Source organism: Rubritalea profundi (genome assembly GCF_002954445.1).
In the GTDB taxonomy this organism is placed as follows: domain Bacteria; phylum Verrucomicrobiota; class Verrucomicrobiia; order Verrucomicrobiales; family Akkermansiaceae; genus Rubritalea; species Rubritalea profundi.
In genome coordinates this window covers 3,375,744-3,432,674 of record NZ_MQWA01000001.1, presented here as the reverse complement: position 1 = coordinate 3,432,674, position 56,931 = coordinate 3,375,744, and the positions used below count along the sequence as shown (strand labels likewise).

Annotated in this window: 58 protein-coding genes and 2 pseudogenes (2 of these 60 running past the window's edge); 36 read left to right on the top strand and 24 right to left on the bottom strand. The window is 48.9% G+C overall.

Features of this window, described 5'->3' with window-relative positions:
- The 3 genes in view from BSZ32_RS15115 to BSZ32_RS15105 are tightly spaced (at most 23 nt apart) and all read left to right on the top strand, a layout consistent with a single transcriptional unit that may run on beyond the window.
- A protein-coding gene (locus tag BSZ32_RS15115) for a peptide ABC transporter substrate-binding protein (RefSeq protein ID WP_105044188.1) crosses the window boundary here: on the top strand, window positions 1-1,026 show its 3' portion. Its footprint begins 951 nt before the window's first position; 1,026 of the gene's 1,977 nt are visible here — the last part of the coding sequence; its start codon lies off the left edge, out of view; the stop codon is at window positions 1,024-1,026.
- Window positions 1,027-1,049: 23 nt separating this feature from the next.
- Window positions 1,050-1,973: an ABC transporter permease gene (locus BSZ32_RS15110; RefSeq protein ID WP_105044187.1), complete on the top strand. Its 924-nt coding sequence runs from the start codon at window positions 1,050-1,052 to the stop codon at window positions 1,971-1,973.
- 8 nt (window positions 1,974-1,981) lie between these two features.
- A complete protein-coding gene (locus BSZ32_RS15105; protein WP_105044186.1) occupies window positions 1,982-2,926 on the top strand; it encodes an ABC transporter permease in 945 nt (314 codons plus the stop codon).
- A gap of 352 nt (window positions 2,927-3,278) precedes the next feature.
- On the opposite strand, the gene trpD is transcribed toward BSZ32_RS15105, so the two are convergent.
- The 8 genes from trpD to BSZ32_RS15065 all read right to left on the bottom strand — a co-directional run bounded on the left by trpD (window position 3,279) and on the right by BSZ32_RS15065 (window position 11,585).
- Complete coding sequence (trpD, locus tag BSZ32_RS15100; protein ID WP_105044185.1) at window positions 3,279-4,322, bottom strand: anthranilate phosphoribosyltransferase; 1,044 nt, start codon at window positions 4,320-4,322, stop codon at window positions 3,279-3,281.
- A 94-nt stretch (window positions 4,323-4,416) separates the two neighbouring features.
- A complete protein-coding gene (cysK, locus tag BSZ32_RS15095) occupies window positions 4,417-5,385 on the bottom strand; it encodes a cysteine synthase A (protein ID WP_105044184.1) in 969 nt (322 codons plus the stop codon).
- Between the two features lie 114 nt (window positions 5,386-5,499).
- Entirely contained in the window at window positions 5,500-5,829 is a 330-nt protein-coding gene (locus tag BSZ32_RS15090) for a type II toxin-antitoxin system PemK/MazF family toxin (RefSeq protein ID WP_206018877.1), read from the bottom strand.
- Window positions 5,826-6,044, bottom strand: a complete 219-nt coding sequence (locus tag BSZ32_RS15085) for a hypothetical protein (RefSeq protein ID WP_105044183.1) — start codon at window positions 6,042-6,044, stop codon at window positions 5,826-5,828. Before BSZ32_RS15085 ends, BSZ32_RS15090 begins: the two co-directional genes overlap by 4 nt.
- Before the next feature lie 122 nt (window positions 6,045-6,166).
- Complete coding sequence (locus tag BSZ32_RS15080; protein ID WP_105044872.1) at window positions 6,167-6,895, bottom strand: phosphoadenylyl-sulfate reductase; 729 nt, start codon at window positions 6,893-6,895, stop codon at window positions 6,167-6,169.
- Between the two features lie 146 nt (window positions 6,896-7,041).
- Window positions 7,042-8,763, bottom strand: coding sequence for an NADPH-dependent assimilatory sulfite reductase hemoprotein subunit (locus tag BSZ32_RS15075; RefSeq protein WP_105044182.1), 1,722 nt, complete (start codon window positions 8,761-8,763; stop codon window positions 7,042-7,044).
- 32 nt (window positions 8,764-8,795) lie between these two features.
- The gene (locus BSZ32_RS15070) at window positions 8,796-10,559 is read right to left on the bottom strand and encodes an assimilatory sulfite reductase (NADPH) flavoprotein subunit (protein WP_105044181.1); all 1,764 of its coding nucleotides are present in this window, start codon (window positions 10,557-10,559) and stop codon (window positions 8,796-8,798) included.
- Between the two features lie 159 nt (window positions 10,560-10,718).
- Window positions 10,719-11,585 carry an AraC family transcriptional regulator gene (locus BSZ32_RS15065; RefSeq protein WP_105044180.1) on the bottom strand — a complete coding sequence of 289 codons (867 nt, stop codon included), beginning with the start codon at window positions 11,583-11,585 and terminating at the stop codon, window positions 10,719-10,721.
- Window positions 11,586-11,842: 257 nt separating this feature from the next.
- Between BSZ32_RS15065 and BSZ32_RS15060 the strand changes: the two genes are divergently transcribed.
- From BSZ32_RS15060 to BSZ32_RS14950, 22 genes and pseudogenes are all read left to right on the top strand, one after another.
- Window positions 11,843-12,712, top strand: a complete 870-nt coding sequence (locus BSZ32_RS15060; protein WP_105044179.1) for a phosphoenolpyruvate hydrolase family protein — start codon at window positions 11,843-11,845, stop codon at window positions 12,710-12,712.
- Between the two features lie 52 nt (window positions 12,713-12,764).
- Window positions 12,765-13,085, top strand: a complete 321-nt coding sequence (locus BSZ32_RS15055) for a Dabb family protein (protein WP_105044178.1) — start codon at window positions 12,765-12,767, stop codon at window positions 13,083-13,085.
- A 36-nt stretch (window positions 13,086-13,121) separates the two neighbouring features.
- Window positions 13,122-14,321, top strand: coding sequence for a Tm-1-like ATP-binding domain-containing protein (locus BSZ32_RS15050; RefSeq protein ID WP_105044177.1), 1,200 nt, complete (start codon window positions 13,122-13,124; stop codon window positions 14,319-14,321).
- A 91-nt stretch (window positions 14,322-14,412) separates the two neighbouring features.
- On the top strand, window positions 14,413-15,051 hold the full coding sequence (locus BSZ32_RS15045) for a 3-keto-disaccharide hydrolase (protein ID WP_105044176.1): 639 nt from the start codon (window positions 14,413-14,415) through the stop codon (window positions 15,049-15,051).
- A gap of 26 nt (window positions 15,052-15,077) precedes the next feature.
- Window positions 15,078-16,055: a DUF7133 domain-containing protein gene (locus BSZ32_RS15040; RefSeq protein WP_105044175.1), complete on the top strand. Its 978-nt coding sequence runs from the start codon at window positions 15,078-15,080 to the stop codon at window positions 16,053-16,055.
- A 25-nt stretch (window positions 16,056-16,080) separates the two neighbouring features.
- Window positions 16,081-18,276 (top strand): DUF7133 domain-containing protein, encoded by a 2,196-nt coding sequence (locus BSZ32_RS15035; protein WP_105044174.1) that lies wholly within the window; start codon window positions 16,081-16,083, stop codon window positions 18,274-18,276.
- 151 nt (window positions 18,277-18,427) lie between these two features.
- Window positions 18,428-18,796 carry a hypothetical protein gene (locus BSZ32_RS15030; RefSeq protein ID WP_129589783.1) on the top strand — a complete coding sequence of 123 codons (369 nt, stop codon included), beginning with the start codon at window positions 18,428-18,430 and terminating at the stop codon, window positions 18,794-18,796.
- A 308-nt stretch (window positions 18,797-19,104) separates the two neighbouring features.
- Window positions 19,105-19,482, top strand: a complete 378-nt coding sequence (locus BSZ32_RS15025; RefSeq protein WP_105044172.1) for a hypothetical protein — start codon at window positions 19,105-19,107, stop codon at window positions 19,480-19,482.
- 1,315 nt (window positions 19,483-20,797) lie between these two features.
- Window positions 20,798-21,481, top strand: coding sequence for a vWA domain-containing protein (locus BSZ32_RS15020; RefSeq protein WP_105044171.1), 684 nt, complete (start codon window positions 20,798-20,800; stop codon window positions 21,479-21,481).
- Window positions 21,482-21,540: 59 nt separating this feature from the next.
- Window positions 21,541-22,011, top strand: a complete 471-nt coding sequence (locus tag BSZ32_RS15015; RefSeq protein WP_105044170.1) for a hypothetical protein — start codon at window positions 21,541-21,543, stop codon at window positions 22,009-22,011.
- A gap of 256 nt (window positions 22,012-22,267) precedes the next feature.
- Window positions 22,268-22,870: a hypothetical protein gene (locus BSZ32_RS15010; RefSeq protein WP_105044169.1), complete on the top strand. Its 603-nt coding sequence runs from the start codon at window positions 22,268-22,270 to the stop codon at window positions 22,868-22,870.
- 18 nt (window positions 22,871-22,888) lie between these two features.
- Window positions 22,889-24,342, top strand: a pseudogene (locus BSZ32_RS20175) (class I SAM-dependent DNA methyltransferase).
- A complete protein-coding gene (locus BSZ32_RS15000) occupies window positions 24,339-25,415 on the top strand; it encodes a restriction endonuclease subunit S (RefSeq protein ID WP_105044168.1) in 1,077 nt (358 codons plus the stop codon). The pseudogene BSZ32_RS20175 and the gene BSZ32_RS15000 overlap by 4 nt, the downstream one beginning before the upstream one ends.
- A gap of 64 nt (window positions 25,416-25,479) precedes the next feature.
- Complete coding sequence (locus tag BSZ32_RS14995; protein WP_105044167.1) at window positions 25,480-26,256, top strand: ABC-three component system protein; 777 nt, start codon at window positions 25,480-25,482, stop codon at window positions 26,254-26,256.
- A complete protein-coding gene (locus tag BSZ32_RS14990; protein WP_105044166.1) occupies window positions 26,253-26,483 on the top strand; it encodes an ABC-three component system middle component 6 in 231 nt (76 codons plus the stop codon). The genes BSZ32_RS14995 and BSZ32_RS14990 overlap by 4 nt, the downstream gene beginning before the upstream one ends.
- Window positions 26,474-28,174: a DUF2326 domain-containing protein gene (locus tag BSZ32_RS14985; RefSeq protein WP_105044165.1), complete on the top strand. Its 1,701-nt coding sequence runs from the start codon at window positions 26,474-26,476 to the stop codon at window positions 28,172-28,174. Before BSZ32_RS14990 ends, BSZ32_RS14985 begins: the two co-directional genes overlap by 10 nt.
- Before the next feature lie 472 nt (window positions 28,175-28,646).
- Entirely contained in the window at window positions 28,647-29,726 is a 1,080-nt protein-coding gene (locus BSZ32_RS14980; protein ID WP_105044164.1) for a Fic family protein, read from the top strand.
- A gap of 117 nt (window positions 29,727-29,843) precedes the next feature.
- On the top strand, window positions 29,844-32,243 hold the full coding sequence (hsdR, locus tag BSZ32_RS14970; RefSeq protein WP_206018874.1) for an EcoAI/FtnUII family type I restriction enzme subunit R: 2,400 nt from the start codon (window positions 29,844-29,846) through the stop codon (window positions 32,241-32,243).
- 150 nt (window positions 32,244-32,393) lie between these two features.
- Window positions 32,394-32,699: a hypothetical protein gene (locus BSZ32_RS14965; protein ID WP_105044163.1), complete on the top strand. Its 306-nt coding sequence runs from the start codon at window positions 32,394-32,396 to the stop codon at window positions 32,697-32,699.
- Window positions 32,700-32,748: 49 nt separating this feature from the next.
- Window positions 32,749-32,949 (top strand): hypothetical protein, encoded by a 201-nt coding sequence (locus BSZ32_RS14960; RefSeq protein ID WP_105044162.1) that lies wholly within the window; start codon window positions 32,749-32,751, stop codon window positions 32,947-32,949.
- On the top strand, window positions 32,949-33,425 hold the full coding sequence (locus BSZ32_RS14955; RefSeq protein WP_105044161.1) for a hypothetical protein: 477 nt from the start codon (window positions 32,949-32,951) through the stop codon (window positions 33,423-33,425). Before BSZ32_RS14960 ends, BSZ32_RS14955 begins: the two co-directional genes overlap by 1 nt.
- On the top strand, window positions 33,419-33,835 hold the full coding sequence (locus BSZ32_RS14950) for a hypothetical protein (protein ID WP_105044160.1): 417 nt from the start codon (window positions 33,419-33,421) through the stop codon (window positions 33,833-33,835). Before BSZ32_RS14955 ends, BSZ32_RS14950 begins: the two co-directional genes overlap by 7 nt.
- A gap of 180 nt (window positions 33,836-34,015) precedes the next feature.
- Here the strand turns inward: BSZ32_RS14950 and BSZ32_RS14945 are convergent.
- Window positions 34,016-34,432, bottom strand: a pseudogene (locus BSZ32_RS14945) (terminase small subunit-like protein); the annotation flags it as partial.
- A gap of 985 nt (window positions 34,433-35,417) precedes the next feature.
- Here BSZ32_RS14945 and asnS point away from each other — a divergent pair.
- A complete protein-coding gene (gene asnS, locus BSZ32_RS14940) occupies window positions 35,418-36,779 on the top strand; it encodes an asparagine--tRNA ligase (protein ID WP_206018873.1) in 1,362 nt (453 codons plus the stop codon).
- A gap of 23 nt (window positions 36,780-36,802) precedes the next feature.
- On the opposite strand, the gene BSZ32_RS14935 is transcribed toward asnS, so the two are convergent.
- From BSZ32_RS14935 to BSZ32_RS14910, 6 genes are all read right to left on the bottom strand, one after another.
- On the bottom strand, window positions 36,803-37,225 hold the full coding sequence (locus BSZ32_RS14935; RefSeq protein ID WP_105044157.1) for a DUF2721 domain-containing protein: 423 nt from the start codon (window positions 37,223-37,225) through the stop codon (window positions 36,803-36,805).
- Window positions 37,222-37,410 (bottom strand): hypothetical protein, encoded by a 189-nt coding sequence (locus tag BSZ32_RS14930; protein WP_105044156.1) that lies wholly within the window; start codon window positions 37,408-37,410, stop codon window positions 37,222-37,224. Before BSZ32_RS14930 ends, BSZ32_RS14935 begins: the two co-directional genes overlap by 4 nt.
- A 132-nt stretch (window positions 37,411-37,542) precedes the next feature.
- Window positions 37,543-38,397, bottom strand: coding sequence for an MFS transporter (locus BSZ32_RS14925; protein ID WP_105044155.1), 855 nt, complete (start codon window positions 38,395-38,397; stop codon window positions 37,543-37,545).
- Window positions 38,398-38,403: 6 nt separating this feature from the next.
- Window positions 38,404-38,805, bottom strand: coding sequence for a hypothetical protein (locus BSZ32_RS14920; protein WP_105044154.1), 402 nt, complete (start codon window positions 38,803-38,805; stop codon window positions 38,404-38,406).
- A 36-nt stretch (window positions 38,806-38,841) separates the two neighbouring features.
- Window positions 38,842-39,054 (bottom strand): Rossmann-fold NAD(P)-binding domain-containing protein, encoded by a 213-nt coding sequence (locus BSZ32_RS14915; protein ID WP_105044153.1) that lies wholly within the window; start codon window positions 39,052-39,054, stop codon window positions 38,842-38,844.
- Window positions 39,055-39,056: 2 nt separating this feature from the next.
- Window positions 39,057-39,599 carry an SDR family NAD(P)-dependent oxidoreductase gene (locus BSZ32_RS14910; RefSeq protein WP_165788879.1) on the bottom strand — a complete coding sequence of 181 codons (543 nt, stop codon included), beginning with the start codon at window positions 39,597-39,599 and terminating at the stop codon, window positions 39,057-39,059.
- Window positions 39,600-39,729: 130 nt separating this feature from the next.
- On the opposite strand from BSZ32_RS14910, the gene BSZ32_RS14905 reads away from it, so the two are divergent.
- Window positions 39,730-40,476 (top strand): AraC family transcriptional regulator, encoded by a 747-nt coding sequence (locus BSZ32_RS14905; RefSeq protein ID WP_105044151.1) that lies wholly within the window; start codon window positions 39,730-39,732, stop codon window positions 40,474-40,476.
- Window positions 40,428-40,577: a helix-turn-helix domain-containing protein gene (locus tag BSZ32_RS20640; RefSeq protein ID WP_105044870.1), complete on the top strand. Its 150-nt coding sequence runs from the start codon at window positions 40,428-40,430 to the stop codon at window positions 40,575-40,577. The genes BSZ32_RS14905 and BSZ32_RS20640 overlap by 49 nt, the downstream gene beginning before the upstream one ends.
- 140 nt (window positions 40,578-40,717) lie before the next feature.
- Here the strand turns inward: BSZ32_RS20640 and hisF are convergent, their stop codons facing one another.
- The 6 genes from hisF to BSZ32_RS14870 all read right to left on the bottom strand — a co-directional run bounded on the left by hisF (window position 40,718) and on the right by BSZ32_RS14870 (window position 45,270).
- Entirely contained in the window at window positions 40,718-41,485 is a 768-nt protein-coding gene (gene hisF / locus BSZ32_RS14895; RefSeq protein ID WP_105044150.1) for an imidazole glycerol phosphate synthase subunit HisF, read from the bottom strand.
- 45 nt (window positions 41,486-41,530) lie between these two features.
- A complete protein-coding gene (locus BSZ32_RS14890; protein ID WP_105044149.1) occupies window positions 41,531-42,190 on the bottom strand; it encodes a hypothetical protein in 660 nt (219 codons plus the stop codon).
- Between the two features lie 5 nt (window positions 42,191-42,195).
- A complete protein-coding gene (locus tag BSZ32_RS14885) occupies window positions 42,196-42,837 on the bottom strand; it encodes a M23 family metallopeptidase (RefSeq protein WP_105044148.1) in 642 nt (213 codons plus the stop codon).
- Window positions 42,838-42,840: 3 nt separating this feature from the next.
- Entirely contained in the window at window positions 42,841-43,668 is an 828-nt protein-coding gene (locus BSZ32_RS14880) for an undecaprenyl-diphosphate phosphatase (protein ID WP_240610652.1), read from the bottom strand.
- A gap of 94 nt (window positions 43,669-43,762) precedes the next feature.
- Window positions 43,763-44,191, bottom strand: coding sequence for a DoxX family protein (locus BSZ32_RS14875; protein WP_105044147.1), 429 nt, complete (start codon window positions 44,189-44,191; stop codon window positions 43,763-43,765).
- Between the two features lie 2 nt (window positions 44,192-44,193).
- Window positions 44,194-45,270, bottom strand: a complete 1,077-nt coding sequence (locus tag BSZ32_RS14870; protein WP_105044868.1) for a phosphate acyltransferase — start codon at window positions 45,268-45,270, stop codon at window positions 44,194-44,196.
- A 229-nt stretch (window positions 45,271-45,499) separates the two neighbouring features.
- Between BSZ32_RS14870 and BSZ32_RS14865 the strand changes: the two genes are divergently transcribed.
- Window positions 45,500-46,696 (top strand): efflux RND transporter periplasmic adaptor subunit, encoded by a 1,197-nt coding sequence (locus tag BSZ32_RS14865; RefSeq protein WP_105044146.1) that lies wholly within the window; start codon window positions 45,500-45,502, stop codon window positions 46,694-46,696.
- Window positions 46,697-46,717: 21 nt separating this feature from the next.
- Here BSZ32_RS14865 and BSZ32_RS14860 read toward each other — a convergent pair whose 3' ends face one another.
- Window positions 46,718-47,878 (bottom strand): AraC family transcriptional regulator, encoded by a 1,161-nt coding sequence (locus tag BSZ32_RS14860; RefSeq protein WP_105044145.1) that lies wholly within the window; start codon window positions 47,876-47,878, stop codon window positions 46,718-46,720.
- 126 nt (window positions 47,879-48,004) lie between these two features.
- Here BSZ32_RS14860 and xylA point away from each other — a divergent pair, with 126 nt between their 5' ends.
- Genes xylA through BSZ32_RS14845 form a run of 3 tightly spaced genes read left to right on the top strand, consistent with a single transcriptional unit; the run spans window position 48,005 to window position 52,235 of the window.
- Window positions 48,005-49,318 carry a xylose isomerase gene (xylA, locus tag BSZ32_RS14855; protein ID WP_105044144.1) on the top strand — a complete coding sequence of 438 codons (1,314 nt, stop codon included), beginning with the start codon at window positions 48,005-48,007 and terminating at the stop codon, window positions 49,316-49,318.
- An 8-nt stretch (window positions 49,319-49,326) separates the two neighbouring features.
- A complete protein-coding gene (locus BSZ32_RS14850) occupies window positions 49,327-50,883 on the top strand; it encodes a xylulokinase (protein ID WP_105044143.1) in 1,557 nt (518 codons plus the stop codon).
- Between the two features lie 41 nt (window positions 50,884-50,924).
- Window positions 50,925-52,235 carry an MATE family efflux transporter gene (locus tag BSZ32_RS14845; RefSeq protein ID WP_105044142.1) on the top strand — a complete coding sequence of 437 codons (1,311 nt, stop codon included), beginning with the start codon at window positions 50,925-50,927 and terminating at the stop codon, window positions 52,233-52,235.
- 212 nt (window positions 52,236-52,447) lie between these two features.
- On the opposite strand, the gene BSZ32_RS14840 is transcribed toward BSZ32_RS14845, so the two are convergent.
- The gene (locus BSZ32_RS14840) at window positions 52,448-53,089 is read right to left on the bottom strand and encodes a hypothetical protein (RefSeq protein ID WP_206018872.1); all 642 of its coding nucleotides are present in this window, start codon (window positions 53,087-53,089) and stop codon (window positions 52,448-52,450) included.
- Window positions 53,090-53,197: 108 nt separating this feature from the next.
- Entirely contained in the window at window positions 53,198-53,461 is a 264-nt protein-coding gene (locus BSZ32_RS14835) for a hypothetical protein (RefSeq protein ID WP_165788878.1), read from the bottom strand.
- Window positions 53,462-53,681: 220 nt separating this feature from the next.
- On the opposite strand from BSZ32_RS14835, the gene BSZ32_RS14830 reads away from it, so the two are divergent.
- The 4 genes from BSZ32_RS14830 to BSZ32_RS14815 all read left to right on the top strand — a co-directional run.
- Window positions 53,682-54,002: an ArsR/SmtB family transcription factor gene (locus BSZ32_RS14830; RefSeq protein WP_105044139.1), complete on the top strand. Its 321-nt coding sequence runs from the start codon at window positions 53,682-53,684 to the stop codon at window positions 54,000-54,002.
- Between the two features lie 19 nt (window positions 54,003-54,021).
- Complete coding sequence (locus tag BSZ32_RS14825; RefSeq protein ID WP_105044138.1) at window positions 54,022-55,023, top strand: ArsJ-associated glyceraldehyde-3-phosphate dehydrogenase; 1,002 nt, start codon at window positions 54,022-54,024, stop codon at window positions 55,021-55,023.
- Window positions 55,024-55,070: 47 nt separating this feature from the next.
- Window positions 55,071-56,300 (top strand): organoarsenical effux MFS transporter ArsJ, encoded by a 1,230-nt coding sequence (arsJ, locus tag BSZ32_RS14820; protein WP_105044137.1) that lies wholly within the window; start codon window positions 55,071-55,073, stop codon window positions 56,298-56,300.
- A gap of 72 nt (window positions 56,301-56,372) precedes the next feature.
- Window positions 56,373-56,931: the start of a M16 family metallopeptidase gene (locus BSZ32_RS14815; protein WP_105044136.1), read on the top strand. Its footprint extends 1,952 nt past the window's final position; 559 of the gene's 2,511 nt are visible here — the first part of the coding sequence; its start codon is at window positions 56,373-56,375; its stop codon lies beyond the right edge, outside the window.

Here is a 56,931-nt window from a genome sequence, read left to right as displayed (position 1 = left end):
GGAACCATCGATACGCCAAACACAGGTTGGACACGGGTAGGAAATATCGTTTCTAACGGCGCTTTCGTACTCAACAGTTGGCGCTTCAACCACCACATCGAAGCGCTGAAGAACCCTAATTACTGGGACTCTAGCACAGTAAAACTTAATGGTATTCGCTATCTCCCTGTGAAGAACGCCTACACTGAAGCTCGTATGTTTTACGACAGCCAATTGCACAAGACCTACACCCTCCCCCCAGAGATGATCATTCACTCAAGAAAGGTTAGACCTGAAGCTCTCAGACAAGAACCGTATGTTGGCGTCTACTTTCTCCGTCTTAACACCACAAGAAAACCTCTGGAAAATCAAAAAGTGAGACTGGCCCTTTCAGCAGCTATCGATAGACGGCTTATCATAGACAACCTGCTACAGGGCGGCCAAACACCGGCCCATGGGCTGGTCCCTCAGACTGAGGAATACACGACTCCAAAGGTGATACACTTCGACGCAACTGAAGCGCAGAAACTTATGGCCGAAGCTGGATTCCCCAATGGTGAAGGGTTCACCACCGACCTCAAAATCCTAACAACACCAAAAGAAACCTCTATCCGTATGGCTGAAGCTCTCCAAGCAATGTGGAAACAACACCTCGGAATCAATGTCCGTATCGAACAACGCGAGTGGGGCACATTCCTTACAGCCCAGCAAGAGCTTGATTACGATATCGCTGTCGGTGGCTGGATTGGCGACTTCCTCGACCCCACTACTTTCCTCGATATGTGGAGTAAAGGTAACGGTAACAACAACACTGGATGGAGCAGTACCGAGTTCGAAGAGAAGCTCAACCTAGCGGAACAAAATGCTGATCCTAGTGAACGTCTTGAAATCCTAAAAGAAGCTGAAGCCATCATCCTAAATGAGCGCCCGATTTTACCACTGTACTGGTATACTACTAGCTACCTCCTTCATCCCTCAGTCAAAGGCTGGAATCCACTCTTGCTAGACAACCATCCATTCAAGTTCGTTGAGCTTGAGTCTAACTAATTTCTCATTTCCCACTTCATCTCATGTTTCGTCTAATTATTAGTCGCGTCCTGCAAGCCTTTGCAGTCGTATTTTTCCTCTTCACCCTAACCTTCTTTGCTATCCGAGCCATCCCTGGTGACCCATTATCCACCGATGACAAAAGCATGCCTGAGCATGTGAAGGAAAAGATAGAAGAATACTACGGGCTAGATAAACCGCTGATTGTCCAATACGGACGTTATGTAAAAAATGTTCTCATGGGTGACCTTGGGCTATCGACCTCTAAGCCCGGCCGCACAGTCAACGAGATCATTGTCCAGTCTCTACCTGCTTCATTACTCGTAGGTATTGGCGGCATCACAGTCGCTGTATTGCTAGGCATTCCAATGGGAGTCATAGCTGCCCTTAGAAAAAATTCATGGATTGACTACTCATCTATGGCTGTGGCCATGATCGGCATCTGTATCCCAACTTTCGTATTAGGCCCACTCCTTCAGCTATGGGTCGCTAGTAAAACTGACTGGATAAACGTTGCCGGGTGGGACACCGCCGCAGACATTTTACTTCCATCTCTCACTCTCGGCGTTGGATCTGCAGCCTACCTCGCACGCCTTACTCGCGGTGGAATGCTTGAAATTCTATCTCAAGATTACATCCGCACAGCAAAGGCCAAAGGCGTGCCAATGCTTCCAATCATTGTAAAACACACCCTCCGTGGAGCAATGATGCCTGCGGTAACATTTCTCGGACCCGCATTCGCTGCTATCATCTCAGGCTCCTTTATTGTTGAAACAATCTTCCAAGTTCCAGGAATGGGCCAACACTTCGTCAATGCCGTCACCAGCAAGGATTACGCACTGCTTCAAGGGCTCGTCATATTCTACGGATTCTTGATGGCTGGCGCCAACCTGCTCGTCGACATCGCTCTGCTTCTTCTCAACCCACGTCTTCGTGACGCTACCTAATTCTGACCATGGCAACAAATTCTCAACCTATAGAAGGAAGCTCGCTCTGGAATGATGCGTGGATTCGTCTTTCAAAAAACAAGCTCTCTATTGTTAGCCTCTGGACAGTGGTCTTCATTGTTCTCGCTTGCTTCATTGGCCCCTTCATATATGGAGTCGATCCCAATAGTGGTGAGTTACCCAACAAGCTGCTCCCACCTAGCATGGAATACCCACTAGGTACCGACCAGATTGGTCGCGACCTGCTTGCTCGGATTCTCTACGGCGGTCAGATTTCATTATTAGTCGCCTTCGCCGCGACGGCTATCTCAGTCACCATAGGTATCGCTTATGGTGCCATCTCTGGCTATGTGGGTGGTAAAATAGATAATACCATGATGCGTATTGTCGACGGACTACTCGCGCTACCATTCCTCATCATTGTGATTCTCTTCCGCGAAGTCATCAGCGGCCACATTGAAACTGTGGGTAAATACCTCACGGAAGTGCAAGGATGGAACCGCGACTTTGTTCTGCGTTACCAGAACATCATCCCACTCTTCATCGCGATTGGAGCATCGGGCTGGCTTACAATGAGCCGAATTGTCCGTACTCAAACAGCTTCACTTAGCCAGTTAGAGTATGTTGAGGCTGCACGTTCACTAGGACTCAGCCACACACGCATCCTATTCCAGCACATCATCCCTAACACTCTGGGACCAATCATCATTTTCACCACTCTGACAATCCCTAGCTTCATCCTCTATGAGGCGGCACTCTCATTTCTAGGACTAGGAATCGAGCCACCTAACAGCTCATGGGGCAAACTCATTCAAGAGGGAGCCAACTACCTGGAGACAAACTTCACCGTACTCCTCTTCCCCGCACTGGTGTTCTCTATCACGCTCTTCGCCTTCAACTTCCTTGGCGACGGCCTGCGAGATGCATTAGACCCAAAGGCATCGAAAGATTAAATCGTAGTCTAGACGGTCCGCCAAACCATTCGCCTCTCAGCCCAAGTGTTGCCGATAAAAAGTAGTTAGGGTAGAAATGTGTCTCGTTAGCACAATGCTGACGGTGTCGTCGAAGGGCGCAAGACCACCTGCACAGACACAACTCCTTCAGAGTTGATTCTCTCGTCTGTATTCCAAACTAGGGTAGGCTCCACCAACCCTAGGCTTAGCTACGAAACCCCGTTGGGGCAAGCACACACCCAATCTGTTAGATTCTATAGCCCTTCCTGAACTCTGAACTCTGAACTCTGAACTCTGAACTCTGAACTCTGAACTCTGAACTCTGAACTCTGAACTCTGAACTCTGAAATTCTTACTTCGCAGCAGCTTGCAGCTTGTGAAGGCGCTCTAGCGCGGCACCTGAATCGATGAGTTTGCGTGCCTTTTGGACACCGTCAGCGATATCATCAGCGAGACCAGCACAGGCTAGACCCGCGGCAGCATTGAGGAGGACCATCTCACGCTTTGCTCCAGTCTCTTTGCCTGAAAGTATATCAAAGAGGATTTGTGCATTCTCATCAGCTTCGCCACCTTCGAGCTCTGACTCATCGCAGACCGTAAGACCAAAGTCTACTGGCTTCACTGTCTCATGGCTGAGATTTTGGTTACTGCCAGATTTAAAGACTTCAGTCGATCCCATCAGACTCATTTCATCGACTGGCCGACCGTCGGCGGTATTGCCATTGACGATCCAGGCACTCTCTCGGCCCAGTCGTTGAAGGATTTCAGAGAATACTGGGCCAAGTGCTGGATTACAAACCCCTATCAATTGGCATTGAGGACGAACGGGATTGAGCAGCGGCCCGATCAAATTGAAAATTGTGCGGATCCCTTCTTTGGCGAGCTCTGCGCGAACTGGCCCAACAGCCTTGAAAGCCGGGTGATACATTTGCGCGAAAAGGAAGCCCACTCCCGCTTCGTCGAGGCATTTACGGAAAGTCTCCGGTGATATATCCAGACGGATACCTAGTGCTTCTAACACATCCGCCCCTCCACTCTTTGAAGTGATGCCACGGTTACCGTGCTTGACGACGGTTGCCCCACCAGCAGCGATCACAAACATGCTAGTGGTCGAGACATTAAAGAGGTTGAGCTTGTCGCCACCGGTACCGCAGACATCAATCGTTGGACCGTCAAAAGTCATTCCAGTCGTACCGGGATCAAGCGCGCGTTCGAGGAAGGCCTCCACGAATCCAGCGATCTCGGCAGGAGTCTCCCCCTTTGCTGACAAGCCTTTAAGGAAGCTTATCTTTTTCTCAATAGAAGCATTTTCATCTAATAAGAATTCAGCCGCAGTAACGATTTGATCCGCTGCGAGCTCTTGCCCCGATTGTACACATTTGATTAGCGCGTCCATGTTAAAATCAAGCTAACAGCCGATTCTAAAAGTAAAAGAAAAAGCCCGCAGCAATTACGCCACGGGCTTTTGAAAATGTCATCTCAAAGCGAGACTATACGATTTCACTCACTGGAAGGTTAGCCACTTCCTCGCGGATCTTTTCAGCGAGTGGAGTCGAGAGGTATCGCTCAGTGCTAGAGCAACCGATGGTTACGATATTCTTGCCCTTAGCTTCAGGACGCTTAGCAAGCTGAATAGCAGCCCATACGTTAGCTCCTGTAGAGATGCCAGCAGGCAGGCCTTCTAGCTGAGCGAGCTTCTGAGCAGTCTCGAATGCGTTTTCGTTCGTCACAGTGATTGTGCCGTCGATGATCTCCATATTGAGGTTACCTGGGATAAATCCAGCACCAATGCCCTGGATCTTGTGAGGACCTGGAGAACCACCACCGATAACTGGGGAGTTCTCAGGCTCTACTGCGATCGCTTGGAAACTAGGCTTACGATCCTTGATCACTTCAGCAACGCCAGTGATAGTGCCCCCTGTGCCAACACCTGACACAAGGAAGTCAACGTCGCCGTCGAGTGCGCTCCAGATCTCTTCCGCAGTAGTCTCGCGGTGAGCCTGTGGGTTTGCTGGATTATCGAACTGTGATGGACCGAATGCTGTTGGGTCTTCTTCAAGAAGTTGCTTTGCCTTTGCTATCGCTCCACCCATGCCTTTAGCGGCTGGAGTAAGAACGATCTCAGCACCGAGCATACGAAGAAGTACACGGCGCTCAATGGACATCGACTCAGGCATTGTAAGAACACAACGGTAGCCCTTAGCGCGTGATACAAATGCGAGAGCGATTCCTGTGTTACCAGAAGTTGGCTCGATAATTGTGCCACCCGGCTTGAGTGAACCATCCTTCTCAGCAGCTTCGATCATCGACTTACCGATACGGTCTTTGACGCTGAAGAGCGGGTTGAAAAATTCACCTTTCACGTAGATCTCAGCATCGAGACCTTCAGTGATTTTGTTGAGCTTGATGAGCGGAGTGTTGCCGACTGTGTCGACCATGTTTTGAGCTAGGATTCCCATAGTATTGTTTGTTTAAAATTGATTCGTATTTGAGCAGGCAGACTTTCCCATCCGAACTACCGTTTGACCAGACGGAAATTTGAGAAATTTAGCGCCATCCAAATTTACTGTACACTACAAGGACAAGATCACTTTTAGGGCGTCACCTAACTCTGAAAGCTGGGCTTGCTCCAAGTTATCCAAGCGAGATTTTAAGCGATGCTTCGAGACTGCTCTCACTTGATCCACCACGGCCATTACCTGCTTCTTCTTACAAGTCACAGGGATCGTAATCGGCGGATGGGCTTTGGCTGCGGTCGAAAGAGGCACGACGATTACTGTCTGCCTGTGTTGATTCAATGTATTGTGACTCATCACCACGCACGGACGGGTTTTGCGAATTTCAGAGCCCTGTGTAGGGTCTAGACTGACCCACCATATCTCACCACGTTTGATAGGCTTCATTCTGAGATTTCATCTTCGAATGCTTGCCATTCTTCTACTTCAACATTGAGCTTGGCATCTGCATTCGCATTGATACAAGCTGCAGCCAAGGCACCTTCTAGCTTTGATAACTCTTTCAGCAACAGCTCTGTCACAAGCTTTGAGCGTTTACGAGCAGGAACCGAAGCTTGGAAGCGTCGCGCCACATCGTCTGGGATGGATAATGTCACTCTCATACACACACTGTATGACTTATGACTTACGCTGTCAAATAGCTATAGTAGTACCTCTTTATGGACGTGATGCCTTTTAGAAATTTGATTATTCAATAGAAAGAGGCTGGAAGCCTCTTCTGCGTTTAGATCTGGAAGTCGCTGTTGCCGTTGTCGAGGTGGATGCCGCACTCGTACTTTTGGCCGCCGTAGCGGGTATCTTCAGCAGTCATTCCTTCAGTCGCTGGAATGGTGGAATGGTGGTCACCCATCGTGATATAGCCCTCAACTTCGAGCGGGTGGCGTGGGAGGTCGTGCATGTGGTAATACACATTCACCTGCGCATCAGCCCAGTCGAGGATTGGGTACGCTTTGATCGTCTCGCTTTGTTGCTCAGCAAATGCCCGGTCTTTACGTGTGCTTGATTGCGCGCGGCGGAGACCACTGATCCAGATATCTGCACCGATCTCTTTGATCGCACGATCCAGTGGCTCAACCTTGTTAATCAAACCATACTTAGTGTTCCCCTCTTCTCCCTGCTCCCAGAGCTTTCCGTGGAGAGCCTCTTGCCGCGCTGCTGTTAGCTTCGGATTGTAGATACGTAGATCCACCTCAAAGCGCTGTTGCAGCGTTTCGAGGTACTTGTAGGTCTCAGGGAAAAGATAGCCGGTATCCACAAAGGCGATCGGCATCTTCGGTGCATTTTCACTGATCAGATGAAGCATCACAGCTGCTTGCAAACCAAAGCTGGTGCTCGCCATTACGCGGTCCCCATAGGTTTCATATAGCCACTTGATGCGCTCGCCCGCTTTTTTAGCACCAAGCTCAGCAGCAATAATTTCTGCATCTGTTAGTTTCTGTTCTGCTGCACTCATAATAGTGATGTCTTTTTCCTGATAATCTCCCATCCAGATCTTTTTTTGACAGAATTTACAAAATTAAAGGAATTTACGAAGAGGCTTCGGGCAAAGCCTCTACTAAAAAATCTGTTTAATCTGTGAAATCTGCGCTTAAAAACTCCTTAAGAAGGAATGGCTTCCGGCTTGATGTTCTTGTGGAAATCCAAGCCATTGACTGTTGCTTCGACGTAGCCGGCACGGATAACGAAGTCACCGAAGCGCTCGCCGTCTTGGCGGTTCTTCGCGTAATCTTCGATGAGAGGTTTAAGGATCTCTTTCGCGTCCACACCGAGGATGTCTTGCCGGTAGAGCTTGTTGAGACGTTGACCAGCGTGACCACCACCGAGGTAGAGGTTGTAACGGCCAGGGCCGCGGCCAACGAAAGCGATTTCTGAGAGGAATGGACGACCACAGCCGTTCGGGCAACCAGTCATACGAATGGTGATAGCGTCGTGGCGGAGACCACATTCTTCTACTACTTCCTCGAGCTCAGTAACGAGCACTGGGAGGTAACGCTCAGCTTCTGCTAGTGCGAGACCACAGGTTGGAAGTGACACACAAGCGATCGAGTAGAGACGAAGCGCTGAACGCTCGTGGCTCTTAAGGATATTGTACTTCTCAAGAATCACTTCGATCTCAGCCTTCTGATCATTCGGGATATTAGAAATTGCTAGGTTCTGGTTTGCTGTGAGGCGGAATTCACCTTTGAGCACTTTCGCAATTTCACGAAGGCCGGTCTTCACTGGAAATGCTGGGGAATCAACCACGCGACCACCTTCGATGAAGAGGTTGAGGTGCCAGTTACCAGTCTCGTCTTGATGCCAACCGAAGTTGTCACCATTGGTTGTGAATTCGTAAGGACGCACAGGAGCGATCTCGTAGCCTAGGTACTCGTTGAGAGTTTGAACGAACCACTCAGTGCTACGGCTATCGATGGTGTACTTGAGACGTGATTGCTTACGGTCACAACGGTTACCGTTGTCACGCTGCACAAGAAGAACTTTCTCAGCCACATCAACCACCTGCTCTGGAGTACAGAAACCGATGATATCAGCGAGACGTGGGTAGGTATTCTCAACACCGTGAGTCATGCCCATGCCACCACCAACAGCGATGTTGTAACCAACGATCTTCTCGTCTTCTACAATAGCGATGAATGAGAGGTCGTTGGCGTGGATGTCACAGTCGTTTGACGGTGGGATCACGATAGCGATTTTGAACTTACGTGGGAGGTATGTCTTACCGTAGATTGGCTCGACTACCTCTTCAGATGAAATGACTTTTTCCTGATCGAGGAAGATCTCGTGGTACGCGCCGCCTTGTGGAAGGAGGTGCTCTGAAATCTCTGTAGCGAGCTTTATTGTGTCAGCGTGCAGTGCGCTAAGGTGAGGATTTGGGTTCACCATCACGTTGCGGTTCACGTCACCACATGCTGCGATACAGTCGAGCGCCACTTTGTCCATTTCCTGAACAGTGCGCTTGAGCTGGGACTTGATCACACCGTGCAGCTGGAATGCCTGACGGGTGGTAAGTTTGAGCGTATTGTTGGCAAAGTTCTCCGAGATCCAGTCCATGTGGAGCCACTGCTTAGGAGAAACCACACCACCTGGAAGGCGGACACGCATGAGGAAGCTGTATGCTTTCTCGAGCTTGTGCTTGCGGCGGTTTGCGCGGAGGTCGCGGTCGTCTTGAACGTAGCAACCGTGGAACTTGACCATCTGGCCGGAGCCTTCAGTGATGCCACCAGTAGATGTGTCAGCGAGTTCCTCAGCAAGCGTTCCACGAAGATAGTTAGATTCTATCTTGAGGTACTCGTTTGCTGATAATTTCTTTTCTTCACTCATGTTAGTAAAATTTAAGATTGGTAAGTTTTTGATTAATAAACGTCACGCTGGTAGCGCTTGTCTTTTTTAAGTGCGTCAATGTATGCCGCTGCATCATCTGCTGACTTGCCACCGTGCTTAGCAACGATGTCGATAAGTGCTGTGTTCACGTCCTTGGCCATGCGCTCGGCATCACCACAGACGTAGAAGTAAGCACCCGCTTCGAGCCACTTGTAAATTTCTTCACCTTGTTCGTGCATCTTGTTCTGCACGTAGACCTTCTCTGGCTGGTCGCGAGAGAACGCAACATCGAGCTTTGTCAGAGCACCGGACTTAAGGTGGTCCTGAAGTTCGAGCTGGTAGAGGAAGTCGTAGGTGTAGCGTTGGTCTCCGAAGAACAACCATGTGTCACCTTTGGCAGATGTTTCGCCGCGCTCTTCGATGAAGGCACGGAATGGAGCGATTCCAGTTCCAGGTCCAACCATGATGACTGGTTTGTCAGTGTCTACAGGTAGACGGAAGTTCTTGTTTTTGTGAACGTAGACCTGAACCTTCTCACCAGACTTCGCTTCGTCTGCGATGTAGCAGGAGGCAACTCCCTTGCGCGCTTTGCCGTGGCCTTCGTAACGCACTGCAGCAACAGTAAGGTGCACTTCACCTGGGTGCGCTTTAGGGCTAGATGCGATAGAGTAAAGACGAGGAGGAAGCTTGCGAAGAACGCTCACCAATGCCTGAGCACCGAGCTTCTGCACTGGAAATAGCTCTAGAAGATCTACAACCTCTCGGCCCCATGACCAGTTCTTGAATTCTGATTTATTTTTATCGCTGACGATTTCGCCAAGTTCATCGCTCTTGGATAGAGCAAAATATTTCTTAGCCACTGCTCGGGAAAGCCCAGTGATATCGAGCTTGTAAGTGAGCGCCTCTTTAAGGTCGCACATGTCTTCGCCTTTTACTTCTACTTGCTCAGTACCACTGAGGCCAGATGCTGCGAGGAATGCAGTAACTACGCCGTCGGAGTTTACAGGAACCACTGCGAGTGCATCACCAGCCTCGTAACCGAGGCCTGAGCCTTCGAGATCGAGCTCTAGGTGAATGGTCTCTTTAGCGGAGCCTTCGCCGTTGATGAGTTGGTTATCGAGAACTTCCGCTGGGAATGGATTCTTGCGACCGTACTCTACTGTTGGAGCGAAACCTTCAAGGTCGATTGCTGGTGCAGCTGCTGAAGCGGTTGTTCCGAGTGCCGCGAAAAGTGACTCTTTCCAAGTGCCGTATGCATCGTCAAAGTCAACATCGCAGTCGACACGATCAGCAATACGCTCAGCACCGAGTGCGGCGAGGCGTGTGTCAAAGTCTTTACCGGTCTGGCAGAATTTATCATAGGAAGTGTCACCTAGGGCGAGAACAGAGAACTTGAGCCCCTTAAGATCGAGATCTGCAGTCATGAATTCTTTGTGGAAAGACACTGCTCCTTCTGGTGGTTCACCATCGCCCCAAGTGGAAACGATGAGAGCCACATGCTCAAACTTCAAAATGTCCTTCACTGAAATGTCAGCGAGGTTTTTCATGGCAACTTTGAAGCCTTTTTTCTTCGCCTCTTTAGCGACTTTATCCGCTAAAGATTCGCAGTTACCAGACTCTGTACCGTAAAGCACAGTCAATGGTTTAGAAGCTGCAGCGGGTGCTGCAACTGCGCCACCCTGCGAAGCAGCTAAGAAGCCACTGAGCCAAGCTTTTTGCTCGGGTGTCAAAGTAGGAATTAACGCACTAATTATAGTGCGCTGATTCGGGTCAAAAGGAGCGTGTGATGGGATCATAATTCTTACGAAATTTCCAATACATTACAAAGTTGCTAAGTATTGTTATGTTAAAAGATGCGACAGTAAACACTCGGAAATCTGAACGCGCAAGCTCTTTTCGAAGAAAGATTTCCCTAAATAAAATGAAGTAAATTCTAGCTGTACGCGCCGTTATGACTACCTGTGCTCAGAGGGTCTACAGCCAACCCACTTAGCAAAGACATTAGAAAAATGGAAAGCAGAGTCATAGCCAACAGCCTTAGCGACAACTTCGATCTTATCACTACCACTAGAAAGCAAATGACTGGCTCTCTGCATCCGTAAAAACGTGAGGTGCTGCATTGGGCTCCGCCCCAGTTGCTTCTGACAAAGCCGCCTCAGATGTTCCTCGCTGAGCTTGGCATCGTGCGCCAAGCCGTGGAGCGACCAATCATCCCCAAGGTGCTTCTCCACTTTATGCCATAACTTCCACAGCCGATCATCCTTCTGGTGTGGCTGCGCGAAACTCAACACGTAGTGCTGAATCAACTCAACCCACAAATGCGTGGCCGCCGGTGAGAGCTCCGCCTGACACTCTGCTATCAACCCCAGAATAGAAGAAGCTAGCGGCTCACCGTTGAAGTCACCACTCACCGGGGAAACCTCCGAGACGATCGGCTTGCATGCTTTTGATTCTATATAACGCACCCAGCAAAACTTCCAATCTTGTCCATCGACCACTTTAAGGGAATTGGCGACAAAGGGCGGCAGCAAACACGCTTGGCCAGCCTTCACCTTTTTCCACCTACCATCAGCTAGCACAATACCTTCCCCCTCAAGGCTGGCCAACATGAACGTCCCCGACTGATGCGCTCGTGACACGGAAAAGCCCTCTTTCGCATGCATCACCGCCGCGTGTAAAATGTTGTGTTTTGCCAAGACCGCACAGACTGGAGCATCACCCAACCACTCACGGTCATCGATCTCAGTAGATCGCACAACTTTAAGCTTAGATTCGTTGCCGAATATTCTAGAATTTCCGGTAATATTTTTAAGTGATTTCATAGTCTGTAACTCTTAAAATAAAGCCATCCCCTCAACGTGATGCAACATAAGTTCAAGCTAACGCCCCTCAACAAACGACGCTATAGAAAAATGAAACCGCAGCGCCATGTTAGGATAATCCTTACCACATAACACCCTCTCTTCATACTGAAACACCTACAAACAATGTGGATTTCAAGTATGTCATTGTGGATAACTTTTTCTTTCCCTCAGTTGATACTCCTTTAGTCTAGCCACTCACCAACAAACTAAGTTTCATGCCAAATCCATACACGGGGATCGGAAACCCATACACTCGCACAGAAGTCCTCGAACGACTTAACAACACACTTTCTAGAGGAGAATCTATTATCGTCGCTGGCGCAGGCTGCGGAATCTCTGCCAAGTTCATCGAAAAAGGTGGCGCCGACATGATCATCATCTACGCCTCTGGCCGCTTCCGCATGGCGGGTGCTGGCTCTATCGCCGGCATGATGGCCTATGGTGATGCCAACGCGATTGCGATGGACATCGGCGAATACGAAGTCCTGCCAGTCGTCAACGAAATCCCAGTAATTTGCGGCGTCCACGCCTCCGACCCACGCCGCCGCATGTGGCACTGGCTCGAGCAAGTCAAAGCCATGGGGTTCTCAGGCATCAATAACTTTCCAACCCACACCATCATCGACGGTCAATTCGGCCAGTCGCTGGAGGAAACTAACATGGGAGTTCAGAAAGAAATCGATACTGTAGCTCTTGCTCGTAAAATGGATATTTTCACGATCACCTACGTGGCAACTCCTGAAGAAGCACAAAAAATGGCCGCAGCCGGAGCTGACGCTGTCATTGCCCATGTCGGCTGCACTGTTGGTGGATCTATTGGAGTGAGCGATGCTTCTATCGGACTCGACCAAGCAGCTGAAGCCACGCAAGCCATTTGCGAAGCGGCGCATTCTGTACGCAAAGACGTCATGGTGCTCTCCCACGGCGGCCCCATTCTCACCCCATCTGACGCAGCTTATATCAACGAACGCACTGACACAGTCGGCTTTGTTGGTGCCTCCAGCATCGAACGGATGGCGGTGGAGCAATCTATCACTGACCTCACTCGTGAGTTCAAAGCTATTCCCGTCAAGCGCATCAAATAAACCCTCGTAAAAGAGTGCTTCCAGCCTCTTTTCAGCATCCATCACCAAAACTATGATAAGACATTTAGGAGGATTCAAATTTAAGGATGAAACCACACCAGAGCAGATCCGGTATTGTTTCTCAGAGCTCAGAGCCATGGTCGGCCAGCTGCCCGGACTTCTCAAAATCGAACATGGCCCACACAAATCAGACGAAGGTCTCGATGAAGGTCTCGAACACGTTTTCTGCATGACATTCGACTCGTTTGAATCTCGCGACGCCTACCTTCCTCACCCGATCCACATGGAACGCGTCGAGCTCTTTGGACTCTACCTCGAGCGTGCTATCGTTTTAGACTTTGAACCAACACCTGAGTGTACAGCTGCGCTCTAAAAATAATTTTCATTAGCTGATACTTTACTAAATCCCATGAACATCGCCGTAGTAGGAACCCTCGACTCTAAAGGTCACGAACATACTTTCGTCGCAGCACAAATCAAAGCCAATGGTCACACACCCATTCTCATCGATTTGGGCACTGGCGCTGAGCCTCAAGTCACTCCTGATTTCTCACGCTTTGAGGTTGCTGCTGCAAACAACACTGACCTCCAAGCTCTGATTGATCGGCAAGACCGTGGCGAGTGCGTCGTGGCTATGTCAAAGGCCGCCCCACTCTTCGTTTCCAAACTGGCCGAAGAAGGGGAAATCGACGGCATTATTTCACTCGGCGGTGGCGGCGGAACAGCACTAGGAACCGCAGCTATGCGCGCCCTCCCAATTGGTTTTCCTAAGGTGATGGTCTCCACTCTCGCCAGTGGCAACACCGCTCACTATGTCGGCACCAAGGACATTGTGATGATCCCATCCATCGTCGATGTAGCCGGACTCAATCGCATTTCTAAAACCATCTTCAGCCAGGCTGCGGGTGCCATCTGCGGAATGGTCACTTCCAAGGTCGACAGCTCTGGCTCCAAGCCACTCATCGTCGCCAGCATGTTCGGCAACACCACGGAATGCATCAATCATGCGAGTAAAATCCTCGAAGACGCGGGCTACGAGGTCCTCATCTTCCACGCCACAGGCATGGGTGGAAAATCCATGGAAAGCCTCATCGAAAGCGGTATGGTTGCTGGGGTATTAGATATCACCACCACCGAATGGGCTGACGAGTTGTTAGGAGCCACTCTGACCGCAGGCCCCACACGGATGGACGCTATGACTAAAGCGCGAGTTCCCGCAGTCGTCGCCCCTGGTTGCCTCGACATGGCAAATTATGGTGAATTAGATACGCTGCCTGAAAAATTCAAGAACCGCACAATCTACGTTCACAACCCACAGGTCACGCTGCTTCGCACTAACGCAGAAGAATGTGCGCAACTTGGAAAAATTATCGCTGAGAAAGCCAATGCAAACCCAGCTCCTACAGCCATCCTCAACCCGCTCAAAACCGTCAGTATCATTTCAGCGAAAGGTCAACCGTTCTACGATGCTGAGGCCGACAAAGCACTGTTCGATGCCATTCACGCCACTGCTCAGGTGGAAGTCATTGACTACGATGAAGAAATCAACAGCCCGATCTTCGCCGAGGCCGCTGCCCGCAAATTACTAGAACTCATAGAACAGGCCTAATCACTCCCTCATTCCAATCAGCAACATGTGGATAACACATATTCGAATGTTGATAAACACACCACCACCAATCGGTACACTCTAGTATCAGATGAACAAACTACTTCTCACACTCGCTCTCGCAGCGACCACACTTGTCAGCTCCGCCGCACCATCCAGCGTCAAAGCAACCTCTCTCTTCGACGGCAAAACTCTCACCGGTTGGAAAGCGGTCAACCCTGCCAACGCCCACTACTGGTCGGTTGTCGACGGCGTCATCACTTGCTCCAGCGGTGATAAAAAAATGCCCACCAACACCTACCTCGCGACAGAGAAAAATTACGCAGACTTTGAGTTCCGTTGCCTCTTCCGCCTCTCAGGAGACCAAAAAACAGGGCTCATCAACAGCGGCCTGCAATACCGTTCTGGCATACACAATGGAAAAATCATCGGTTACCAAGCTGACATTGGCAAAGGCTACTGGGGTGACATCTATGACGAGCATCGCCGTGGCAAGCTCGTCAAAGGCGACTTGAGCACGCTCAAGCACCTACTCAAAGAAGATGGCTGGAACAGCTACACCATCCGCTGCACTGGCGATCGCCACGAACTCTACATCAATGGTGTGAAAACCTGTGATTGGAATGAAACTGACAAAAAATTCACCACTCCAGGAGTCATCGCCCTCCAACTCCACAGCGGCGGCATCGCCAAAATGGAATACAAGAACATCGTCATCGAAGAACTCTAAGCGTCCTCTAACTGCTCATTCTACCCATGAAAACACTTTCAATATTCCTCGGCATCTCACTTGGAGTGACACTCACGACGCAGGCAAAGAAAACCCAATCTGCCCGCACCGAAGCCAGCACCCCAGAAGCACAACTTGCAGGCTTCGAGCTACAAGAAGGCTTCGTCGCGGAACTCGTCGCCAGCGAAAAAGACGGCGTCATCAACCCGATCGATCTCAGCTTCGACGACTCTGGTCGACTATGGACCCAAACAGCTCGGATGTACCCGCTCGATCCGGTCAAAGACATCCAGTGGAACGTATTGCTAAAATTGATGGATGACCCTGCGGCGCAGGACAAGAACCCTGAATTTAAGAGAATCAAAGATCTCTACCAAGGTCGCACCCGTGGAGAAGATGAGATCCTTGTACTCTCTGGCATCTATCCCGGCCAAAAGATCAAGACCAAGACATTTGCGTCAGGTCTCACTATTCCCCAGTCATTGATCCCCTACCGCAATGGTGTCTATGTGGCGCAAGGCTCAGAGTTTTTCTATCTGAATGATACGAACAACGATGGAAAGAGCGACAAGCGCGTCCCTGTACTCACTGGCTTCGGATTTACCGACACCCACACCATGGCTCACTGCATGGTTCGCGGCCCTGGCGGCTGGATTCACTTCACCCAAGGCGCACTCAACAAAGGCAACATCACCGCTGTGCGCTCAGGCCAGTCGGCTCGCATGGACTATTCAAAATGTGCCAAGTTCTCGCTCGACGGCAACAAAATCGAAGTCATCAATGCTGGTCTCAATAACATCTGGGGCTACACCATGCAGGCAAACGGCCAGTGGTACGGCACAGAGGCCAATGACCAGAGTTGGTCTGTAGTGCCTATGGAAGAACAAACTGGATACAGAGGCATCGGTAACGAACGCCTTCGTCCTTATCAACCTCAGTTCCCCAATTTACATAAATTCCAGCGCAAGAAACGAAGCCGCTCATTCCAGCGCTCGTTTCTCTAGTTGCGGATAAGTCAGCTAGCTCCGGGTGGGCGGCACCGGACTCTCCGGTTTAGCATTTTCTGAAGATGGCAAACAGGGATTCCCTAGCGAGTGGAAAGACGTCGCTTTCTTAGCCAACCCAATCACCTCAGAAATCAACAGCGTGCGGATCAAGCGCAGCCCTGATGGCTCAGTCACTGCGGAGCATTTAAAACCACTACTAAAGTCAAAAGACGATTGGTTCCGCCCAGTGCATGCTGAGTTTGGCCCAGATGGCTGCCTCTACATTGTCGATTGGTACAACAAGATTGTCTCGCACAACGAGCTCCCCACCACCCACCCAGATCGCGATAAAAAACACGGTCGAATCTGGCGTATCCGCCACGAGTCTCAGAAACCACATTCTATCCCGAACCTCATCACCGCTCCAGCCAATGCATTGGTAAAACACCTTAGCGCTCCGACGCTCTGGGAAAAACGTGCCGCTTGGCATCAAATCGCCGACCGTCCAGCGCAAGAAACGAAGCCGCTCATTCCAGCGCTCGTTTCTCTAGTTGCGGATAAGTCAGCTAGCACGACCACCCGCATCCACGCGCTCTGGTCGCTGGAATCTCTCGGACATTTTGACGAAAAGCTAATGATTGCAACGCTCGCTTCCGAGCATGATGAACTTCGCCGCGAGGCAGTCAGATCGCTAGCCAGCTTCAAGCTCACCGCCGACCAAGTAGCGAACCTAGTCCAACCGCTAGCAAGTGACAAAAATGTCATGCTGCGTTCGCAGATTCTTCGAACACTCAGCGATATTGGAACAGCGAGCAACGCAACCATCAGCCTACTTGTCGATGCTTGTAAGAAAGAACTTCCAGGCAACCAAATAGGTGGCCCCTACGAGCGCAAGTTCGAACGCTTCCTCGCTCGCAAAGCACTAGAGCAATACCCTTCTGAGTTAGAACAATTCTTAGCAACTCCAGCTGGCGCCGCCATGCCAGCAACAAACTTACTTTGGGCGAACCAAGCACTCCCCGGCGCCGGCGATAAAGCCTTCCTCAAGATTTGGAAGAATCTCAAATCTAAGCCGATGAACGACTCGACCTTTGTCGTTCTCGCGGGACTAACCTCGGAAAAGAGCATCGTAAAAGAGCTCAAGCCTATGTTCTCCGACAAAGCAAATGCTGAGAAATTTGTTGCTCTTGCACTCGCTAACCAACGCGCAGTTCAGTCCGACAGCTTTGGCTCGATTATAGCTCTCTCTATCAACAACTTGTTAGATAACAGCGATCCGAAACTACAAGTAAAAGGCCTAGAAGCCATTTCGCGATTGCGGGTGAAACCAGCACTTCCGAAAGCTGAGAATCTCTACAAGACCAGCAACGACGAGGCTGTCAAACTTGCCGCCCTGAAGGCTCTGGATATAGACCGTCACACATATGTGCAACACTTTGAAGCAATCCTCAAAGACCCTAACAGCCAATTTGAAAGCTTCATTCAGGCTGCCTATTCCATGGGCAGAGCCGATGGTGCTAGCCGCAACAAAAATCGGAATTTCCTCGCAGCATTCCTCAAACAAAACCCAGGCCGAAAACTTGAAATCATCCAAGTGCAAGCCAAGTCTGACCACGGCCTCTTTCAGCTCCGTGAATTAGTCGATGCCGGAGTATTGAGCATTGAGGACTTCGACTACACCACAGCCGACCGCATGCACTTTGCCCTCGCGTTTAAAAAGAACCCCACAGTCAAATCAATCTACGATACTGCTACAGCCAAGCACAATGCTGCCAAAACGAAAGCCAAAGAGCGTATTCCTTCACTGATCAAGCTTGCTGAGAAAAAAGGCGGCAATGCCACCGCTGGCAAAGCCATTTTCACAGGAATGTGCCTGAGCTGCCACCAGGTCGGCGACCAAGGTGCAGGAATTGGCCCCGCTCTAGATGGCTCGGCCAAACGTGAACCTGAGGCATTGCTCACCGCTCTGCTACTACCTGACGCAGCAGCCGAGGGAGCCTACATTCTCTTCCGCGTGATCGAAAAGGATGGCACGATCCATGAAGGAATGAAGATCAAGTCCGATGGACTCGGCGCCACTGTCGCATTCCAAGGCGGCGAAAAAGTCTTCATTCCGCGCAAAGACATCCGCCGCGAAGAACATGCTGGCTCCCGCTCCTTCATGCCATCAGGCATCTTTGACCAACTGCCAGACTCCGTGATCGCCGACATCATGGCTCACATTCGCACACTCAAGTAAGCAGCATCTCTAGCTAAAAGGCTCAACCCAATTAGCTAGAGATCCCTGCACTTCTCCACGGCAAAGGATGCATTTCTTAGCAGCCCCATGCCGCTCGTCCCCCCCCTCTCCAGCCTCATCCCCCCACCACTCCACCGTCTACCGTGGGATCATGACTCGCTCCGAACTCGATAAAGTAAGCGCAGGTGTCGGCGGCATGATCCAGCTTGTCGACATGCTCACGCAGATCACTCGCGCCATGCATTACCCGCTGGTGCGGGCATTAGCAGACAGTCCTAAAGGTCTCGACGCGCTCTACGACTTCTTTGCCAATGGCCTGGGTGATCCACCTACCGGTTACTACCTCTGGATCGACGAGGACACTGACCCAGCACTCGCAGCCTACGACACGCTCAACCTCGTCTATGGCTACTGCACTGGTGTCCAAGCTGGCGAAGCCTACACCTTCCCCTTCATCAAATGCGCCGACAGACGCTATGCCCTAATCAAGGTGGAAGAGTACACAAGGCATATTCACTAACACGCATACCCGTGAAGAAACCGTACATCATAGACTTCGAAAAATACTATAGCTCGGATTTACTAATAGAAAGCGATCTCACATAGCCTAGAAACACGAAGTAGTTGAAGTCCTCATATTCGAGGACAGTTACGGTAGTAGTGTGTACTTAAATAGGGCTACGCCCCAAAACCCCCACTAAACAAAGATTTTCAATATTTGTTGCTGCACTTTCACTATGGGGTCTACCTCAATTCATACCCCTCTAACGATGAACTCATTGATATAAAGAATTAGTCTCTGTTTCACCGATCTGCTAGCTTGCACTCATGAACGAAAAAACTCACGCCCAACGCCGTGAAGCCAGAGGGAGGGAATTCAATTTTATATTGTTTTTTTTGGCGCTATTTGCGCCTGGAATCATCATTCTGAGTATACCAGTTCTTTTCCCAGTGTGGTGGGAATACGATGCCGAGGGGGGCAGTTTTGAAGCCATGGGCGTTTACCTTATAGTTCTTGTATTAAGCTCCCCAGTTGCAAGTGGATTTTGCTGTTGGCAACTTACTCTGTGCCATCCCTCCTTTTCAACAGGGAAAAAAGTGTTGGTGGGCTTCTTTTACTTTATCGCATGCTTGGTCGCTACGTTTTGTATGGGGTACATCGCCGGCGTGATCGGGATTACTTCATCCAGTCCTTACCATCACTAACAACCTCCGGTTGTCCTCGTCGCTCTTGCGGGAATAATTGACAGGAGGAATCTGCCTACCTCGGTATTCAGCCTCCTTAGACTCAACTCAGCGCTCACAAAACTCTTCATTTTAAAAATCGGCCTAACAACTTCATCCTAGGTCACCTACACCAGCCTATTTAAGCTCCCCCATTTTCACCTTCTAGCCACAAAAGAACACTGCTAGAAACCTGCATCATTTCTCCCATGTCTTCATCCCACCCGCCTCATCCCTGTTTCATCAGTCTTGTCTGAAAACTGAACACTCTCAGTCTCCGCCGCAGGCACCCCCCCCAATCGCGTGCACCAAAGGCGTTGCACACGAGCCATCATTCTTGACAATACACCAACGAATAACATCACTTAACATTCTAGCAGTTAGGAGGATAATTTTAGATGATCTGTTGAGTTTAGATGATCTGTTGAGTTTAGCGGGTCTGTTGAGTAGTTGAGCTGGTCTATCTGGCTAGCACCAAGCTCCCCTAATTGTTCATTATTAATTAGAGCGTAGCGAATATCCCGCTTCATCAACCCAAGTCTGGAAACTGAAAACCGAACACTTTAATCGCGTGTGCCAAGTCAATTCGGCAGTATACTATCCCCCGTGCTCAGATGCGAGTATTCAGAAGTAGCGAATAAAAAGTAGCCCACACCGTAGAAGTGGCTTCCAGCCGCTTACCCAACTAGCTCTGCCCTTGAAACCCCGAACATCCCCCTCCACGCACGCAAGCAAGCTCGCTTCCTCCCCCTAGCATATGGAAAATCAATGCTTGCGCGACACACATCGTTTAACATTCTATCAGTTAGGCGGATAATTTTAGCGGATCTGTTGAGTTTAGCGGGTCTGTTGAGTAGTTGAGATGGTCTATCTGGCTAGCACCAAGCTCCCCTCCCCCCAATCGCGTGCGCCAAAGACGATTTACGCGACCACACCCAATCACGCGCACAAAGTCACGTGAGACATGGCCTCTATACGTGATACGTGCCCTCTTGCGCCCGTTTCATCAGTCTTGTCTGAACTCTGAACACTGAACACTGAACTCTGAACTCTGAACACTGAACACTGAACTCTGAACACTGAACACTGAACTCTGAACTCTGAACTCTGAACTCTGAACTCTGAACTCTGAACTCTGAACTCTGAACTCTGAACTCTGAACTCTGAACTCTGAAAACTCTCAGTCTCCGCCGCAGGCTACCCCCGTAGATGTCCCACCCCTCCCTCTAAATTCTTTCCTATAGGTTACTCCTTGGTCGTGTCGACCATGCTTAACCCTTAACTAGAAAGAATACCCATGAATAACGAACTCACTGAAATCGCCTTTATCCTCGACCGCTCTGGCTCCATGCAGTCACTCACTGAAGCGGCAATCACAGGATTCAACTCCTTCCTCGATGACCAACTCGATACTCCGGGCGAAGCTCGTCTCACCCTTGTCCTGTTCGATAATGAATACATCCTGCATGCCAATCGTGCTCCGCTCAAGGATGTCCAAAAGCTCGATACACTGAGCTACGTCCCGCGTGGCTCAACTGCCTTACTCGATACCATTGGCCGCACCATCGATAGCATCGGGGCAAAGCTCTCCTGTGCCCCGGAGAGAGATCGCCCGGCATCTGTCACCATTGCTATCTACACCGATGGCTATGAGAACGCCTCAACCGATTACACCGCCGCTCGTATCCGCGAGATGATCAAACATCAAACCGAGCAATACGGCTGGCAGTTCCTGTTCCTTGCCGCTAACGAAGACGCCATCGCCACAGCAGCACACTACGGTATTGATGAAAGCAACGCAGCTCAGGTTTCGCTCAATGCCCCGGGTATGCAAGCCAGCACGATGAGCATCTCACGTAAGGTCAAAGCATCACGGGCAAGGTTCAGCGAAGTCTGGAGCGATGATGAACAAGCCAAAGACGCCGACGCCGACCTCTCCGAAATCGTCGAAGAAGAAACAAAAAAGCAAAAGGGCTCCTAAGCCATGAGACGCGAACTATTTCCTTCACATCTGGACCTGCATCGCGCTATCTAACATCAATGCGTTTTTACTCCCTCTTGCTCACCTTCACTCTGCTGTCTTCATTTCTGGAAGCTGCCCCCAAAAACATAAGCTCTCAGCGTGACTCCAGTGGTCAAACTCTAGAAGCGGCTATCAATAAATTCTACGCTCCATACATCCGAATCGAGTCGAGCATCGGGAGAGTGGCCGTAAAAAGCTCTAGCAATGTGCGCTTCTATGCATTGAGTGGTGCCAGAATGAATGGTCCTCACAGCTTAGCGCTCAACGATGCTGACAAACTCAACCATGTTGACTTGCATGCTGTTGCTTCAATCAAATGCAAGGCCTACCGCTACTACGATCGTAACAAAGGAAAAACGTGGTCCGAGTGGAAGAGAGGGACTCCAGCAGAGCTTCAGTGGCTCACCACCTCGGCTAGGCGTAAAAATAATAAGTTCACCTTCACCAAGGCCACCGGCCTCCAGTACCTCACCTATTGGAAGAAGTAAGTTCCCATCTCTCCCGTGAATTGCCCCCAAACAGCTCAATAAGTGAGACTCTAAGGCATCAGCACCACCTCATCTCCGGAAGATAATTTGAAACGGTCCACGCATCACGAAGCAAGCCTAACACACTAACCAATAATCCATTCCAAACCCTCTGCAAATAACACCCACTCTAAAGGCAATCATCCACCCCATCCTCCCAGAACTTCCCCCTTCACACACCTGCTAGAACTTGCTACTACCCTGCATCAGTACTCCCATGTCGTCACTCTCACTTCAAGATCAAGCTCTCCGAGAAATCGGGAAAACTATCTACAATTATCAGAAGCTTGAAAAACTACTCAAGACACTCATTGTTCATACCAATGTCTTCACTATAGATGGTAATGCTCAGGAAGTTTTTGATGACCTCAGGAAGTCGCATTCCATGCAGACTCTAGGAAACCTAGTTACTCGACTGTTCGATACACTCTACGCCCCCAGTAAAGAGTCACCCAAGCACAGAGGCGACTCTACCTTCTCTCTCCAGATTCGCACAGTCTTCGCAACTGAAGAAGGGTTAGAAGCGCATAAGGAAAAACTCCAGTCCATCCTGCTCTCAAGAAACACCCTAATCCATCAGACCCTAGGAGATCTCGACATTCACTCACCGGAGGCCTGCGAAGCGCTTATCAAAGACCTTGAAGCCCAGAACAAAGCTTTCACCCCCGTTTACATGGAGTTCGCTGACACCTTAGCGGAGTTCTCTGACTGGGCTCGCACCATAGCTGAGAATCCAGATTCCCACTTTGCTAACGAGCAACCAACTGATGACCCTGAAGTCATTGCCACAAAAATCACTCACAAATCCCCCCGCAAATAACACCACAAATTTTCCACCATGTTCGAACAAACTTTCAAAAACATCGACGACATCCTCTTCAAGGATGCAGGGGCCGACAGCGAGCTCGACTACATCGGTCAGACCTCTTGGGTCATGTTCCTGCGCTACCTCGATGAGCTAGAGCAAGACAAGGCGGATGAAGCCGAGCTAGAAGGCAAAGAATACAGCTTCATCGTGGAAGAAAAGTTCCGTTGGCCTAACTGGGCAATGCCGAAAGGCACCGATGGCAAGATCGACCACCACGTCGCGATGACCGGTGCGGATCTAGTCGAGTTCGTCGATAGGCAGCTCTTCCCCTACCTCGCTGGCTTCAAGGCCAAGACCGATGACGCGCAGACGCTAGAATACAAGATCGGTGAGATCTTCTCCGAGCTAGATAACAAGATCAAGAGTGGCTACAACCTCCGCGAGATCCTCGAGTATGCCGACACGCTACCCTTCCGCTCTAGCAAGGACAAGCACGAGCTGAGTCACCTCTACGAGACAAAGATCAAGAACATGGGCAATGCTGGCCGCAATGGTGGCCAATACTACACCCCACGTCCCTTGATTCGTGCCATGATCGCCGTCACTGACCCTCAGATGGGTGAGACTGTCTACGATGGTGCCGCCGGTTCCTGTGGTTTCCTCTGTGAGACCTACGACTACATGCTACAGCGCATGGAGAAATCCACCGACAACTTACAGACGCTCCAGCAGAAGACCTTTTACGGTAAGGAAAAGAAGAACCTCGCCTACGTGATAGGTGTCATGAACATGATCCTGCACGGCATCGAGGCCCCCAACATCATCCACACCAACACCCTTGGCGAGAGCATCCGCGACATTCAGGAAAAGGACCGTTACAATGTGATCCTCGCCAACCCACCCTTCGGCGGCAAGGAACGCCCAGAGGTGCAGCAGAACTTCGCATCAAGACTGGCGAGACTGCCTTCCTCTTCATGCAGCACTTCATCAAGTCGCTCAAGGCCGGCGGACGTGCTGCCATCGTCATCAAGAACACCGTGCTGAGTAATACCGACAATGCCTCGGTCGCACTGCGTAAGCTCTTGCTAGAAAGCTGCAATCTCCACACAGTCCTCGACATGCCAGGCGGCACCTTCACGGGTGCGGGAGTCAAAACCGTCACCCTCTTCTTCCAGAAAGGTGAGCCAACTAAGAAGGTATGGTTCTACCAACTCGATCCCGGTCGCAACATGGGCAAAACCAATCCGCTCAACGACAAGGACATGGTCGAGTTCATCGAACTCCAAAAGACCAAGCCCGAAAGCGAAAAGAGCTGGAGCCTCGACGTGGCTGACATCGACGACAAGACCTACGACCTCTCGGTCAAAAACCCCAACACCCCAGAAGAAGCTCCCTTGCGAAGCCCTGAGGAGATCCTTGCTCAGATGGAAACTCTCGATGCTGAGACTGCGGATCTTTTAAAATCAATCAAGGAGTTGGTATGAAGAAAGGTTGGGTAGATAATACGTTAGAAGGACTTTGTGATAAGATCTTTGCGGGGGGGGATGTGCCAAAAAACAATCTTTCTAAAACTCGAACTGATAAATATTCTATTCCTATTTTTGCGAATGGTGAAAAAAACAAAGGGCTATATGGCTACACAGATTTAGTAAAAGTTACTGAGCCTAGTATAACAGTCTCAGCTCGGGGCACGATAGGTTATTCAGAAATACGATCTGAACCTTTTTTTCCAGTTGTAAGGTTAATTGTGCTAACTCCCAATTTAGAGTCAGTTAGTATCAATTACCTTAAATATGTCGTAGAGGGTATGGAGTTTGTGAACAGTGGTAGCTCAATTCCTCAACTAACCGTTCCGATGATAAAAAAATACGGTGCATCCATCCCGCCCTTAGCCGAGCAGGAGGCTATTGTGGAGGTCTTGGACAAAGCATTTTCCGCCATCGACCAAGCCAAGGCCAACATCCAACAAAACATCGCCAACGCCAAAGAACTCTTCCAATCCAAACTCCAAAGTTTCGATTATACTGAAAATTCAATGGGTGATCTGGTAGATATAAAAACTGGAAAACTGAATTCAAATGCTGCGGTAGAAAGTGGCGAGTTCCCATTTTTCACATGCTCAAGAGAAGTTTTCCAGATTGATCATTATGCCTTCGATTGCGAAGCAATTTTATTAGCAGGGAACAACGCATCGGGCGACTTCAACGTTAAGCATTACAAAGGAAAATTTAATGCTTATCAGCGGACTTATGTGATTTCAATTCCAGATGAGTCCAAGCTAGACTATCGATACCTTTACCACCAATTAACAAAAGGATTGATAGAACTTAAACGGAGCTCTGTCGGAGCTAATACGAAATTCTTGAAAATTGGTATGCTCCGAGACTTCAAAATACCTCTCCCGCCCCTACATGAACAAAAAAACATAGTCAAACAACTCGACTCTTTATCCCAATCAACCAGCCAGCTCCAGTCCCTCTACCAAACCAAACTCGTCTCCCTCGACGAACTCAAAAAATCCATCCTGCAAAAAGCCTTCGCAGGCGAATTAACCTAATATTTTTTCACCTTGATAGAATTACTAAAGGTTAGTTAAATAACACAAGCGATTTACGTCCAATATGGCACAGAGAAACTACAGCGCATTAACGAAACAGAGGCTACACGTGCAGTCTGGTGATTGCTGCGCCTATCCTGAGTGCCCGTTAAGGTTGTTCCCTGAGGAGGGAAACAATGCCGACATTTGTCATATTGAAGCACTAAGCCCAGGTGGACCTCGCTATAACCCAGATAGCTCTGACGAAGAACGTAATGCGTTCCCTAATCTCATGCTACTGTGTAAAACGCACCACGGTATCATTGACCAAGTAGACACAGCTGGTCAGCCATACTACAACACGCACCAGCTTAAACAAATGAAGCAAGCACGCCGAGATTGGTTTGAGGCTTCACGTGCAACGCTATTTTCCATTAAGACACCTAGTCTACTTTCCAAAATCGTTCACAGCCTCAGCTCTCTGCAGGCTGAACCAAAACCAGCGAATGTGTCTCATCCGTTCAAAATAGACGCGAAGATTGACTTTAACGCTCTGAGTAGCCGCCATTATGGGATCATTCATAAATATTCAGTCTATTACCACAGTGTCGAATGCCTCTATAATGAGCTGGAGCCAGCTCAGAAAGCCTCTCTTTTAGAGGCTATCAATGACATCTATCTTTCCTGCCAACGCCCCTCTATCTCCTCAGACGACCTCTGGGATAATGTGGAATCGAAACTGATAGAAAAGTTAAACAATGAAAGTAAGCACGAGTATAGCGAACCACTAGAATGGTGCGTAAACATCATAATGGTTGATGCATTCATGCGCTGTAAAATACTGGAGGAACCAAAGGTATGATCGTCAATCAAGACATCAAACCTGAAAAGCAGGCTTACTATCTTGGATCATTGATCCTCAGCGCACTCAAAGAAAATTCTAGCAAAAAGATTCAGTTGCTAGACGTGTTTGAGCAAATCAACAAGAATGAGAAAGTCAGCTACCACGCCTTCTCTATGGCAATGAACTGGCTCTATCTGATCGGGGCAATCAAACTTAAAGGCAAGCACCTCACACAATGTTTCTAAAGAGTCTCAACATTTCAGGAATCGAAGGAGAAATCCGCCACATAGATTTCCACAAAGGCGTCAACCTCATCGTCGACAACTCTGTAGGGGAAAACGAGTCAGGTAATAATGTCGGCAAGACCACCATTCTACGATTGGTCGACTATTGCTTCGGCAGTAGTGGAAAGAACCTCTACACTGATCCAGAATTCAAAACAGAGTCAGAAATTAAAGACTTTCTCATTGAACAGCAAGTTTTGATCACCCTCGTCTTGGCTAAAAACCTCGACTCTGAAGCAGCGCCTAAAGTCACTATCGAGCGCAATTTCCTGAAGCGTCCTGAGAAGATTCAAAAGATCAATGGGGAAACATTCACAGACAAGAAATTTGCCCCCAGACTAGCAGAATTAGTATTTAGGCATACAGAGATCAAACCTACGCTTAGGCACCTCATCGCCAAAAACATTCGGGATGAAAAGAGTAAGTTAAACCACATCCTTAAGGTACTCAGCCCTTTCGATACAGATATTCAATACGAAACGCTCTATCAATTCCAATTTGGTGTGCATAGTGCCAATGGTGACGCCTATTCAAGAGCTAAGGACGAACACAAAAAACAGGAAACTTACAAGTCACAGCTCTCCAAACAATTCAATCTGAGCGAGTTTCAGCTACTCCCCACACTCGAATCAACAATGGAGGAGCTAGGAGCGAAGAAGGACAGCCTGGATCTCGACTCAAACTACCAACAGCAGCTAGATGAATTTGACTTGGTGAAGACTGAAATGGGCCGCTGTGCTACGACGCTAAGCACCATCACCCTGCGTAAAGACCTCATAGAAGAAAGCCGAAATAGCCTAGAGAAAGATAAATCCCAGGTGGCTGTAGATGAGATTCAAGCACTCTATGCGGAGGCAAAACTTCTAATCCCGGACCTTCAGAAAACATTTGAAGAAAGTGTGCATTTCCACAATCAGATGATCGAGAACAAGCTAGAGTTCATCACCAAGGAACTTCCAAGTCTAACTGAAGAAGATCGCGCCATCAGAATCAAGCTGCACGAACTAGAACTGCAAGCGGAGCAATATAAGGAACTTTTGCACAAAGACAAAACTCTCGTTGCCCTTGAAAAAATCAACACTGACCTTAATCGGTTGATTGAACGCCACGCGAAGTTGAGTGAGCAAAATCGAATTTGGCGAACATGTTTAGGCGACCTAGAAAAGCTCAATCAAGCACTAGAGACATTTAGTGATCAAGCGAAGTTACTGAACTCACAGATCGCAGCTAATCTAGAAGTTTTCAACACTAGCCTCAAACGCATTGCCCAAGCTCTCTACGGCCAGCAATACATGCTCATTCGCTCAGAAAAGGACAAGAATGGCAAAGATCTAAAGACGCTACAATTTGAAATGCTTGGAGTCAGTTCCAATCCTGGAACAGGTGAAAAGAAAGGCCATATCACCGCCTTTGATCTCGCGTATATCGAGTTTGCAGAAAAATTAGACATCCCCCACCTCAACTTCATCATGCACGATCAAATTGAGAATGTCGATGATCGTCAAATTGTCACAATACTGGAAAAACTAGTCCCTAGCATCAACTGCCAATACATAGCACCCATTTTGAAAGATAAAATACCAGCAGTTATTGACCTGAAAAAATACACGGTGATCGAGCTCTCCCAAAGCGAGAAGTTGTTCAAAGTGTAGGTAGCTTCAGAACTGTAATGAACATTTACGACTGGCTCACCTACGGAAAAAAGGCGCCCGAAACACCTAGTCAGAGAGCGAACTTAGAGAACACCGTTCCGACATTAGCTTGGACGCCTTTATAATTTTTCAGTTCACCGACAGAGAGAGCATTCACAATGAGCACCGTTCCCCATTCAGCAACCTGTACTTTCCATATAGCATGATAACTGCGCGTCAATAGCCTAGTTTACGCACTCAATTCAAGTTTCCCCACCTAGACAACACTCACACTAGTTTCTTGATCGGGTTTTGATCCAAGCCCCCCATTCGAGACTCTAACATTCACCCTTTGCTTATAGAATAGGCTATTAAAGCTCCGACACTTTCTTGATCGATTTCTGATGAGCATTCTAAACATGTAAAGGAAATCGAGTTTCCTTTACATGTCGGCACTAACATGTAATAAAAAGTGCCCTTTTCTTTACCTATCATGTCAACATTAAGCCCATTACCACTTCCACCGGACTCAGGACTTGAGACTCGGGAGGTGTGGCGGGCACTGAACATGGCTCATCGCTATCTGGCAGAGCTCAAGGGCGTGTGTCTCTCTTTGCCTAATCCTAGTTTGTTGACTCAGACTCTTTCTCTACAAGAAGCCAAGGACAGCTCCGAGATAGAAAACATCATCACCACTCATGATGACCTGTATGCCACTCAAGGTAGTGACGTAGAAGGACTGAATCTGGCGGCTAAGGAGGTGCAGCACTATGTGCAGGCGCTTCAGCATGGATTCAAAGAAGTGCGTGACACTGGGCTGATCAGACTGGATACGATTTTAGCGATTCAGGCAGAGATCGAGCAGAACGAGGCTGGCTTGAGAGCGCTCCCCGGCACGATGCTAAAGAATGATCGGACAGGGGAAACCATTTACCAGCCACCACAAAGTAAGCTGGAGGTAGAGCAGCTGATGACTAATCTGGTGGATTACATTCATGATGAGCAAGACGAGCTAGATCCCCTACTGAGGATGGCAATCATTCATCACCAATTCGAAAGCATCCACCCATTCTACGATGGCAACGGCCGCACTGGTCGTATCCTCAACATTCTAGTGCTGGTGCGTGAGGGACTGCTAGACCTGCCGATCCTCTATCTAAGCCGCTACATTAATCACAGTAAGGCAAGCTACTACGAACTTTTACAAAAAGCGCGTGACGAGAACCGCTGGGATGAATGGTGTGTCTATATTCTCAAAGGGATTACAGAAACAGCAAAGCATGAGATTCAGCTGATTGGCCAACTCACAGCACTGATGCGGGACTACAAACACAGAATCCGTAAGAATTACAAATTCTACAGCCAAGACCTGCTTAATAACTTGTTCCGCTACCCTTACACAAAAATTGAATTCATCGTGGATGAACTCGGTGTCTCCAGACCCACTGCGACCAAATACCTAGACCGATTAGCCAAAGATGGATTTCTCGATAAAAAGAAAATGGGTCGCTCAAATTTCTATGTAAATACTCCGCTGTTTACTCTACTCACCTCACTTAGCACGCCTACCTAACCATGAACGAAGCCCAAACACGCTTAGACCACATTGACCCCGCTCTCAGAGAGGCTGGTTGGGGTGTCGTTGAGGGCAGCCGTATCCTCGTCGAGCAATCGGCAAATAAGATCACCGATGGACGCATCATCGGCCAAGGACGACGCAAGGTTGGCGCTGAAGGCGGACTACATTCTGCAATACCGCAACAAGCGACTGGCAGTGATCGAGGCGAAAGCCAGAGACCTCAACTACACCGAGGGAGTAGGCCAAGCGAAGGACTACGCTGGGCGGTTCAACATCCGCTACACCTACTCCACCAATGGCCTAAAGATCTATGGGATCGACATGGACGAGGGATCGGAAGGCGGCGTTGAGCGATTCCCCACTCCTGAAGAACTCTGGGAGATGACCTTCCCGACTCCACAGGAATCCTACAAAAAGGAAATCACCGAGTGGAAGTCGAAGTTCGAGTCCATCCCCTTCACCCTCTTCAAAGGCAAGTATCTCCCCCGCTACTACCAACACGTGGCGGTCGAGAAGACGCTCGATGCGATTGCGGCGAAGAAGGATAGGATCTTGCTCACCATGGCGACAGGCACAGGCAAGACAGCAACTGCCTTTCATATCTGCTGGAAACTCTTTCACGCCAAGTGGAATCTCAAACGCGATGGCATCCGCAGCCCAAGAATCCTTTTCCTAGCCGACCGCAACTTACTCGCTGACCAAGCATTCAATGCCTTTGGCGACTTCGATGACGATGCCCTAGTACGGATCACTCCCAAGCAAATAAAGAAGACCGGCAAGGTGCCTACCAACGGCAGTATCTTCTTCACCATCTTCCAGTCGTTCATGGCTAACGATGCCTCAGAGAACGACGAGGAACAAGCGATGGAAGAGTCAGACAGCACGGACTCCACAGCCTGCCTCCGTGCGGCTGAGGGTGAAATGGAATATGGAGCAAAAAAAGCGTCTGACTCGGCGGCTTCAGTAGAATCCTACTTTGGCCAATACGCCCCAGACTTCTTTGACTTCATCATCATTGACGAGTGCCACCGAGGTGGTGCCAACGAGGCGAGCACCTGGCGTGCAATCATGGAGCACTTCTCACCTGCTGTGCAACTAGGTCTCACCGCCACGCCAAGACGCGATGTCAATGCCGACACCTACAACTACTTCGGAGACCCAATCTACACTTACAAGCTCAAGGACGGCATCAACGATGGCTTCCTCACCCCCTTCAAGGTAAAGCAAATCTCCACCACCATCGATGACTACACCTACACCAACGACGACGTGGTTCAGGATGGTGAGGTCGATGCCGGCAAAGAATACACCGAAGGTGACTTTAACCGAAATATCGAAATCACAGCACGTGAAGCCTATCGGGTGAAACTCTTCCTGAATGAGATAGATCAGAACCACAAGAGCCTCGTCTTCTGTGCCACCCAGCGCCACGCAGCAATGGTGCGGGATCTAATCAACCAACACTGCGATAGCAAAAGCCCTAACTACTGCCACCGAGTGACCGCAGAAGATGGCGACATCGGCGAAGGCCACCTCCGAGACTTCCAAGACAACGAGAAAAGCCTGCCAACCGTGCTCACCACTTCCCAGAAACTCAGCACCGGCGTCGACGCACCAGAGATCCGCAACATCGTGTTGCTCCGCCCCGTCAAATCGATGGTCGAGTTCAAGCAGATCGTCGGACGTGGAACCCGCCTCTTCGAAGGCAAAGACCACTTCACCGTGTTCGACTACGTCGACGCCCACGAGCACTTCAAAGACCCAGCATGGGACGGTGAAATTGAGGAGCCAGAAACACCGCCTGAGCCGAAAGAGAAACAACCATGCAAGAACTGCGGTGAAAGCCCTTGTGTCTGTGAAAAGCCAGAAGCTGAATCCTGCACCGAGTGCGAAAACGATCCATGCACCTGCGAGCAAGGCCCACGCCGCATGATCAAGATCCAGCTCTCCAAAGGCAAAGAGATCGCTATCGACTCGATGATCCACACCACCTTCTGGAGCGCCGACGGATCAATACTCTCATCCGGAGAGTTCATCCAACAACTCTTCGGCGACATCCCCCACTTCTTCAAAAATGAAGAAGAACTTCGCCAACTCTGGAGCACACCAGGCACACGCAAAAAGCTACTCGATGAACTCAGCGAAAAGGGCTACACGGAATCCCAGCTAGAAGAACTCAGAAAGCTAGTCCACGGCCAAGACAGCGACCTCTTCGATGTCCTCAACTACGTGGCCTACCACAAAGACCTAGTCCCAAGACTCGAGCGTGCCGAGCAAGCAATGATCCAGATCAAGGACTACGACCCCAAGCAACAAGCCTTCCTCAACTTCGTCCTCACCCAATACGTCAAACAAGGCGTCACCGAGCTAGACGACGCCAAGCTAGGCGAACTCCTCAAACTCAACTACGGAGCCATAGCCGACGCCAAACAAGCCCTAGGCCCCATCCCCACCATCCGCCAAACCTTCATCGGCTTCCAAGAGCATCTGTATAAGGGAGACGTGGCGTAGGAAGAAGAATGTTCACAAAACACAAAACTATTTTAGCTCTCGAATAATCAGTTTACAGCCTCTCTTAATCATTTTCTTGAAAAATCCACTAGGCGAACTTAGTATCATATGATACCGAATGCCAGATGGATATGAAAACGCCTTCCAACAATGCCACCGCGCCCCAGCCACAAAGAGCTTACAAAAAAGCTCAACGCAGCTCTCGATTGTCTCAATGAGCCAGATCGACCACGAGTACTTATTGACAAAAGTACTGTCAGATCACAGATCGCAACTAACATTGAGAGACTTGATCTATATAACGATGAACAATACTGGAATCTTGTCACACGCTGCTTAACAACAGCACTACAAGATCCAGAAGCCACATACACAGGACGAAAGCCCCCAGAAATGTGCAACTCCGTCAAAGCACTAAAGAACTGCGAAATGTTCGCCTTTAGCGTTTACGACTAAAAAATAGAAAAAACCGTCTACACCAAGTTCGCCATTAAAAAAATGAGTAATGGCACAGAATGTTACGGACACATCACCTGTCACGAAGATGAGCCAAAATAAACTTACACTACCACCTGAGTGCTTCGCCTGCGGCGAAGAAACCGAGTGGAAACTTACCAGCGGCAAAAAAGAGACTATGGAGGTCAAAGGCGAAAGCTACAAGTACCTACTAGCTCTTACTGCTGCACAAAGTGTCATTATGAGCTAATGACACCAGCACAGCTTAAAACTGACACTTTGACTGCTATAGCTATGTACCAACGCAAGCATGGGCTACTAACTGCAGCAGAGGTAAAAGAGCGACGCAAAGCTCTCAAGATGAGCCAACCCCGGTTCTGCGTCCTAGCCAAAGGCGTCGAAGAAGCTAGCCTTAAGAGATTAGAAGCCGGTCAACGAGTACAGAACGAAAGCACCGACGTAGCTATTCGTACAGCTCTCGACACTTTAGAAGCTCAACAAAAGAGCTTTGAAGTCATCTGCTTTGCAGCCGCAAAAGTAGAACTAAGATCCCAGTCATGGGGTAAATCCCCAGCTCTTAAGAGCGTAGGTCTGGCTGCAGGGCTAATACTTACAGCTACCAACCCGCTAACTATGCCAATACGCCATAAATTTGAATCTGATGGTTGCTTGTCGACACAGCATTCAGACTGCATGAACTTTGATATGGAGGCTCAATCATGTTAAGCGCCATACAACTGCTGTCTCATTCGTTTAGCAAGATTGAGCTGAACGCTACCGATGCAGAAAATCCAGACGGTGAACTCAATGGCAGTCATGTTCTCTCCACTCAAAAATCTGAAAGTGAAGAACATGTCTGGCTAGCTAAGTTGTCAGTCGAGTTTCATAATGCCGATGAAACCAATCCTGCTCCCTATAAAGGCAGTTTTGAAATCATCGGTAGATTTCAACTGCACCCTGAATTTCCAGCAGAGTCTAGTGAGAAAATGATCGCAATGAATACTGGCGCTATCCTCTACGGGGCCGTGCGCGAGATGATTATATCGCTGACCTCTCGCTCTCTTCATGGTTCTGTTCAGATTCCAACGATCGACGCTCGCTCATTCATTCCAAAAGAAGACAAGCCGTCCGAATAACTTTCGAAGGAACACCTAACACCAAAGCCTCGCTCTTCTATGAAGACGGGCCTTTATTTGTAACTGAGGTCAATCCCGACGAAACCGTGATCGGCTTACACTAACAAAAAACTGGCCTGACCCTTAGCCTAATACGCCGTCTATTGCGGCTATTTGTGAGAAGGTGAGATCTTGCGTAGCCTATTCAATGCCTTCAGGCTTCACCATGTTCATGCTTATCTCGTTGATCTTGTGCAACTCGGCTTTGAGTTCTGGCGTTAACTCGATGGCTTTGGTCTCTGTCTTGATCGCCCCACCGCCCGCGCCGGTGGTCTCTTGCTGAACCTTATCGCCGAACATTCGAGGCATAATCTTCGAGATAAAGAACTTGCGGGTATTGATGCGTTCACGTTCAGCCATCACTCTTGCGGTTGCTTCTCCTGTACCTGGAGCACATGTGGCCTTGCTTGGAATATCATCGGCTATGATGAGCATTTCTTCAAATAGGTGCCACGCCTGATTCTCCCTAGCAGCCTTGTACGAGTCCCTAAACCCCTGATGCCCGTCCTCAGCAATCCACCGATAGACGGAAGTAGTAGAAGGCATTTCAAGCCGTGAACAGTACTCACTAGCGTCTTCCCACTGGCGAGTTCATCGCAAATCTGACTTCCTAGAGCTTCAGCGTATTTGGTCGGCCTTCCGTTCTTCATGATAAGACCAGCATAAACAACATCCTTTCATTGTCCCTCTTCAACCTAGGTCCCAATTTTGCGCGTCTATCATTTACACTGGATCATCCACCCTCTCACAACACTTCATGACTAAACGTGAAATCACTATTGGCGCTGCAATGTTAGCCGTTGCAAAAATAGAGGCCTGACCCGAATGGCACGGACTTAAGGGGAGTTATCGGCGGTTTAGCTGTTAGGAAAAGCCTGTCTATGATTCCTTAATATGTGAACAAAATATTACCACTATTAGACAGACTAACTAAGCTAAAACCTATGTAATCCTTTCATTTATAAAGGATCGTTAAATTTCTTCTCGGTCTATGGAGGGGCATCGCGTGGAAATATAAAAGCCCCCTCACCCTTCAATAGAGTCGATAACAAGCTCAATCAGACAAGCTTTTTTGATTCCACACGCGGCTTGCTTGCTGCTAGGTCGCGGAGCCACGGGGATTGCTGATTTCCATCGCCTTACCTCCCCAATTTCCAATCGCCCGCCAGACTACCAGACTACCAACCCACTCTCTGCCCACCACCACAACAATCAAAACCACAACAGTTCACGTCCAGCTATTAGAATGTTAAGCAATTATTCCGCATCTAGAATCGCCCAAATCGATTGTGGGAGTTGATCGCCCCTCTAGGGCTATTTTATGGTGAATGTTCCTAGCATCTATTAGACAGACTCACATAGAAACACAGACTAATAGAGAGAGAAAGTCTCGCCAATCGCATGTTCCATAGAGGATTAGAAAAATCATGATCCTTCTATAAGCCGCTACCCCCTTCACCCTTCACAACTCACACAAATAAAGAACAGCACCTAGGAATCACTCCAAGGTTGAACTTCCACGAACGAGTGCTAAATCATTCACATGCGCACATTGATCAAGAATGCACTCAAGAGTGCACACCCAGCAGATTCAATCACAGTCAAAGGATGGGTGCGGACCCGCCGCGACTCCAAAGAGTTTTCCTTCATCGAGCTCAATGATGGGTCGTGCCTCGGGAACCTCCAATGTATCGCAGATGCTGGAATCTCAGGCTATGATGACATTCACAAAATGAGCACCGGTGCCGCCGTCGGCATCACTGGTCAACTGATCGAATCTCAAGGCAAAGGCCAGACCTGGGAAATCCATGCCAGCTCGCTCGAACTCATCGGTGAGTCGCCCAGCGACTTCCCTCTGCAGAAAAAAGGTCACTCGCCCGAGTTCCTGCGCTCTATTTCCCATCTACGTCCGCGGGCAAATCTTTACGGCGCAGTATTTCGCATGCGCTCACGCCTGTCAAAAGCGATCCATCGCTTTTTCGACGAGCAGGACTTCACTTACGTCCACACACCAATCATCACCGACTCTGACTGTGAAGGTGCTGGCGAGATGTTCCGCGTGACGACTCAGCAGCAAGGGGCTGCTCCGAAGCCTGAAGAAGACTTCTTTGGTAAGGACACCTACCTCACTGTTTCGGGTCAGTTAGAAGGTGAAGCATTTGCCACAGCACTCTCTAACGTTTACACATTCGGCCCTACTTTCCGTGCGGAAAATTCCCACACCACCCGCCATGCTTCAGAGTTCTGGATGGTCGAGCCTGAGATGGCATTCTGCGATCTCGAGGGAGACATGGACCTCGCTGAGGAATTTGTGAAATATCTAGTCAAAGACGTGTTAGACAACAACGAAGGTGACCTAGAAATCTTTAACAAATTTGTCGATAAAGGCCTGCGCAAGCGTCTAGAATTCGTCGCTGAGCGTCCATTCCAACGGGTAAGCTACACCGAGGCCATCGATATCCTGTTAGCTTCTGGTCAGAAATTTGAATACCCAGTCGAATGGGGAGTGAACCTGCAGTCTGAGCACGAACGTTTCCTCACTGAGGAACATTTCAAATGCCCTACGACAGTCTACAACTACCCTAAGAGCGTGAAGCCCTTCTACATGCGTACCAACGACGACGGCAAGACAGTCACCGCCATGGACGTCCTAGTGCCAGGTATCGGTGAAATCATTGGTGGTGCGCAGCGTGAGGAACGTCTCGATGTGCTCCAAGCGAACATGAAGGATCACGGTCTTAGCGAAGAAGACTACTGGTGGTACCTCGACCTACGCAAATACGGCACCTGCCCGCACGCTGGCTTCGGTCTAGGTTTCGAGCGCATGCTGATGTTTGTCACCGGCATGAAAAACATCCGTGACGTCATCCCCTTCGCAAGAACACCAGGATCATGCGAGTTTTAGGCGGGGACCTCTGAGCCTCAGAACTAACAATCCTCATCCGATGGGGCTGATTTACCAGTCTCATCGAGAAGGATATTCAGCGCCCCACCAGAGATGTAAGCCTCGCGGACAAGAGCAACCAATGAAACAGCCATCAAGCTCAGAGCTGTGGCAAAAAACACCGTACCCGAGCCGCGAAAGTCATAGAGCATCAGCCCCATTGATGTAACACAGAGAAATAAACTCAACGCACCGCTCACCTGCATCCAGCGAATTAGTTTCAGCCGGCGGCGTAGGTTAGTGATCTGCGCTAACAGAGCTCTATCACAGTGTTCTGGCGTATGAATCCAGTCTGTATGCAGTTTGCGAATCAGCGCCGAGAGTGCTAGAAATCGGTTCGTGTAACTCAGGAAAAGTAAGCTCACTGCCGGAAACAGTAAAGCGGGTGTGGAAATATCAATTGTCATCTTCGTTTTTCATTCTCCTCTGCTTCAATAATCTTAAATTGCTCGCCGAAGAACTGACGATTCATCAGCTTCGTTGGCTCCAACTGTGCGTCATGTACCTCTTGTTTAAGTGGAGTGATTCGTACTTCGGTCTCAACTTCAATCTCTGCAGATAAGAAATAATAGAAAACTAGCAACCAGCTCATGGTTTTCAAACTAGATCTCCATATTATTTTCGTCCAGAAATATGAGTAAATAAAAAATTCTACCTCGTGAAATAGTACTCCGCAGTTGTAGAGTACACAATGTCGCGCTCTACAAATTCACTCTGGTTTCACCTACTCGCTGTCGTCTAGATCATGTTTTCTGCCGAGGTAAACCCCCACAAATCCCCAGATGAGGGTCACAGCTGCACCCACACATAGAATGGGTGTGAGCCCGAGTTTGAGCCCCCCTTCACCGAGCAATGTAATCAGCCAGATCCAGAAAACATCGCCGCCACAGTAAACCGCGACATCAATGATGGGTTTTGTTTTGAAACGAGCCTCCCGATCCACTGCTGTGTATAAAATTTCACGCGCTGGCCGGGTAATAGCGTAGTTCCCTGAGCGCCGAACTACCTGCAGTGCTAGTACCAACATAATCGCGGGATTCATACTAACTAGAAGCAACAGGCTGCAGATGACAAAAGGAACCAGCGAAAGTGTGGTCGGCATACCAAATCTTCTAGCGATCCTGTTAGTAGCAAACATGCCAATCACAATGGTCAGGATGTTGGTTGCCAGCTCGACACTTCCAAGCAATTGCTTCCGATCTGCACGTGAGTAGTCTGTCAAAAGCTCCTTCTGAGCGAAATAGAGAAAAGCCGAAGCTCCTGTGAACAGGAAAATAAAAGCGGCAATGCCCACCAAACGCTTGTGTGTGATAAATTCCTGAAATCCTGAAAACGGGTTGGCACTGAGTCGGGACCGTTTCACCTTCCCTTCTTTTTTGGCAAACTCGCGGTTCAAAATGGCGATTAAAGGCAAGGTGAGCAGCAATACTCCAGCCGTAACCAGCAGAATGTTTTCTTCGTTGATCCTATGCCTAAATAGCAAGATCATCGCCGGCCCAAAAATCGCGCCAGCGCTCGCACCTGTATTGATGAAGCCGAAGATACGTTTTCCTTGCCCCTTGTCATAGTGCTGGGAAATAAAACTTCAGAATACAGAAATATGAAACAAGGAGAACACACTGCTCCAGACATAGAAAACTTTTCCCAAAGTAGTGACTTCAATCACCTTGCCCTGAAAAGCTGCATAAATGCCTAGAAAAGAAGCGGCAAAAAAAACAAAAACACTGGGCACCAAAATGCGTAGCGGCACAAAGGAGGCGCACAGATTATAAACAGATACCGCAATGGTAGAAACAATGAAGGTGTAGGTCCATTGCTGAGCCAGACTCACGTCTCCCCAGTCGCTAGGCAGTGCGTCACGCACTGGCTTCATAATCATATATGAAGCCATGAGCACAAAAATAAAGAGAAAGGAGACCAAGACTCCCTTGATTTCTGACGGCTCAACCTGGGTGAGTTTGCTAAAGAAGTTATCCTGCTTAAACATGGAATGGTCCAAAATTTAAAATTGAAAAGACGGCTGTTACCAAGGGCGAGCAGAGCCATCGTAAAACCAGAAACCGCCGTGATGTTGAAGAGTGAGCGACTCTATGAGAGTTTTCACCTTTTTCATACTCTCCTCAGGCTTGAGATTTGCCCACTCCGTGCCCATATCCGTTTTGTTGTGACCAGGAGCAATGGACACCACAAGCATCCCTTTGAGAGCTGTATCCGCAGACAGAGTACGCGTGACCATATTTAGAGCAGTTTTACTGACCCTATACCCATAGGCTGCCCCCCAGGTCTGGCATTCAATATAGCCGATCGAGTGGACATATTGATGACTTTAGGATTCTGGGAATGACGTAAGTTCGGGAGTAGTGCTTGCGTAACAAACAGCGGGCCTAGGGTATTGACACTGATGCAGCGGGTCATTTCTTCGCGGGTGAGCTTCTCAATATTATCTGGTTTTTCCGTCATCAGTTTGGGACCGAAGTATCCCGCGTTGTTGATGAGGATATCGATCCTTCGTCCCTTGAGAGTTTGCCGCATAGCCGCGATGTCTTTCTCACTGGTGACGTCAAGCTTGATGATTGTGGCTCCAGTAGCTTTGAGATCTGTCGCTTTTTCAGGCTTTCTCGCGGTACCAATCACCGTGTAGTCATCCGCGACAAAGTGCTTCACCAGCTCCAACCCGAGCCCCCTGTTTGCCCCTGTGATAAGCACAGTTCCTTTTTCTCCGCCCATAGCTATTGAACTCGTAATGAGTAATATAAGAGCATTCTTTAAGATGTATTTCATCGCTGTCATGACAAAAAAATACAGCATAAGCACACATCCACAATCAACATTCCACAGGAAACAGCACCAATACATGTAAAAAAACAACATCGACACATTGTGGGAAAACATTTAGAAAACACCACTTTCTATGCTAAATCTTCAGGATAAAGACATCAACTCCTCCGTCCTAGAACGTTATCAAATTTCAGGGGACGACAGTGACGAAAGACTGGTTGGACACCCTTACTGTCAAACATTGAAGCGTTACAGCATCGCACATCTGGGATACATGACGACTGGAGCTCCCTATGAACTTACTAGAATCCATCAATCAGGAAGCTGCCTCATCGCGACGACAAAGGGAGAAGGCGTCGTCTACACCGAAGGTAGCTGGAAAAAATTACCACCGGGAACCGCCACATTGCTACCACCATTTTCTTTTAACTCGATTAAAGCAGTGGAAGGAAAAAGCTGGAGTTTCACGTGGGTAAAATATCTCGAAAGCGAGGAATCTCAACCTATTGCCACCGCACTTTCTCCCATCATGGGTACATTTGAAACTGAACCATTTCTTCATGCAATTCTAGGTTTCTATAAAGAACTTGAATCAGCGGACTTCTCTGCTGTCTCAGGGTTATGGATCGAACTCATCCACAAATACGTGCGCGACTTCGCCAAACCAAAAGTAGAAGACCCACGCCTGTGGAGACTATGGTCAGAGATTGAAAAAAATCTTCAACAGCCGTGGAAAGTCTCAGAAATGGCCGCCATCTCATCCATGAGTACAGAGCATCTGAGACGACTATGTAAGAGACAATTCAACCGTAGCCCAAAGCAGCAACTGGCATTCCTCCGTATCAGAAAAGCTCGATACTCCTCGGTGCAACCCAACTAAAAATTGAAACCATCGCTAACGCTGTAGGCTACTATGACTCGTTTGCCTTCTCCAATGCTTTCAAACAACACACTGGCTGCCGACCATCCGAAGTCAGATGATCAGGCTGTGCTGTGTGGTGAGATCGATAGTCACTATCTAACTGAAATATTGGGGGTGCAACTCGGTAGTTTCTATGCCATCTGTAGTAGATGTAACAACATATTCACTTAACACGAAAAATAATTCGGGATCTACTAAACTACTTACAAGTAGGCCGCACTGGGATATTGCGCTCGGCAAAGTAATCTTTGGCTTCCCCTACTGTGTGTTGGCCGAAGTGGAAAATGCTGGCGGCCAAGACAGCATCAGCTTTCCCCTGTTCTAACACGTCTACCATATGCTGCAGATTTCCTGCACCACCACTGGCGATGACCGGGATTCCGACGGCTTCGCTCACTGCTGCCGTGAGCTCAATGTCGTAGCCATCTTTTGTGCCATCGGCATCCATGCTAGTAAGGAGAATCTCTCCAGCTCCACGGTTATAAACTTCTTTAGCCCACTCCACAGCGTCAATGCCCATTGGCTTTCGACCACCGTGAGTGTAGATCCCCCATTTTCCTGGGCCTTCTTTTTTGGCGTCGATAGCACAGACAATACACTGGCTGCCAAAAGCTGTAGCCCCTTCATCGATCAAACCTGGATTTATAATCGCTGCGGTATTGATCCCCACCTTATCGGCACCAGCAAGAAGCATCTCACGCATGTCTTCCACTTTGCGAATTCCACCACCCACAGTCAGCGGGATAAAACAATGCTTAGCGGTGCGGCGCACGACATCTACCATCGTGTCACGGCCATCGACTGATGCTGTGATATCGAGGAAGACAAGTTCGTCCGCTTCTTGTTCGTTGTAAGCGATCGCACATTCCACAGGGTCTCCAGCGTCGCGGAGGTCGACAAAATTGGTTCCTTTTACCACGCGACCATTGGTCACATCCAAACAAGGTATAATTCGCTTAGCGAGCATGCGGTGAAGTAAAACTGCATTTGCGCCGAGGTCAATCCGATATCCTCATTGCCAGCCACCAAGTTTCGCGTTTTTAGCTGACTTTTCCAGCAGCCTCAGTTTTTTCAGCTGAAGTTTTATATTCCCTCCACCTGGCATAGTTGCAGGTTTAGTGTGAATCCTCGCGTAGCCCATTTCAATCAAGAGTTCGTGCAGAAAGACCTGTTTCCCATGGTGCTCGATCACGACAAAGGCATAACGCCGCTCAGGGCTAAAGACATGTTCCCAACGAGTGATCACTCTAAATGGCTTACGAGCTAACAAGTCGACAACAAAACGTTTTCCTTTCGCACCAAGGTCGGTAGTCGTCTCGCGATCAAGTCCACCGAAGTAGGTTCCCTGTGCATGAATTCTCTTGCCATTGGTATCGCCATTAGCGTATTCCCGATACCTACTCTCGGGGGCATCCACGTAGTAGAGACGAAATTCAGTTTCTCCTTTTGGGTGCTTCACAAAAAAGCTATCGCCATCATTTCGCCTATTTTTGATCAGCGAGCAGCCATTTAGCACCTCGTAGTCATCAGTAACTACGAGCTCGGAGGCATCACTCAGGCCTTGCTCTACTGGAATCTGATAGAGATTGGCCTCTCTCTGATAGAGCCACGAGGAGACGGCGACGAATAGCAAAATCAGTACCCAACTCGTAGTATTCACTTTCTTAACCATGGTATTTAGAGCCCTTTAAAGCCCTTATACACTGGGTAGGTTTTCGTCGGCACTGCGTGCTTTTTAGATTCAACCTGCAGCTTTCGATACTTTTTAATAAATGCTGTAGGGTCAGCCCAATTGGTTAGGTTGCTCTTCACACTGGATCGCATCATACCAATTTTGAGGTTATGGCGAATTTCAAAATGCAGATGGGCCATGTACATCCCACGGTTATTCCCCATGGTGGAGATCTGTTGGCCGCGCTTCACTTTATCTCCCACCTTGACGAGCATTTTACGGTTATGGCCGTAGAGAGAATCTACGAACTTAATTTGACTCGATTTCGGGTCTCGGTAGGCATGCCTGATGATGATCACACGCCCCCAGCCTCCACGAATGTGATAAGCAAAGGTCACAACGCCATTACCGCAGGCATAGATCGGGTCATGTAAGTCTGAATCCCCTCCGCCTTTGCCATTCCAGTCTTCGCCAAAATGCATTGGACTGCGCAAGCGCAAGCCACGGGCTTTATAGTATCCAGAAGCATTTGGTTTGCCGACTGGAAAATCAAAGCCGTCAGCGAGCACAACAGTCACGCCTGCCATGAGAGCAGAACTCATCATGCACATCACGACACAAATAGTTACTGAGTAGCGGGGTAGCATAATCTAAGTGAGTGAAAAGTACAGCATACCACTAATACCTGCTGCAAAGCAATAATAGGAAAAGTACTCCAACTTCCCTCTCTTGACTGCACCCATCACTAGGTAAATGGCTAATAACCCAACCACACCAGCGGCTATGGCTCCAGCAATATACGGGGTATTGAAGCAGGCTTCGAATGCGGAAGACAATGAGCCCGTCTCTTCCATTTTATCTTTCATCGTCAGAACAAATCCTCCAGCGATTGCAGGAATCGACATCAAAAATGAAAATTCCGCCGCTTTTTCTGCTTTCACACCGCTCACTAGACCAGCGGCGATGGTTGAGCCTGAGCGTGATATTCCAGGTAAAATAGCAAAGGCTTGGCCCACCCCCATCATCAAAGCTCCTTTGAGACCGACCGCCCCCTGCCCACCTTTAACCAGTCGTGGGATAAACAACACCAAGCCAGTGACGACCAACAATCCAGACACCAACACCGGGTTACCTGGAGCTGCATCAAAAAGATCTTTGAAGAGAAGAGCCGCGATCACAGCGGGAACTGTCGCCAGCCCAAGGTAGACAATCTTCATCCGTTCTTCAGCCATCTCCTTGGTGTAGAGCGACTGCACGAGCTGCCACAAACTCTTTCTAAAGAACAACAGCACACTCACCAAGGTTCCTAGATGGAGAATAATCTCAAAGGATAGATCAGGCTGATGCGAAGCACCCTCCACCCGAATTCCTAACAGATACTGGGTCAAGACAATGTGCCCACTCGATGAGACCGGCAAAAACTCTGCCAAGCCTTGCACTATTCCAACAACAATCGCCTTCCAAATTTCAATCTCCATATTCACTCTAGATGTAGAGGCAGCAGCCTAGTTTCTCAACGCTCACGATCAAGTGTATTGAATGAAAATTTCAGAATAACTCAGTTCCTCAGAGTCAGCCCTCAGTTTCATCACTAGCAAATAATGTGTCGATTACAAGGTAGACGGAGGCTGCTAACATGATTGCCAGAATTGTCATATGTGTCTGGTAACCTCCAAGGGACACGTTGCCACCAGTACAACCGCAGTCGATATTGAGTCCTCTAGACCAGACTGAGCCGATACCGACCAAAAATGCAAGTATCATGCCTAAGCTAACAACTAAGGCACCGCGCAACCAAAATGTGGTGAGTAGACAGACTCCTACCAACACCTCTAACGGCGGCAGAAAATAGGCCAGCCACATATCATAGGGAGCAGAATCAAATGGTGAGATCTGAAAATTTGCCACATTCTCAACAAATGCGTGGGCATCAAACAGCTTCATCCCCCCAAAAATGAGGAAAACCAATGCCAACAGCACGCGTAGAATGCTAGCAATCATCTTTACACAATCTCGCCGTCTGGGTAAACCTCGCGGAATTTTATAGCTTCCACACCGACCAGAGCGGCTGTTCCAATGAGGCTTTCCACACTGACAGTCTTCGGGACTTGAGCAGCGGGTCTGGTAAGACCGCAAAGTAAGTGGCCATAGACTTGCGCTCCGGCAACATGCTCTAGCAACTTGAAAGATATGTGAGCTGAATCCAGATTTGGAAACACCAAAACATCCGCACTCTTCTCGGCGCGTTTGTCTTTAAGTTTGACCTCAGCTGCTGCTAGATCGAGAGCCACATCAGCCTGAACCTCACCAGCGATGCTAATATCGAGTCTCTGATCACGTGCTTTTTGGCGCGCAAGAGCAGCGGCTGCCGCCACGCGTTTTGCTGAATTACTTGGCATTGATCCATGCGTAGAATGGCTCAACATAGCAACCCTTGGAGCGTGGCCCATAAAATGCTCGGCAAGCTTACCAGTTTCCACCGCAAATCCAGCAAGATCTTCCACCGTTGGTTCTGGGTTCACCCCACAGTCGGTGAGAAAAAGCATTCCTTCGCTACCAAAATGCTTCAGGTGTGGAGCAACCATTGCCACCACACTAAAAAGCTTTGGAGCATTGGGATCTTTTTTTACAAAGTTCATCAAGGAACGGTAAATCGACGCTGGGTTAGACTTATTACCTGACACCATTCCATCCGCATGACCGTATTGTACCATCATCGCAGCGAAGTTGTGAGGCCTAGCCATCATTTCGCGCCCATCCGCTACTTCTCGACCACGGTAACGCTCTATTTTTTCGAGACGTCGACAGAATAGGTCTAGGTCGCTCGAACGCTTAGGCTCCATCACATTGACCCATTTCAGAGAAATCCCCAATTGGGCAGCCATAGCGCGAATCCTATTCTTATCCCCTAACAAAATGGGTGCTATGATCTCCATTTTCACTAACTGAGCTGCTGCACGGATCACTCGCTCATCTTCACCTTCCGTGAAGACGATCCGCTTTGGGTGCCTCTTGAGAGTGGAAAACAGGTGCTTTGTCAGCTCGTTAGCCTCTGGAAATTGAATGTCAGATGTCGTCATAGAAATACTAGCGGTCGAATCGCTCACTAGAGAACTAATCCGAAGTCCAACATGCCCGCAATGCTAAAAGCATCCAAATGGATCAATAAACTGACATAAGTAATCACATTTGTGGAATAACTATCCCTGTTCTACTCTCGTTAGCTAGAGTGGCTGGGTGAATGTTTTTGTCTTTCGATGAAAAATAAGCACTTTAGCACTCGTAAAATCAGTCTACAGTAATGACCAAATGAAAAGCATCCTTCGAATAATTCCAGCTATCCTCATTCTCGCTATCGGAGTATGGGGCTGGAAACACTTTTCTACTGCGGAGGACGACAGTAAGAAAAAGAAGCCGGCTAGACTCAGTAAAACCGAGCGCACAGCGCGAGCTCTGGCAAATGCTCAGCAAACCCACGTCATCGAACTTAACTCAGAGGATTTTCTAGTCGAACTGACATCTCACGGAATTGTAAAGCCACCCGCTATCACCACACTCAACCCGCAAGTCACCGGAATCGTTGCTGAAATTTCGCCCAATTTTGAAAATGGTTCCTTTGTTGCAAAAGGTGAAATACTGGTTGAACTAGACCAAAGTGACTTCCAATCGCAGATTTCATCAGCCTCCGCAGCCCTTGCCCGAGCCGAAGCATCGCTCGCCCAAGAAAATGCCCGTGCTGCCCAAGCCCTCAGAAATTGGCGAGATATCGGCTTCGATGAAGAGCCCAATGCTCTCGTTCTAAGAAAACCTCAACTCAAAGAGGCCGAGGCTAACGTCGTAGCACAGCAAGCCTCGCTAGAACGTGCCCAACGAAATCTAGCGCGCACAAAAATTCGAGCCCCGTACGATGGACGCATCCGCTCAAGAAACATCGGTCTAGGCCAGTCAGTAGGATCAAGCACAAAGCTAGGAGAACTTTATGCAACAGCATACGCAGAGGTCAGACTTCCACTATCGACCCGTCAACTTGCTAAAATTGACATCGATGAAATTGATTTTGAGCATATCCCTGTGGTGCTGGAAGACGCGCTTCACGCCTATGACGACCGACAGTGGCCAGCTAAAATCGTCCGTATTGAGGGCGAGCTCGATCCAAACTCTCGCGAACTCTTCGTCGTTGCACGAATAGAAGACCCCTTTGGTCGCAAGAGCGAGACATCCGGCCACCCATTGCGGATGAACCAACCAGTCACCGCCACGATCCAAGCGAACACTCTCAATAATGTCGTAGCTATCTCCCGTAAAGCAATCTACGGCAAAGATGAAATCATTCTGATCAAGGACAACACGATCCATCGCCAAACGATCAACATTGTTTGGTCTACAATCGATACAGTTTTTACCGACACCGAAGGACTAGATAAAGCTCTGTTGGCTACTTCAAAGTTATCTTACGCATCTCAAGGATCACCAGTCCGCATCATTGAGCAAGTACCACACACATAGTGATGCTGCTCATTTAGCCGCTCAGAGAACTCGGCTCGAATTCTTTTTAAAGTCTCTTGGGCTAAAGCCTGTCGCTTTTCTAAACACCTCAGAGAACCGCCTAACACTAGCGAACCCACAACGTTCAGAAACCTCTCCCACTGAGCTATCTTTTTCAACGAGTAATACCCTAGCGTAGCCAACCCGCTTCGAGAGCATCATACTCCAAAGACTCATTCCAATGCTCGACTGGACCCGCAGTTCCAAGTTGCGCCTACTCAGAGGTACCTGATTCACCAATTCTGCCACATCCTTCACATTAGCCAAATGAGCATCCGCATACTCTAACACTGTGCGCACATGTGGATCCATCACCGCGTTCATCGAGGTTGACCCCCGCTCGACCACGCGAATTGGCTCTGGTGAAAAATGCCCATCGTGCCGCAGCTCGCGCTTGTTTAACATGTCAGCCAGCATTTCAGCGGCAGCATATCCCACTTTTGCAGCTGGAATCTCGATACTTGAGAGAGGCGGTCGCGACAACCGACACTCCACAAAGTCATTATCCACCCCAAGGATGGCAATCTCCCCCGGTACACTAACATTTAACTCAAGGCAGACATCCGCTAAATCTCTCGCTGGAATATCATTGGAACAAAACACTGCAGCGGGCTTCTTCAGACCACTCACCCATTGCTTCATTTTCTCACGAACCTGATGCGACTCTGCAGCACTCACAATCTGAGGAAGATAGGCAACGAAGCAAGTATCCACCACATTCCCTCCACCTAGGGCTTCTTTGTAGCCACTCAGTCGCTGTTTTGAATACTGCAGTATTCCATTTCCAACATAACCAAAATTCTTAAATCCCAAACCTAAAAAATACTCCCCAGCCATACGCCCCACTGCTTGGTGGTTCACATCTGAAAGCGCACCATTCAGTCCTAACAAGGAATCTGTAGTATTCACCAGCGGAATGTCTAGCGCGAGAACTCGACCTAATAATTCTTCATCAAAGAAATGGCCAATCACCCCATCTACCTGCCACTGAGCTAAAGCATCGATTCCTTCCAGTGAGGGATCGGCATCATAAAACACCCAGTTCTTCCTGCGCTGGCTATGCGCATAAATACCTTCAATCACATTGCGATTGAAGCCCATGCTTTTTTTCATCAATAGACCAATGCGGTAGAGATCTTTCACACCTGAGGCTTAAGCCATTTCCCCATTCTAGGGAAGAAAAATACGCATATCATCCTAAACCCTACGCAAATGAAGAAGAAATATATGTCGACATAGTGTATAAACACAGCACAACAAATAAATATCATGTCAGACTACTTCAGCCACATTCCAAAAATCCAATTCGAAGGCAAAGGCACAACCAACCCTTTCGCATTTCGCCACTACAATCCAGATGAAATCATCATGGGAAAAACCATGCGTGAGCACCTCCGTTTTGGAGCTCCATACTGGCACGTGATGCGTAACGACCTTTCCGATCCATTCGGTGCTGGCACCGCACTTATGCCATGGGACGATGGTTCAGACAGCCTTGAAAACGCCCTCAAGCGTGTACCAGTTTTCTTCGAATTTCTTAATAAAATCGATATCGATTATTATTGCTGGCACGACCGTGACATTTCTCCTGAAGGAAAAACTTTGGCAGAAACTCACTCTAACCTCGCTGCAGTATGCGATGCTCTAGAATCTGAGCAGAAAGCCCACGGTAAGAAGCTCCTCTGGGGAACATCTTGCCTATTCAGCCACCCACGCTACTCACAAGGCGCAGCCACAAGCCCAGACGCTAACGTTTACGCCTACGCTGCATCCAATGTGAAACACGCACTTGAGCAAACACACAGACTCGGTGGCGAAGGCTACACATTCTGGGGAGGTCGCGAAGGTTACGCCACTCTTCTCAACACCGACATGAAGCGCGAACTCGACCACCTCGCTGCATTTTTCCACATGGCTGTCGATCACGCTAAGAAGATTGGCTACACAGGACAATTCTACATCGAGCCAAAGCCGATGGAGCCGTCTACCCACCAATACGATTCTGACTCAGCAGCCTGCCTCAACTTCCTCCGCGAGTACAATCTCCTCGATCACTTCAAACTGAACCTCGAGACTAACCACGCCACACTAGCAGGTCACACCATGCAGCACGAAATGGATGTGGCGCTCGGTGCTAACGCTCTAGGATCTATCGATGCTAATCAAGGTGATGAACTCATTGGCTGGGACACTGACCAGTTCCCAACAGACATTTACATGGCTACTCACGTCATGGTCCGCATCCTGAAGATGGGTGGATTCACTACAGGTGGACTCAACTTCGATGCAAAACGCCGTCGCGAGTCTCACGAACTAGAAGACCTATTCCACGCACATGTTGGCGGAATGGACACCTTCGCTCGTGGTCTCAAGATCGCTGCTAAGATCGTTGAAGACGGTCGCTTTGACGAGCTCGTAGGGCAGCGCTATTCTTCATTCGACAACGGAATCGGTGCTGATGTGGAAGCTGGTAAGACAACTCTCGATAGCCTCGACGCTTTCGCTCACAGCATTCAAGCCCCAGTTGTCGCTAGCGGCCGCCAGGAAATGCTAGAGAACCTTCTTAACGACTACATCGTTTAAATAACATTATGTACCTAGGTCTAGACGCATCTACTCAGAGTCTCTCAGCTATACTGATAGACACAGCTCAAGGTGAAATTATAGCGGAGGACAGTGTCAATTTTGGCGCTGAGTTTCCAGAATATGACTCACCCAATGGCTTCATTAGTTCAGCAGAGGGAGTTGTCACAGCTTCCCCCCTGATGTGGCTAGATGCCCTAGACCTAGTTTTAAAACGACTCTGTGACAAAGGCATAGACCTGTCTAAAGTACGTGCCGTCTGCGGCGCCGGACAGCAACACGCCAGCGTCTACCTCAACTCCAGCTTTGATGGTGCGCTAGGACGGCTCGATGCCACACGCTCATTGAGCGAACAACTCGCTGCCACACTTTCACGCGCACAGTCGCCCATCTGGATGGACAGCTCGACCAGCGAGCAATGCCAGCAAATATCCGACTCCATTGGATCTAGCCAAAAAGTCAGTGAGCTTACTGGCTCCGTCGCGACGCAGCGCTTCACTGGACCACAGATCCGCAAATTCTACCAAGAATCTGCCGAAGCCTACGCGCAAACAAGCAAGATCCATCTCAACAGTTCCTTCCTAGCCTCTGTACTCGCAGGAGCTAACGCCCCAATAGATTTCGGTGACGGAGCAGGCATGAACTTGATGGATATAAGTTCCAATGAGTGGAACAGCCAAATGCTGCAGGCCACCGCCCCTGATCTCTCTAACAAACTTCCAGATCTCAAAAACGCCGGTACTTATGTCGCTAATATTTCTAGCTACTTCGTAAAGAAATATGGCTTCAGCTCCGACTGCAAGGCTCTGAGCTGGACTGGTGACAACCCCGCTAGCCTAGTAGGTATGGGCGCTGCATCAGCGGGAAAAGTGGTCATTAGTCTCGGCACCAGTGACACCCTCTTTGCCGCAATGCCAGAATCTAAGACCGACCCCAATGGATTCGGCCACGTCTTCGGCAACCCGGTAAAGGGCTACATGAGCTTGATCTGTTTCGCTAACGGCTCGCTCGCTAGAGAAACCATCAAAGAACAACACAACCTAAGCTGGGAGCAATTTGAACAAGACGCTCTCGCTAGTTCCCCACTAGGAAACCAAGGTAAGCTTGCAGCTGCCCTATTCACTCCAGAGGTCACACCGCGGCTACAAGAAGCTGGCTTCCAGACAAACCAATGGGATCCACAGAATGAACCCGTAGCAACGACTCTCAGCGCCCTGCTCGAAGGTCAGTTCAGTAACATGAAGTTGCAGTCAGAATGGATGCAACTCGACATCACTGATGTTTTGCTCACCGGCGGTGCTTCTAAGAACCAAGCTATTGCCCAAACTATTGCGGACATTTTCCAAGCTCCGGTAAAACGACTCGAAGTCTCCAGCTCCGTCGGACTTGGATCAGCCATTCTAGCAGCTCTTTCTGAAGGCGCTAACTATACGGAACTCGTCGAGTCCTTTTGCTCGCCATCACCTGCAGCGACCCTGCCACAAGACGGCAGTGAGATCTATTCTTCACACCTCCGTGATCACGCACGCTTTCTTGATTTGTTAGAAGATTCTCTCGGCTATTAGTTTGCTATCTGAAGATAGGTGCTATGCTGCGCTAATCTTCTATGACAGTCCGTGAAATAAAAAGCATCATAGCCTTAGCCATTCCCCTAGTCATCGGCCAGCTAGGCCAGATGCTGCTGGGAGTATTTGACACCATCATGGTGGGAAAAGTGGGCGTCCTCGATTTGGCCGCCCTTTCTTTTGCTAACAGCCTCTTCATTGTCCCTTTCGTCTTTGCGATAGGGATTCTCACTTGTATTTCTATCCGAACATCCACAGCCCGTGGCCAGAAGAACCAAGGCGAAGCGCGAAGTGTTTGCCGTAATGGATTTTATCTATCAATCATCATAGGAACAGTATTCTTCTTAGTCTCCCTTGCGGCCTTCCCTTTTCTCCATTCAATGGGCCAACCCGATGACGTAGCAACGAGGTCTGAAGGTTATTATCTCATCGTCATGGCCTCGCTGATCCCCATCGCGATGTCACTTTTGCTGAAAAATCACGCCGATGCTCTTGACCGACCATGGCCAGCATTTTGGATTTTCATGGGAGGGGTAGCACTCAATATCCTGCTCAATGCCGCTCTCATTTTTGGACAATGGGGATTTCCTCAAATGGGACTTGAGGGAGCTGCCATCGCCACCCTTGTAGCGCGATGGGCCATCGTAGTTGCCATGATGCTCTGGTTTCGTCTCGACCGATCTCTCCACCCATGGACTCCCAACCATTGGTTTAAAAAACCGGACTGGAGCGAAATCCGCTCACTCAATAAGCTCGGCTTGCCAGCTGGGCTGCAGACTCTAGCCGAGGTCAGTACATTTGCCGCTGCCGGATTGATTATTGGTGCCTTCGGTGCTGAAGCTCTAGCCTCACATCAAATAGCGCTGCAATCTTCAGGCATGGCGTTTATGATTCCTCTTGGTATCTCCATGGCTCTAACTGTGCGTATTGGAGAGGTTCACGGCGACCACAAGCGCCAGAGAAGCATCGTCAAGACTGGTTGGCTTCTCACTATATTGTGCTCCTTCACGACTGCCGCGATCTTCATTTTTGCGGGCGAGCTAGTGGCGTCTCTGTTCATCGACATCCCTGAGCTCATCACGCTCGCTGCATCACTTTTGTTTGTCTCTGGTATTTTTCAAATCGTAGACGGTATGCAAGTAGCATCCACAGGACTTCTACGTGGGCTACATGACACTAAAATACCTGCGAAAATGGCCATCTTATCGTATTGGGCGATTGGTATTCCAGCGGGCTATTGCTTGGCCCACTTTGGCGGCCTACAAGCAAAAGGTATGTGGTGGGGACTCGCGCTGGGACTGGGTATAGCATCCATTTTGCTCTCCACCCGCCTGTGGCGTAAAATCCGCTAGACTCCAGCTCCTCGATTTAAACAAAAAATACCCGAGCGGCGACTTAGCCACTCGGGTATTTTCCTTTAGAATTATCTTCTGAGCTTTTGGATGTCTTTATCGAGACCATTACGGCTGTACTTTTCAAGTACTAGCACTCCTTTAAGGTAAACCTTAACCACAAGGCTAACCATACTATCTACCCGCCGACCGGCAGGTGTTCCAGTACCACATCATCCACTGCTGCTGACACCAGGTCTCGTCTCTCGGATAATTGGCACCATATCGGTATAAATAGTTTCATGATAATTGCCGAAGAGCGAAGTCACATCGACACTGCCACTTGTCGAGGTGAGCACTGGAGGTCCATCAAGAGTATCTACTTTGTGGGAAGCCACATATTTGATCTCAAGCTCTTGAATAGGCTGAGATGAACGATTAGCTAAACCGATAGCAAAGTTTGTATTCACTGTGGAAGCTCTACCATTTCTCTCAGCCTTTGCTTTATTTTCTTTGATTGAAAGACCTAAACTTTTAGAAGCAATCACTAGGTCTTTGATCTCCTCGTAATACGCTAAATCGCGTTCACTAAGTTTATCGAGAGAGATTGTGAGTCTGGACTTCTTTGTCTGCACTGAAATAGTTTCTTTTCCTTGATCAAATCCGACGATGCGACCTTTGAAGGACTTCGAATAGTCTGGAGTGTAGAATTTGCGTTCGTAAATACCGTCGAACCGGTCTTTCTCAGCTAGTACTGCTGCGGGAGCATCAGATACAACCTTCGGTCTATACTCCTGAGAAACATTGTATCTATCCCCTTTGTTTGTGCCAGTGAGGTAGACATAGTAGGAATCTTGCTTCCAGCGGTAGGTCATAGACTTACCTCCATCTTTAGATTGAAAAGCATCCTCGGTGTGATCCACCTTGAGGTTCGCATCGAAAACCGCAACCCATTCTTCGAGTGTGTCAGAAAATTCTGGTTTTTATTTAGTCGTATCGACTAGCACATTCAAAGAACGCAAAAATCCATCCCTAGAAACCATGTCGAATCCATCAACATCTCGGTTCCATAAGCGGATATCTGTATTCTTCAGAACTGCTTTGTCTGCTGAGGCACCCCACTCGTATGTAGAGAACTCATCAGCAGCAGCTTTCGCAGACTTGGCCCAATAGCCTTCATCTGTGCATAGCCTATCGATATTCGTCTGGGCCAGCAACGAGGTTGCTAAGGCTCCATACGCCATCATAGTTTTATAGACTGCATTCATTGGAATTGAATAGGTGTGTTTTTAAGCTCAAGCTCTCACATAAAAATCGAAAAAGCGCAAACTTATGAGTTATAAAGTGTAGCATTAGAGCTCAGGTCAACAGGAAAGAACTGGCGCATACTCTAGACCATGATTGGTGTCAAATTTGTCACCACCATAGCTCTTGACCATTCTTTAATATTTCTATATTAGTCGATATATGGATATAAAGCAAGCAGTCACCCGATTGAGCGCTCTTTCTCAGGAGTCACGCCTCAGCATCTTTCGACTCTTAGTTCGCTGTGGAGACAAGGGCTTGAGTGCGGGCGAAATAGCAGAACACACAGGCATTCAGTCCAACACCCTCTCTTTCCATCTCAAAGAACTCACCACTGCAGAGCTCATTCAATCCGAGCGTCAGGGCAGAAACATAATCTACAGCCTGAAAATCGACGGCATGCGGGAGCTGATCCATTTCCTCACCGAGGATTGCTGTCAAGGCCGACCAGAACTTTGCAAACCTTCCAGCGACTGCTGCTAAAATTTAAATCAAACTCACTATGAAAATTGGAATCAATGGCTTCGGCCGCATAGGAAGGCTCGGTTTCCGCGCTGGATTAGACCACACAGAATACACCATCGTCCAGATCAACGAGCTCGGCGGGATAGCTGAAACTGCCGCACACTTGCTGGAGTTCGACACAGTCCACGGCCGCTGGGATCGCAACATCACACATGACGAGAGTTCTATATCAGTCGAAGGACAAAAAATCACAGTCACTCACAACAAAAGGATCGAGGACACAGATTGGTCAAGCTGTGACATCGTGATCGAAGCCACTGGAGTCTATAAAACAGTGGCTCAGCTAGAAGCATACTTTGCTCAAGGAGTCAAAAAGGTCGTGGTCGCAGCCCCAGTCAAAGACGACGAAGCCCTCAACATAGTGATCGGTTGCAACGATGAGCTCTATGACCCACTCGTTCATCGCATTGTCACAGCGGCCTCCTGCACGACCAACTGCATCGCCCCAGCTATCAAGGTGGTGCATGAAAAAATCGGCATCGAACGCGGCACCATCACCACCCTCCACAATCTCACCAACACCCAAGTCATTGTCGACGCTCCGCACAGCGACCTTCGAAGAGCTAGATCTTCCGTAAATTCAATGATCCCAACCACCACGGGATCCGCCACCGCCATCACTATGATCTACCCTGAGCTAAAGGGTAAACTCAATGGTCACGCCGTGCGCATTCCCCTGCTCAATGCATCGCTCACGGACTGTGTGTTCGAGCTCAAACGTGAGGTCACTGCAGAAGAAGTTAATTCTCTACTTAAAGAAGCGGCGGAAGGTGAACTCAAAGGAATTTTAGGCTACGAAGAAAAGCCTTTAGTCTCCGCAGACTACACCGACGACACACGCTCAGGAATCATCGATGCCCCATCGACTATGGTTGTCGATGGAACAATGCTCAAACTCTTCGTCTGGTATGACAATGAAGTAGGGTACGCAAACCGCTTGATGGACCTCGTCCAGCAGGTTGCGAAATCCATTTCCTAGTACCTCTCGCTACGATTAGTTCTCTAGCTATGCCAACAAGCAACTCCATGAGTAAATCTACCTATGCCATAGTCACTTTGGCTTACTGGGCGTTTATGCTTACTGATGGAGCCTTGCGCATGATCGTGCTACTGCACTTTCACGAGCTGGGCTACTCACCGGTCCAGCTATCCTTTCTCTTCCTTCTGTACGAATGCGCTGGGATTGCCACTAATCTGATTGGGGGGTGGATCGGCTCACGTTATGGTCTTAGGCTCACACTCTTTATTGGGCTGACTCTTCAAATCATCGCTCTCAGTGCGCTTACCCTCGTGGATTCCACCTGGACTCCCTATCTGGTAGTTGGTTTCGTCATGGCTATACAGGCATTGGCCGGCGTCGCAAAAGACCTCACAAAAATGAGTTCCAAGAGCGCCGTAAAACTCGTCATCAAAGAGGACTCTAACAATGAAGGAAAACTCTTCAAATGGGTGGCAGTTCTCACGGGGTCAAAGAATGCTCTCAAAGGAGTAGGTTTCTTCCTCGGCAGCCTCTTGCTCTCCACTCTAGGATTTGACCAAGCACTCTACTCGCTTGCGGCATTGCTGCTGTTAGTACTCACTATTAGCCTTATTTGGATCAAAGAAAGTTTCGGTAAATCGAATATAAAAACCAAGTTCACCCAGCTCTTTTCCAAGAGCTCAGCCATCAACCGACTGTCGTTTGCCCGAGCCTTCTTATTTGCCTCTAGAGACGTCTGGTTCGTCGTTGGCCTGCCGATATTTCTTCACGACTCACTGGGGTGGGATTTTTGGGAGGTCGGAGGCTTCATGGCTATATGGGTGATTGGCTATGGCATCGTTCAAGCCTTTGCACCTAAAATTACGGGTAGCAAGAAAGCCCCTCATCGAGGTCCAACACTCGCTCACTGTGTAAAGTCCGCGCAAGTTTGGATTTTCATACTCAGCATCACTTGCGCAGCCATCGCTCTAGCTGTCACTTTTGACTACCACCTCTACCTCACATTGTTAGGTGGCTTAGGAGTTTTCGGCTTTGTGTTCGCTATCAATTCCTCACTTCACTCGTACCTCATTCTAGCCTACACCGACACTGACAACGTTTCTCTCAATGTTGGGTTTTACTACATGGCAAATGCCTGTGGTCGCTTGTTAGGAACCTTACTGTCAGGGACAGTCTACCTTCTAGCCGGCCTTCCCGCATGCCTATGGACCGCTGCAGCTCTCACTCTGATCGCAGCGATCAGCTCGCTCAAACTCCCACGATCACTAGAATCCTAGTCTGCACCTTCCATATTTGGAGTCGCCAAGGTCCCTTCTGCCACCTATGCATGGAACTCATCTAATTAGACTATGTTTCCATCCACTACAGCGACTCTCCACACCCTCGACAACGGCCTCAAAGTAATCCTCGATTCTGACGCATCTGCTCCAGTCATCTCCACCCAGGTCTGGGTGAAAACTGGAAGTATCCACGAAGGAAAATGGATGGGAGCTGGTATCTCCCACTTGCTAGAGCACATGGTCTTTAAAGGGACTGAATCCTTTAGTGGTGAAGAACTCTCACAAACTGTGCAAGCCGCCGGTGGTCAGTGGAATGCCTACACCAGCTTTGATCGCACCGTGTACTACATCGATGGCCCAGCGGATTCAGCTGAGACTTTCCTCAAGGCTGTCACTGAAATGGTCTTCAAACCACGCTTCCCAGAAGAAGAATTTGAAAAGGAAAAGGATGTCATCCGCCGTGAAATCGACATGGGACTCGATGATCCTGATAGCCGCGCATCGCGCCAGCTTTTCTCCACTGCCCTCGCCAACGACGGCCGCAGCCAGCCAGTGATCGGCCACCTCGAACTCTTTAACGAAATTACCCACGCCGACATGGTCGAATACCACAAGGCTCGTTATACCA

What these genes read in the sequence shown, in the direction of transcription:
- BSZ32_RS15050 (WP_105044177.1), top strand. Translation starts at nt 13,122, where the DNA reads ATGAACATCGCCGTAGTAGGAACCCTCGACTCTAAAGGTCACGAACAT.
- BSZ32_RS14910 (WP_165788879.1), bottom strand. Translation starts at nt 39,599, where the DNA reads ATGAAATACATCTTAAAGAATGCTCTTATATTACTCATTACGAGTTCA.
- BSZ32_RS15020 (WP_105044171.1), top strand. Translation starts at nt 20,798, where the DNA reads ATGAATAACGAACTCACTGAAATCGCCTTTATCCTCGACCGCTCTGGC.
- arsJ (WP_105044137.1), top strand. Translation starts at nt 55,071, where the DNA reads ATGAGTAAATCTACCTATGCCATAGTCACTTTGGCTTACTGGGCGTTT.
- BSZ32_RS14905 (WP_105044151.1), top strand. Translation starts at nt 39,730, where the DNA reads ATGCTAAATCTTCAGGATAAAGACATCAACTCCTCCGTCCTAGAACGT.
- BSZ32_RS15060 (WP_105044179.1), top strand. Translation starts at nt 11,843, where the DNA reads ATGCCAAATCCATACACGGGGATCGGAAACCCATACACTCGCACAGAA.
- BSZ32_RS14865 (WP_105044146.1), top strand. Translation starts at nt 45,500, where the DNA reads ATGAAAAGCATCCTTCGAATAATTCCAGCTATCCTCATTCTCGCTATC.
- BSZ32_RS15090 (WP_206018877.1), bottom strand. Translation starts at nt 5,829, where the DNA reads ATGAAGCCTATCAAACGTGGTGAGATATGGTGGGTCAGTCTAGACCCT.
- BSZ32_RS15030 (WP_129589783.1), top strand. Translation starts at nt 18,428, where the DNA reads ATGACTCGCTCCGAACTCGATAAAGTAAGCGCAGGTGTCGGCGGCATG.
- BSZ32_RS14955 (WP_105044161.1), top strand. Translation starts at nt 32,949, where the DNA reads ATGACACCAGCACAGCTTAAAACTGACACTTTGACTGCTATAGCTATG.
- BSZ32_RS15070 (WP_105044181.1), bottom strand. Translation starts at nt 10,559, where the DNA reads ATGATCCCATCACACGCTCCTTTTGACCCGAATCAGCGCACTATAATT.
- BSZ32_RS15065 (WP_105044180.1), bottom strand. Translation starts at nt 11,585, where the DNA reads ATGAAATCACTTAAAAATATTACCGGAAATTCTAGAATATTCGGCAAC.
- hsdR (WP_206018874.1), top strand. Translation starts at nt 29,844, where the DNA reads ATGGACGCATCATCGGCCAAGGACGACGCAAGGTTGGCGCTGAAGGCG.
- BSZ32_RS14830 (WP_105044139.1), top strand. Translation starts at nt 53,682, where the DNA reads ATGGATATAAAGCAAGCAGTCACCCGATTGAGCGCTCTTTCTCAGGAG.
- BSZ32_RS14980 (WP_105044164.1), top strand. Translation starts at nt 28,647, where the DNA reads ATGTCAACATTAAGCCCATTACCACTTCCACCGGACTCAGGACTTGAG.
- BSZ32_RS14825 (WP_105044138.1), top strand. Translation starts at nt 54,022, where the DNA reads ATGAAAATTGGAATCAATGGCTTCGGCCGCATAGGAAGGCTCGGTTTC.
- BSZ32_RS14880 (WP_240610652.1), bottom strand. Translation starts at nt 43,668, where the DNA reads ATGGAGATTGAAATTTGGAAGGCGATTGTTGTTGGAATAGTGCAAGGC.
- BSZ32_RS14930 (WP_105044156.1), bottom strand. Translation starts at nt 37,410, where the DNA reads ATGAGCTGGTTGCTAGTTTTCTATTATTTCTTATCTGCAGAGATTGAA.
- hisF (WP_105044150.1), bottom strand. Translation starts at nt 41,485, where the DNA reads ATGCTCGCTAAGCGAATTATACCTTGTTTGGATGTGACCAATGGTCGC.
- BSZ32_RS15055 (WP_105044178.1), top strand. Translation starts at nt 12,765, where the DNA reads ATGATAAGACATTTAGGAGGATTCAAATTTAAGGATGAAACCACACCA.
- BSZ32_RS15040 (WP_105044175.1), top strand. Translation starts at nt 15,078, where the DNA reads ATGAAAACACTTTCAATATTCCTCGGCATCTCACTTGGAGTGACACTC.
- BSZ32_RS14915 (WP_105044153.1), bottom strand. Translation starts at nt 39,054, where the DNA reads ATGGTCACGCGTACTCTGTCTGCGGATACAGCTCTCAAAGGGATGCTT.
- BSZ32_RS15085 (WP_105044183.1), bottom strand. Translation starts at nt 6,044, where the DNA reads ATGAGAGTGACATTATCCATCCCAGACGATGTGGCGCGACGCTTCCAA.
- xylA (WP_105044144.1), top strand. Translation starts at nt 48,005, where the DNA reads ATGTCAGACTACTTCAGCCACATTCCAAAAATCCAATTCGAAGGCAAA.
- BSZ32_RS14875 (WP_105044147.1), bottom strand. Translation starts at nt 44,191, where the DNA reads ATGATTGCTAGCATTCTACGCGTGCTGTTGGCATTGGTTTTCCTCATT.
- BSZ32_RS14840 (WP_206018872.1), bottom strand. Translation starts at nt 53,089, where the DNA reads ATGACCTACCGCTGGAAGCAAGATTCCTACTATGTCTACCTCACTGGC.
- BSZ32_RS14950 (WP_105044160.1), top strand. Translation starts at nt 33,419, where the DNA reads ATGTTAAGCGCCATACAACTGCTGTCTCATTCGTTTAGCAAGATTGAG.
- BSZ32_RS14850 (WP_105044143.1), top strand. Translation starts at nt 49,327, where the DNA reads ATGTACCTAGGTCTAGACGCATCTACTCAGAGTCTCTCAGCTATACTG.
- BSZ32_RS15000 (WP_105044168.1), top strand. Translation starts at nt 24,339, where the DNA reads ATGAAGAAAGGTTGGGTAGATAATACGTTAGAAGGACTTTGTGATAAG.
- BSZ32_RS14960 (WP_105044162.1), top strand. Translation starts at nt 32,749, where the DNA reads ATGGCACAGAATGTTACGGACACATCACCTGTCACGAAGATGAGCCAA.
- BSZ32_RS15080 (WP_105044872.1), bottom strand. Translation starts at nt 6,895, where the DNA reads ATGAGTGCAGCAGAACAGAAACTAACAGATGCAGAAATTATTGCTGCT.
- BSZ32_RS14835 (WP_165788878.1), bottom strand. Translation starts at nt 53,461, where the DNA reads ATGATGGCGTATGGAGCCTTAGCAACCTCGTTGCTGGCCCAGACGAAT.
- BSZ32_RS15075 (WP_105044182.1), bottom strand. Translation starts at nt 8,763, where the DNA reads ATGAGTGAAGAAAAGAAATTATCAGCAAACGAGTACCTCAAGATAGAA.
- BSZ32_RS15015 (WP_105044170.1), top strand. Translation starts at nt 21,541, where the DNA reads ATGCGTTTTTACTCCCTCTTGCTCACCTTCACTCTGCTGTCTTCATTT.
- BSZ32_RS14995 (WP_105044167.1), top strand. Translation starts at nt 25,480, where the DNA reads ATGGCACAGAGAAACTACAGCGCATTAACGAAACAGAGGCTACACGTG.
- trpD (WP_105044185.1), bottom strand. Translation starts at nt 4,322, where the DNA reads ATGGACGCGCTAATCAAATGTGTACAATCGGGGCAAGAGCTCGCAGCG.
- BSZ32_RS14985 (WP_105044165.1), top strand. Translation starts at nt 26,474, where the DNA reads ATGTTTCTAAAGAGTCTCAACATTTCAGGAATCGAAGGAGAAATCCGC.
- BSZ32_RS15010 (WP_105044169.1), top strand. Translation starts at nt 22,268, where the DNA reads ATGTCGTCACTCTCACTTCAAGATCAAGCTCTCCGAGAAATCGGGAAA.
- cysK (WP_105044184.1), bottom strand. Translation starts at nt 5,385, where the DNA reads ATGGGAATCCTAGCTCAAAACATGGTCGACACAGTCGGCAACACTCCG.
- BSZ32_RS14990 (WP_105044166.1), top strand. Translation starts at nt 26,253, where the DNA reads ATGATCGTCAATCAAGACATCAAACCTGAAAAGCAGGCTTACTATCTT.
- asnS (WP_206018873.1), top strand. Translation starts at nt 35,418, where the DNA reads ATGCGCACATTGATCAAGAATGCACTCAAGAGTGCACACCCAGCAGAT.
- BSZ32_RS15105 (WP_105044186.1), top strand. Translation starts at nt 1,982, where the DNA reads ATGGCAACAAATTCTCAACCTATAGAAGGAAGCTCGCTCTGGAATGAT.
- BSZ32_RS15045 (WP_105044176.1), top strand. Translation starts at nt 14,413, where the DNA reads ATGAACAAACTACTTCTCACACTCGCTCTCGCAGCGACCACACTTGTC.
- BSZ32_RS14885 (WP_105044148.1), bottom strand. Translation starts at nt 42,837, where the DNA reads ATGCTACCCCGCTACTCAGTAACTATTTGTGTCGTGATGTGCATGATG.
- BSZ32_RS14845 (WP_105044142.1), top strand. Translation starts at nt 50,925, where the DNA reads ATGACAGTCCGTGAAATAAAAAGCATCATAGCCTTAGCCATTCCCCTA.
- BSZ32_RS14870 (WP_105044868.1), bottom strand. Translation starts at nt 45,270, where the DNA reads ATGACGACATCTGACATTCAATTTCCAGAGGCTAACGAGCTGACAAAG.
- BSZ32_RS15025 (WP_105044172.1), top strand. Translation starts at nt 19,105, where the DNA reads ATGAACGAAAAAACTCACGCCCAACGCCGTGAAGCCAGAGGGAGGGAA.
- BSZ32_RS14965 (WP_105044163.1), top strand. Translation starts at nt 32,394, where the DNA reads ATGCCACCGCGCCCCAGCCACAAAGAGCTTACAAAAAAGCTCAACGCA.
- BSZ32_RS15110 (WP_105044187.1), top strand. Translation starts at nt 1,050, where the DNA reads ATGTTTCGTCTAATTATTAGTCGCGTCCTGCAAGCCTTTGCAGTCGTA.
- BSZ32_RS14935 (WP_105044157.1), bottom strand. Translation starts at nt 37,225, where the DNA reads ATGACAATTGATATTTCCACACCCGCTTTACTGTTTCCGGCAGTGAGC.
- BSZ32_RS14920 (WP_105044154.1), bottom strand. Translation starts at nt 38,805, where the DNA reads ATGTTTAAGCAGGATAACTTCTTTAGCAAACTCACCCAGGTTGAGCCG.
- BSZ32_RS14890 (WP_105044149.1), bottom strand. Translation starts at nt 42,190, where the DNA reads ATGGTTAAGAAAGTGAATACTACGAGTTGGGTACTGATTTTGCTATTC.